Annotated in this window: 54 protein-coding genes (2 of these 54 running past the window's edge); 20 read left to right on the top strand and 34 right to left on the bottom strand. The window is 27.0% G+C overall.

Going from position 1 to position 57,671, the window contains the following annotated elements:
• From DS884_RS13695 to DS884_RS13685, 3 genes are all read right to left on the bottom strand, one after another.
• On the bottom strand, positions 1–237 hold the 5' end (the start) of the coding sequence (locus DS884_RS13695) for a DUF4437 domain-containing protein (protein WP_113787134.1). It extends 606 nt beyond the left edge of the window; 237 of the gene's 843 nt are visible here — the first part of the coding sequence; the start codon lies at positions 235–237; its stop codon lies beyond the left edge, outside the window.
• Positions 238–244: 7 nt separating this feature from the next.
• Positions 245–1,057 carry an SDR family NAD(P)-dependent oxidoreductase gene (locus DS884_RS13690; RefSeq protein WP_113787133.1) on the bottom strand — a complete coding sequence of 271 codons (813 nt, stop codon included), beginning with the start codon at positions 1,055–1,057 and terminating at the stop codon, positions 245–247.
• A gap of 247 nt (positions 1,058–1,304) precedes the next feature.
• Positions 1,305–1,742, bottom strand: a complete 438-nt coding sequence (locus DS884_RS13685) for a hypothetical protein (RefSeq protein WP_113787132.1) — start codon at positions 1,740–1,742, stop codon at positions 1,305–1,307.
• Between the two features lie 229 nt (positions 1,743–1,971).
• Between DS884_RS13685 and DS884_RS13680 the strand changes: the two genes are divergently transcribed.
• Both DS884_RS13680 and DS884_RS13675 read left to right on the top strand, forming a co-directional pair.
• Complete coding sequence (locus DS884_RS13680) at positions 1,972–2,847, top strand: LytR/AlgR family response regulator transcription factor (protein WP_113787131.1); 876 nt, start codon at positions 1,972–1,974, stop codon at positions 2,845–2,847.
• Between the two features lie 107 nt (positions 2,848–2,954).
• Entirely contained in the window at positions 2,955–4,064 is a 1,110-nt protein-coding gene (locus tag DS884_RS13675) for an acyltransferase family protein (protein ID WP_158530846.1), read from the top strand.
• A 15-nt stretch (positions 4,065–4,079) separates the two neighbouring features.
• On the opposite strand, the gene DS884_RS13670 is transcribed toward DS884_RS13675, so the two are convergent.
• The 3 genes from DS884_RS13670 to DS884_RS13660 form a co-directional block, all read right to left on the bottom strand.
• Positions 4,080–4,565, bottom strand: coding sequence for a DUF962 domain-containing protein (locus DS884_RS13670; RefSeq protein ID WP_113787129.1), 486 nt, complete (start codon positions 4,563–4,565; stop codon positions 4,080–4,082).
• 11 nt (positions 4,566–4,576) lie between these two features.
• A complete protein-coding gene (locus tag DS884_RS13665; RefSeq protein WP_113787309.1) occupies positions 4,577–5,200 on the bottom strand; it encodes a TetR/AcrR family transcriptional regulator in 624 nt (207 codons plus the stop codon).
• A 242-nt stretch (positions 5,201–5,442) separates the two neighbouring features.
• Complete coding sequence (locus tag DS884_RS13660; RefSeq protein WP_113787128.1) at positions 5,443–6,123, bottom strand: NAD(P)H-dependent oxidoreductase; 681 nt, start codon at positions 6,121–6,123, stop codon at positions 5,443–5,445.
• Between the two features lie 220 nt (positions 6,124–6,343).
• On the opposite strand from DS884_RS13660, the gene DS884_RS13655 reads away from it, so the two are divergent.
• Both DS884_RS13655 and DS884_RS13650 read left to right on the top strand, forming a co-directional pair.
• Positions 6,344–6,712 (top strand): winged helix-turn-helix transcriptional regulator, encoded by a 369-nt coding sequence (locus DS884_RS13655; protein WP_113787127.1) that lies wholly within the window; start codon positions 6,344–6,346, stop codon positions 6,710–6,712.
• A 103-nt stretch (positions 6,713–6,815) separates the two neighbouring features.
• On the top strand, positions 6,816–8,393 hold the full coding sequence (locus tag DS884_RS13650) for an alkaline phosphatase family protein (protein ID WP_113787126.1): 1,578 nt from the start codon (positions 6,816–6,818) through the stop codon (positions 8,391–8,393).
• Here DS884_RS13650 and DS884_RS13645 read toward each other — a convergent pair.
• The 5 genes from DS884_RS13645 to DS884_RS13625 form a co-directional block, all read right to left on the bottom strand.
• Positions 8,378–9,757, bottom strand: coding sequence for an exonuclease domain-containing protein (locus DS884_RS13645; protein WP_113787125.1), 1,380 nt, complete (start codon positions 9,755–9,757; stop codon positions 8,378–8,380). The genes DS884_RS13650 and DS884_RS13645 overlap by 16 nt on opposite strands.
• Entirely contained in the window at positions 9,757–10,527 is a 771-nt protein-coding gene (locus DS884_RS13640; RefSeq protein WP_113787124.1) for an XRE family transcriptional regulator, read from the bottom strand. Before DS884_RS13640 ends, DS884_RS13645 begins: the two co-directional genes overlap by 1 nt.
• A 100-nt stretch (positions 10,528–10,627) precedes the next feature.
• Positions 10,628–12,406, bottom strand: coding sequence for an ABC transporter ATP-binding protein (locus DS884_RS13635; protein WP_113787123.1), 1,779 nt, complete (start codon positions 12,404–12,406; stop codon positions 10,628–10,630).
• A gap of 100 nt (positions 12,407–12,506) precedes the next feature.
• Entirely contained in the window at positions 12,507–13,691 is a 1,185-nt protein-coding gene (locus DS884_RS13630; RefSeq protein WP_410529732.1) for an MFS transporter, read from the bottom strand.
• Positions 13,678–14,256 carry an HD domain-containing protein gene (locus DS884_RS13625; protein WP_199488220.1) on the bottom strand — a complete coding sequence of 193 codons (579 nt, stop codon included), beginning with the start codon at positions 14,254–14,256 and terminating at the stop codon, positions 13,678–13,680. The genes DS884_RS13630 and DS884_RS13625 overlap by 14 nt, the downstream gene beginning before the upstream one ends.
• Positions 14,257–14,343: 87 nt before the next feature.
• Here DS884_RS13625 and DS884_RS13620 point away from each other — a divergent pair, with 87 nt between their 5' ends.
• Positions 14,344–14,901, top strand: coding sequence for a Crp/Fnr family transcriptional regulator (locus DS884_RS13620; RefSeq protein WP_113787121.1), 558 nt, complete (start codon positions 14,344–14,346; stop codon positions 14,899–14,901).
• 21 nt (positions 14,902–14,922) lie between these two features.
• Here the strand turns inward: DS884_RS13620 and DS884_RS13615 are convergent, their stop codons facing one another.
• The gene (locus DS884_RS13615; protein ID WP_176974449.1) at positions 14,923–15,273 is read right to left on the bottom strand and encodes a histidine triad nucleotide-binding protein; all 351 of its coding nucleotides are present in this window, start codon (positions 15,271–15,273) and stop codon (positions 14,923–14,925) included.
• A 242-nt stretch (positions 15,274–15,515) separates the two neighbouring features.
• Between DS884_RS13615 and DS884_RS13610 the strand changes: the two genes are divergently transcribed.
• The 3 genes from DS884_RS13610 (at position 15,516) to DS884_RS13600 (ending at position 18,211) form a co-directional block, all read left to right on the top strand.
• Entirely contained in the window at positions 15,516–15,899 is a 384-nt protein-coding gene (locus DS884_RS13610; protein ID WP_093871163.1) for a BlaI/MecI/CopY family transcriptional regulator, read from the top strand.
• Positions 15,892–17,217 (top strand): M23/M56 family metallopeptidase, encoded by a 1,326-nt coding sequence (locus DS884_RS13605; RefSeq protein ID WP_093871162.1) that lies wholly within the window; start codon positions 15,892–15,894, stop codon positions 17,215–17,217. The genes DS884_RS13610 and DS884_RS13605 overlap by 8 nt, the downstream gene beginning before the upstream one ends.
• 103 nt (positions 17,218–17,320) lie before the next feature.
• Entirely contained in the window at positions 17,321–18,211 is an 891-nt protein-coding gene (locus DS884_RS13600; protein ID WP_113787120.1) for a M23 family metallopeptidase, read from the top strand.
• Between the two features lie 94 nt (positions 18,212–18,305).
• Here DS884_RS13600 and DS884_RS13595 read toward each other — a convergent pair whose 3' ends face one another.
• On the bottom strand, positions 18,306–19,577 hold the full coding sequence (locus DS884_RS13595) for a DoxX family protein (RefSeq protein WP_113787119.1): 1,272 nt from the start codon (positions 19,575–19,577) through the stop codon (positions 18,306–18,308).
• A 220-nt stretch (positions 19,578–19,797) separates the two neighbouring features.
• Here DS884_RS13595 and DS884_RS13590 point away from each other — a divergent pair, with 220 nt between their 5' ends.
• The 7 genes from DS884_RS13590 to DS884_RS13560 all read left to right on the top strand — a co-directional run bounded on the left by DS884_RS13590 (position 19,798) and on the right by DS884_RS13560 (position 26,291).
• The gene (locus DS884_RS13590) at positions 19,798–21,177 is read left to right on the top strand and encodes a serine hydrolase domain-containing protein (RefSeq protein WP_113787118.1); all 1,380 of its coding nucleotides are present in this window, start codon (positions 19,798–19,800) and stop codon (positions 21,175–21,177) included.
• On the top strand, positions 21,178–21,741 hold the full coding sequence (locus DS884_RS13585) for a helix-turn-helix domain-containing protein (RefSeq protein WP_113787117.1): 564 nt from the start codon (positions 21,178–21,180) through the stop codon (positions 21,739–21,741).
• An 82-nt stretch (positions 21,742–21,823) separates the two neighbouring features.
• Positions 21,824–22,258, top strand: coding sequence for an RrF2 family transcriptional regulator (locus DS884_RS13580; RefSeq protein WP_113787116.1), 435 nt, complete (start codon positions 21,824–21,826; stop codon positions 22,256–22,258).
• A gap of 44 nt (positions 22,259–22,302) precedes the next feature.
• Positions 22,303–22,740 carry a hypothetical protein gene (locus DS884_RS13575; RefSeq protein WP_113787115.1) on the top strand — a complete coding sequence of 146 codons (438 nt, stop codon included), beginning with the start codon at positions 22,303–22,305 and terminating at the stop codon, positions 22,738–22,740.
• Between the two features lie 185 nt (positions 22,741–22,925).
• Positions 22,926–23,648 carry an iron-sulfur cluster repair di-iron protein gene (gene ric / locus DS884_RS13570; RefSeq protein WP_113787114.1) on the top strand — a complete coding sequence of 241 codons (723 nt, stop codon included), beginning with the start codon at positions 22,926–22,928 and terminating at the stop codon, positions 23,646–23,648.
• An 8-nt stretch (positions 23,649–23,656) separates the two neighbouring features.
• Positions 23,657–25,882 carry a nitric-oxide reductase large subunit gene (locus tag DS884_RS13565; protein WP_113787113.1) on the top strand — a complete coding sequence of 742 codons (2,226 nt, stop codon included), beginning with the start codon at positions 23,657–23,659 and terminating at the stop codon, positions 25,880–25,882.
• Between the two features lie 94 nt (positions 25,883–25,976).
• A complete protein-coding gene (locus DS884_RS13560) occupies positions 25,977–26,291 on the top strand; it encodes an iron-sulfur cluster assembly protein (RefSeq protein ID WP_113787112.1) in 315 nt (104 codons plus the stop codon).
• 41 nt (positions 26,292–26,332) lie between these two features.
• Here the strand turns inward: DS884_RS13560 and DS884_RS13555 are convergent, their stop codons facing one another.
• The 5 genes from DS884_RS13555 to DS884_RS13535 all read right to left on the bottom strand — a co-directional run bounded on the left by DS884_RS13555 (position 26,333) and on the right by DS884_RS13535 (position 31,738).
• Complete coding sequence (locus DS884_RS13555; RefSeq protein ID WP_093871154.1) at positions 26,333–26,599, bottom strand: carboxypeptidase-like regulatory domain-containing protein; 267 nt, start codon at positions 26,597–26,599, stop codon at positions 26,333–26,335.
• Between the two features lie 82 nt (positions 26,600–26,681).
• Complete coding sequence (locus tag DS884_RS18585) at positions 26,682–27,779, bottom strand: trypsin-like serine peptidase (protein WP_199488216.1); 1,098 nt, start codon at positions 27,777–27,779, stop codon at positions 26,682–26,684.
• Positions 27,780–27,935: 156 nt separating this feature from the next.
• A complete protein-coding gene (locus tag DS884_RS13545) occupies positions 27,936–29,408 on the bottom strand; it encodes a pyridoxal phosphate-dependent decarboxylase family protein (RefSeq protein ID WP_113787111.1) in 1,473 nt (490 codons plus the stop codon).
• A gap of 134 nt (positions 29,409–29,542) precedes the next feature.
• Positions 29,543–31,138, bottom strand: coding sequence for a hypothetical protein (locus DS884_RS13540; protein WP_113787110.1), 1,596 nt, complete (start codon positions 31,136–31,138; stop codon positions 29,543–29,545).
• A gap of 48 nt (positions 31,139–31,186) precedes the next feature.
• Positions 31,187–31,738, bottom strand: a complete 552-nt coding sequence (locus DS884_RS13535; protein WP_147239411.1) for a hypothetical protein — start codon at positions 31,736–31,738, stop codon at positions 31,187–31,189.
• A 134-nt stretch (positions 31,739–31,872) separates the two neighbouring features.
• Here DS884_RS13535 and DS884_RS13530 point away from each other — a divergent pair, with 134 nt between their 5' ends.
• Positions 31,873–32,349 carry a GNAT family N-acetyltransferase gene (locus DS884_RS13530; protein ID WP_093871150.1) on the top strand — a complete coding sequence of 159 codons (477 nt, stop codon included), beginning with the start codon at positions 31,873–31,875 and terminating at the stop codon, positions 32,347–32,349.
• 112 nt (positions 32,350–32,461) lie between these two features.
• A complete protein-coding gene (locus DS884_RS13525; RefSeq protein WP_113787108.1) occupies positions 32,462–32,839 on the top strand; it encodes a DUF2200 domain-containing protein in 378 nt (125 codons plus the stop codon).
• 116 nt (positions 32,840–32,955) lie between these two features.
• Here DS884_RS13525 and DS884_RS13520 read toward each other — a convergent pair whose 3' ends face one another.
• The 5 genes from DS884_RS13520 to DS884_RS13500 all read right to left on the bottom strand — a co-directional run bounded on the left by DS884_RS13520 (position 32,956) and on the right by DS884_RS13500 (position 38,944).
• Positions 32,956–33,504, bottom strand: coding sequence for an STM3941 family protein (locus tag DS884_RS13520; protein WP_113787107.1), 549 nt, complete (start codon positions 33,502–33,504; stop codon positions 32,956–32,958).
• Between the two features lie 76 nt (positions 33,505–33,580).
• Positions 33,581–33,787: a helix-turn-helix domain-containing protein gene (locus DS884_RS13515; RefSeq protein ID WP_113787106.1), complete on the bottom strand. Its 207-nt coding sequence runs from the start codon at positions 33,785–33,787 to the stop codon at positions 33,581–33,583.
• A gap of 2 nt (positions 33,788–33,789) precedes the next feature.
• The gene (locus tag DS884_RS13510) at positions 33,790–34,281 is read right to left on the bottom strand and encodes a DUF2975 domain-containing protein (RefSeq protein WP_158530845.1); all 492 of its coding nucleotides are present in this window, start codon (positions 34,279–34,281) and stop codon (positions 33,790–33,792) included.
• A 215-nt stretch (positions 34,282–34,496) separates the two neighbouring features.
• Positions 34,497–38,054, bottom strand: a complete 3,558-nt coding sequence (locus DS884_RS13505) for an ABC transporter permease/M1 family aminopeptidase (RefSeq protein WP_113787104.1) — start codon at positions 38,052–38,054, stop codon at positions 34,497–34,499.
• Complete coding sequence (locus DS884_RS13500; protein WP_113787103.1) at positions 38,036–38,944, bottom strand: ABC transporter ATP-binding protein; 909 nt, start codon at positions 38,942–38,944, stop codon at positions 38,036–38,038. The genes DS884_RS13505 and DS884_RS13500 overlap by 19 nt, the downstream gene beginning before the upstream one ends.
• Positions 38,945–39,150: 206 nt before the next feature.
• Between DS884_RS13500 and DS884_RS13495 the strand changes: the two genes are divergently transcribed.
• Positions 39,151–40,281 carry a sensor histidine kinase gene (locus DS884_RS13495; RefSeq protein ID WP_113787102.1) on the top strand — a complete coding sequence of 377 codons (1,131 nt, stop codon included), beginning with the start codon at positions 39,151–39,153 and terminating at the stop codon, positions 40,279–40,281.
• Positions 40,274–40,975, top strand: coding sequence for a LytR/AlgR family response regulator transcription factor (locus tag DS884_RS13490; RefSeq protein ID WP_113787101.1), 702 nt, complete (start codon positions 40,274–40,276; stop codon positions 40,973–40,975). The genes DS884_RS13495 and DS884_RS13490 overlap by 8 nt, the downstream gene beginning before the upstream one ends.
• Positions 40,976–41,006: 31 nt before the next feature.
• Here the strand turns inward: DS884_RS13490 and DS884_RS13485 are convergent, their stop codons facing one another.
• The 10 genes from DS884_RS13485 to DS884_RS13440 form a co-directional block, all read right to left on the bottom strand.
• On the bottom strand, positions 41,007–43,844 hold the full coding sequence (locus DS884_RS13485; RefSeq protein WP_113787100.1) for a M16 family metallopeptidase: 2,838 nt from the start codon (positions 43,842–43,844) through the stop codon (positions 41,007–41,009).
• Positions 43,845–43,960: 116 nt separating this feature from the next.
• Positions 43,961–44,455 carry a hypothetical protein gene (locus tag DS884_RS13480; RefSeq protein ID WP_113787099.1) on the bottom strand — a complete coding sequence of 165 codons (495 nt, stop codon included), beginning with the start codon at positions 44,453–44,455 and terminating at the stop codon, positions 43,961–43,963.
• 80 nt (positions 44,456–44,535) lie between these two features.
• The gene (locus DS884_RS13475) at positions 44,536–45,378 is read right to left on the bottom strand and encodes a YitT family protein (protein ID WP_113787098.1); all 843 of its coding nucleotides are present in this window, start codon (positions 45,376–45,378) and stop codon (positions 44,536–44,538) included.
• Between the two features lie 137 nt (positions 45,379–45,515).
• Complete coding sequence (locus tag DS884_RS13470; RefSeq protein ID WP_113787097.1) at positions 45,516–46,643, bottom strand: methionine aminotransferase; 1,128 nt, start codon at positions 46,641–46,643, stop codon at positions 45,516–45,518.
• Between the two features lie 55 nt (positions 46,644–46,698).
• Positions 46,699–48,033 carry a DEAD/DEAH box helicase gene (locus tag DS884_RS13465; protein WP_113787096.1) on the bottom strand — a complete coding sequence of 445 codons (1,335 nt, stop codon included), beginning with the start codon at positions 48,031–48,033 and terminating at the stop codon, positions 46,699–46,701.
• 182 nt (positions 48,034–48,215) lie between these two features.
• Entirely contained in the window at positions 48,216–49,070 is an 855-nt protein-coding gene (locus DS884_RS13460; protein WP_093871135.1) for a mechanosensitive ion channel family protein, read from the bottom strand.
• Positions 49,070–49,756: an aspartate/glutamate racemase family protein gene (locus DS884_RS13455; RefSeq protein ID WP_113787095.1), complete on the bottom strand. Its 687-nt coding sequence runs from the start codon at positions 49,754–49,756 to the stop codon at positions 49,070–49,072. Before DS884_RS13455 ends, DS884_RS13460 begins: the two co-directional genes overlap by 1 nt.
• Before the next feature lie 41 nt (positions 49,757–49,797).
• A complete protein-coding gene (locus DS884_RS13450; RefSeq protein ID WP_113787094.1) occupies positions 49,798–51,537 on the bottom strand; it encodes an RDD family protein in 1,740 nt (579 codons plus the stop codon).
• 59 nt (positions 51,538–51,596) lie between these two features.
• Entirely contained in the window at positions 51,597–54,308 is a 2,712-nt protein-coding gene (locus tag DS884_RS13445; protein WP_113787093.1) for a DNA gyrase/topoisomerase IV subunit A, read from the bottom strand.
• A 105-nt stretch (positions 54,309–54,413) separates the two neighbouring features.
• Positions 54,414–56,270 carry a DNA topoisomerase IV subunit B gene (locus tag DS884_RS13440; RefSeq protein ID WP_113787092.1) on the bottom strand — a complete coding sequence of 619 codons (1,857 nt, stop codon included), beginning with the start codon at positions 56,268–56,270 and terminating at the stop codon, positions 54,414–54,416.
• Positions 56,271–56,578: 308 nt separating this feature from the next.
• On the opposite strand from DS884_RS13440, the gene DS884_RS13435 reads away from it, so the two are divergent.
• Positions 56,579–57,154 (top strand): helix-turn-helix domain-containing protein, encoded by a 576-nt coding sequence (locus tag DS884_RS13435; RefSeq protein ID WP_113787091.1) that lies wholly within the window; start codon positions 56,579–56,581, stop codon positions 57,152–57,154.
• Between the two features lie 84 nt (positions 57,155–57,238).
• On the opposite strand, the gene DS884_RS13430 is transcribed toward DS884_RS13435, so the two are convergent.
• Positions 57,239–57,671: the end of an alkaline phosphatase family protein gene (locus DS884_RS13430; RefSeq protein WP_113787090.1), read on the bottom strand. The gene runs 1,388 nt beyond the window's last position; only the last 433 of its 1,821 coding nucleotides appear in the window; its start codon lies off the right edge, out of view; its stop codon occupies positions 57,239–57,241.

The following is a 57,671-nucleotide window of genomic DNA, read 5'->3' as shown; positions in this document are numbered from 1 at the left end:
ACCGTCAACAAATTTCGCTAAAAAACCAGTTGATACTTCTCCTTTTCTATCTCCCCAAATGGTACCAGCTTGTGGACTTTGGTCTCCTCTTGCTGGATTTAGTACTTCCCATTCTATTTCAGATGATAAAAGGACTTTATTTGTAGGTATAATACTTATTGGTTCTTCTTTCTTTTCTCTTGATTTACACATGATTAATGTAAATACCAACATGAATAATATTACTGTTTTTTTCATAAATCAATTAGTTATTTATAATATCTTCAGTTTTTGTTATTAATGCTAAAATTAAATTTTCATCATAAGCATCTGGATGAGCAGGAGCAAAAAAACCTTTTGGATTTCCTTTATCATTATCAAAATATTTACCTGTACTATTTTTGTATTCTTCAGAAACTGCTAAATCATAAATTATATCTGATCCTTTTGTTGCTGAGGACCAATGTTGTCCATAAGCTTCATTTGCCATTTTAGTATTTAATAAAGAACCTGGATTAACAGCGATTGTCATTATTTTTGAATTTGTTTTAGCAAAGTAAAAACTCCACATAGTTAATGCTAGTTTACTTTGAGAATAAGCCTCACTACTATTTTGAATGTCCATACCCGCTAAAGCTTCATCAGTAACATGTGATTGTGCTGCTGAACTTAGATTAATAATTCTTGGCGCTTCAGATTTTTTTATAATTGGAAGAATAGTATTGGTTAAAAGATAAGGAGCAAAATAATTAACAACTAATCTAATATCAAAATTTTTGAAATTACTAGTTGCTGTAGTTTTAAAAATACCCGCATTATTAATTAAGATATCTAATTTAGGAATTTCATTATTAATATGCTTCGCCATGTGTTTAACATCATCTAAATTTGAAAAATCAGAAGTAAAACCGCCTATGTTTTTATTTCCTGAAACTTCTTTTATTTCTAGGATTGTACGTTGTAATTTTTCTTTATTCCTTCCATGAATATATATTGTATGACCATCTTTTGCAAATTGAATAGCAGTAAGTTTCCCTATTCCATCTGTACTCCCTGTAATTAAAATGGTTTTATTCATAATATTTCTTATTAAACACTTTAAGTGTATATGTCTTAGTTTTTATTTATAAGGTACAAATATACCTAGATGACTCATGGACTTTCCAGTAAAAATTAATGTAGTTTTAGTAAAAAACAAGGATTTAATTAATCATAAATAAGATGTTTCCCTCCTTTGTTAAACTATAAAATGTAATAACACTTATTCAAAGATTAAAATATTCTGTATACAGAATATTTACTATTCTATTTTAAGAAAAAAGATTTTAATTTGATAACTGATTCTTTAAAAAACCTTTTTTTACTTGTTCATTAACTAATATGCTTTTAAACATTTTAACCTTTATTTTTTCTTTATTCGCCTTTATAAAAATATACTCAACAATACTGAAATCATCTATGAATTGATCAAGTATATTAATACATTTAAATCCTAATTCGTCTTTCGGTAATTTAAATTGATTAGATAGATGATTAACTAGTACTTCAAAAATTTTTGGATGATTATTTTCAAAATAGTGAATTGCATTTATCTGTTTTTTATTCATAGAATGTAAAAAACTTACAGCTATATTATTAGCATACATATTACAATACCCATCTGTCTCTTTATCAATAAATATAGTATCTCCATTATCGTTTAGCAGCCTAAAACCCATTCTAGATGCTATATAAATATAGCAATCGTAATCTCTAGTTTGCATTATATATTTAATTTGTAAGTACTAAATATACTAATAACACGCTAATTATAAAGCTTCAAAAGTCTCTTTAATTCAAATTATCAAATGCTATATATCAAATATCTTTTTTAGCAATTTAGTAGTTAATATCTTTAATTTTGAAAAATGCATTACCTTTTGCTAAAGTTTTATAAAATATAATGAACTTTGAAACTAATAAATTCAATTAAAAAATTAATTTAGCCGATGAATGAAGTTAGCTCAAATTAAAAATTACCTCAAAGAACCTTACCCCTATTATTATGAAAAAAGTGATAGGTTACTTTTATTATTGTTATTTATTTCTATTTTAAGTTTTCTATTTTCATATTTTTTTGAACCTTTTGTTGTTAATGTCAATGAACATAAAATAAGTTATTTTTGGATATTGCTTATCCATGCATTTACGCCTTTTCCAATTGCTTACTTATATTTCATTCTATTAAATAACTCAAAAAAAGATACTGAAATATGGACATTAGGAAAAGAAATATTCCATCTTTCAATGATTCTATTGGTTATTGGTATTACTAGTTTTTTAATACGTGATTTAATTTATACCAATCCAGATAATTGGTCTTTTAAATATTTTTGGGAAGAAATTAGAAACACGTTTTTAATAGGTATTCTTTTATTAGTAGTTGTACTGCCAATTAATTTAGAGCGTTTAATAAATAAACATAAGGCAAGTTTAAAAGAAATAACACCTATTAATTTTGACTCTACCTCTCATAATTTAATAATTTCTATAAAAAACAGTATGTCTGAAGACTGTTTTGAACTTAAAATTAAAGATTTTCTCTTTGCAAAAGTAGAAAGTAATTATACAGAAGTTTATACATTTTCAACTAACAAAATTCATAAAACATTAATTCGTGTAACTCTAAAAGATCTTGAAGAACAATTAAAATTAGTTTCTCATAATATCTTTAAAACGCATCGCTCTTATTTGGTTAATTTAAATAAAATTAATTCAATTTCAGGAAATGCTCAAGGTTATGAATTAGTTTTAAAAAACAGCTCTCTAAAAGTACCTGTATCACGTTCTAATATTACTAAATTTAATACCGCTTACTCTAAAGTTTAAGGTAATATCTCTTGTATTTCGTCACTTTAGCTTGTTATATATCACAATTCAATTAAAGGCCTTCAATTTGTTTTTATGTTTGCTCAATAAACAAAAAACTTATTATTTTGATTGATAAAAAACGTCGATATGATTTAGATTGGTTACGTGTAATAGCTATACTTGCTGTATATTTTCATCATGTTGGAATGCCTTTTAATGGTGATGATTTTCATATTATGAATTCTGAATCTAGCAAATTATTGGATGATATAATGGTGCTTTTTGAACAGTTTAGATTACCGCTATTGTTTTTAATTTCTGGTACAGGAACTATGTTTGCTTTTTCAAAAAGAACGTGGTTAGAATTTATTAAAGAACGAAGTAAACGTTTAATAATTCCTCTTATTTTTGGAACTCTTTTTATTGTTCCTCCACAAACATATTTTCAATATATAAATAAATACAGTTCATATATTGAAGTATATAAAAATGGAGATTTTGAAACAAATCATTTATGGTTTATTGAGAATTTATTTATTTTATCTATTATACTAATTCCTTTGATTTTGTTTTTGAAGTCAACTAGATCTGATAAATTAATTTCTTTATTTGACAAAGTTTCAGCTAATAAATATGGAATCTTAGTAACTGGATTACCTTTACTTATAATTACAATTTTACTAAAAAAAATATATCCATCCGATTCAAAAGATATTACAAATCTTTCTTCTACTTTTTATTATGGTTATTTTTTTATTTCAGGAATGATTTTTACTTCTTCAAAAAAAAGTTGGAGTTACTTAATAGCACATCGAAAATTCAATTTAACCTCTTTTATTATTAGCTTTATACTATTTTATGGGTATTATTTATTGCCAAGTGAATATATATCACCCTATTTATCAATAAGTAACAGGTGGAGTTTATGGTATTTAGTTTGTACTATGTTAAGTTGGACTTTTGTAACAACACTACTTGGTTATGGACAAGTTTTGTTTAACAAAAAAAGTATCCTTCTTTATAAGTGTAATGAAGCTATATATCCTTTTTATATTTTACACCAAACCATAATTATAATAGTAGGATACTATATTATTTCGCTTGACTTTAGTATTTTGTCAAAAATATTCTTGTTGATTCTTACATCTTTTCCATTAACTATACTAATCTATAGAATTTTTATATACCCTTTTAAAATAACAAGATTCGTATTTGGGATGAAAAGTAAAAGTTAGATTAAAATTTTAGTACTAAAATTTAATTTTAAAAGCATCAAACAGGTGACTCAATGTCCAAGCAGGACCAATCATTAAAAATTGAATATCTTTCAAAAATGAAGGTTTTTTACCTTCGTGATTGTGCCCAATAAATTGAGCGATCCATGAAAGTACAAAGATAATTAGCATTATACTCCATAGAGGTAATAAATCAGCTTTTACTATTAGGTTAATCCCTAAAAGAACAAGTATTGAAAAGAATAACATTCCTAAAAAGAGAATAAATGATAACCTTAAATAATACATTAGTCCGAATAAAACTATTAGTGTTCCAAAATTTATATACGATATTAACTGTTTAGGAAATAAATTGGTAATACTATTAGGAACTGGTATACTTGCTAGTAATCCTATGATGCTAAAAAAAATTAGAGGCACACATACGTAATGTATTTTCTTATTAAATGTAGTTTGATGGCTTACAGCATATTCTTCTAATAATGATTCAATTTTTCTCATGGTTTGTCTGGTTATTTTTTTTGAGGTACAAATTTTTTTAATTCTAAATATTCATTCATACCCTTATCTGTAAGGTAAGGCATAAGAATATTCCATAACATTTGCATCGAATGACCTTTATTTACTTTATATTTTTTGGAAGCTATTACTTGTTTTTGTGATTGCCAAAAGGTGCTGATCATCCATATAGAATAAATAACTTTATCGTAATCAATATAATCATTTTCAGGCTTCAGCCTACCTGATTCAATATAGTAATCGATTAATTTGCGTCCCTCTTTAAAGCGCACTAAATTTGAGACTTGATATGCTTTTGAAATAGTTGTATATGTTTTCAATATATGTACTACATCACTAAAAAAAAATAGGTAACGTTCTTGTAAATTATCAAATTTCAGCATCATTTCTTCAAAATGAAAAAGAGTGATATAACTATTTTTTGGAAGGATATAGTTTAAGGTTTCGTTGTACATTTCATTATAAATAACTTCTAGTAAAGCCGCTTTATCTTTATAATGATATCTAAGATTCCCCGCACTAATTCCTATTGAATCAGCTATTTGTTTCATTGAAACTGTTGATATACCTTGTTGGTTAAACAGTTCAATAGCAGTTAATTTGATTTTATTTTTCAAAAACATAGTATTGAAATCACATTCAAATATAGCTACATTTTACTAAATAAAAACAAAAATTAGTAAACATTTACTAATTTTACAATTTAATTATTATGCTTCACTAAGAAACAGGAACGAATGAGTAATATAGATTTAGTATATATGATCAATTAAAAAAGGCTATCAAAATAAATTTAATAACCTTTATAATACTTCAAACTCTAGATTAATTAGTCATATTTATCACTAATTAATGATATTTATTTCCAGGTGATAATATCTTTAAGATCTCTTCTAGACTTATCATGTGCTGGAGCAGTTTTTCTATAACCAAAAGCAACCATAAATGATAAACCATATTTATCAGTATCTATTTCAAACTTTTCTTTTAAAAGTTGCTCTGCTTTTTCTTGGTGAAATCCTTCTATAGGACAACTATCTATACCTACTAATGCTGCAGAAGTCATCATATTAGCTAAGGCAATATAAGTTTGCTTTGATGACCAATCAAATAATTTCTTGTCGGTATCTAAATTAAAATCTCGTTCCTGAAATTCTCTATAAAATTTCGAATACATTTCAATAACATCTTCAGGAAGCTGTTTAATATCTTTCATCATGTGCATAATATACTCTGAATCATGTTTTACCATAGGCGTTTTCATGCTTAATCCTAATATAAAATGACTGGCTGTATCCAACTTTAATGGCGCTCCCCATGCAACTGGTTTCAATAATTCACGTAGCTCTTTATCTTGTACCACTACAAAATGCCAAGGTTCAAAACCAAATGAGCTAGGTGATAAATTGGCTGTTTTAAGAATAAAATCTATATCTTCTTTCGATACAGTTTTTATATTATCAAATTCTTTTGTTGCATGTCTATATTTAAATGCATTTAAAATGTCATCTTTAGCTATACTAGGTTTTATTGTACTCATAATCATTTAATTTTATTATTATTATCTTACTATCAAAAGTATAGTGACAAAAATATAGATAGTTCATTAACTATACAATAACGGTCAAAAATGATAGTATACACAAAAACTCACAAAACACTAATTAACAATCAATTAAAATATAAATAATCTACTATACTTTGTATAGTTAAAATATTAAATATAGTTTGATATATTTGTAATTGTAAAAGCAAAATTTATGGAAATAAAACATAAAAAATGTCTTATAAAGTATAATGATAAGTTATTTTCATGTACTACAAGTATTGCAATGGAATTAATTGGAGGTAAATGGAAAAGTGTAATTTTAATTTACTTAATTGATGGTAAAAAACGTTATAATGAGCTTTATAAATTAATTTCAACTATAACTGAACGTACTTTAAGTTTGCAATTAAAACAGCTAGAAAAAGATGGATTAATATCTCGTAAAGTTTATACAAAGAAACCACCTTTAAAAGTAGAATATGCCCTAACATCCTTTGGTAAAAGTTTAACTCCAGTATTAACTTCGATAGCAAATTGGGGTAAGATTGTTGCTAATGAAAAGGGAGAAATTATTGAATAAATTTTAGTTAACTACTTTTACCCACTCTAATTACTCGTTATAAAATACTTGTTGTCAGTGTTTTATAATTTTCATATATTTTCACTTCATTAAAATATGATTTATGGCACTTTCAAAATCACCTTTTAAACATGTAGTAGTTATGATGTTCGAAAACCGTTCATTTGATAGCATGTTGGGATTTCTTTATAAAAATAATATTTCACCATTAACAAAACAACCTTTTGAAGGTTTAACAGGAAAAGAAACAAACCCAGATAGAAATGGAGATGCTGTAAAGGTTTTTAAAATTGACCCTACTGATCCTTATGCCTATTTTATGCCTAAAAAAGATCCTGGTGAAGGTTTTGCTAATACAAATTATCAATTATTTGGAGCTGAAAAAAAGCCCTTTCCAAAGGGTATTGCTCCTAATCAAGGTTTTGTGTTAGATTTTGAGAATCCCATTGATAACGCTCCACTAGAAAAAATGGAGAATCCTAAAACGGATAAAATAACATCTACCAAAACTGTAAAAAGCAAATACGACTATAAAAGTGATGTTTATAAAAAATGGTATAATACTCCAAAACCTAAAGAACATTCTAAGCATGTACCAGATTTAAAAAGTGTTGTAGGAAAAGACATTATGGGGATGTTTACTCCTGAAACACTACCTGTTTTATCTAGTTTAGCGAAAAACTATGCTGTTTGTGATCATTGGTACTGCTCTGCCCCAACTGAAACATTACCAAATAGAGCTTTTACCCATATGGGAACTTCTCAAGGATACTTATATGATGAAATACATTCTTATAGTGCTAAAAGTATTTTTAAGCACTTAATGGATAATGATAAAACTTGGGGAATTTTTGGCAACAATGGTAAACCTTATACTGTAGCATTTTGCCAAGATATTCCAAGTACAACAAATAAAGAAGGGAAAAAAGTTATTGGTCAATTACCAAAAGGCTGTAAAGTTGGAGCTTTTGAAGATTTTGAAAATGCTTTAACCAATAATGAACTTCCAGATTATACGTTTCTTGAACCAATTTGGGGACATAAAAGAAATAGTCAACATCCTAACTATAATGTTGCCGATGGTGAACAATATTTATTAGAAATTTATAATGCCTTAAAAACATCTCCTTATTGGGAAGATACCTTACTTGTTGTTACTTATGATGAGCACGGTGGTTGTTATGACCATGTAACTCCTCCAAATACAGCCACTTCTCCACCAGCAGTTTCTATGGCTTTTGGATTTGAATTTGATCGTTATGGTGTTCGTGTACCTACTGTATTAATTTCCCCAAAAATTGAAGCAGGAACTGTATATAGAACTAAAAGTGATGTTCCATTAGATCATACCTCAATATTAGCAACTTTAGAAGAGATGTTTGAATTATCTCCATTAACTGAACGAGATAAAGCTGCTCCCCATATTTTAGATGTAGCTACCTTAAAAATTCCAAGAACTGATAACCCTATGAAAGGTATTGTTCCTCCTAAAGCAAACTCAGCAATAAAAATCGAGGATCACGCCTCTCAAATACAACAAATGCACGCAGCAGCGTTAACAGATAAACATAATCGTGAGACTGGTGAAAATAAAAAAACTCCAAGTTTTGCATCAGAAAAAGAAGCAACATCATACATTAATGAACTACATAATAGGTATTATACTTATTCAAATGAGTAATTCTGTGATTCCAATACTTGAATAGAAGTATGATTCTTTAAATATGAATTAAGTATTTTTTTAGTTTCATTAGTATTATTATGAGGTATTAAATTATCAAGATAAACTCCTGTTTCAATACTATTAGCTTCTTGTTCTTTATAATATCCAAATCCTTTGTATTGATTGTTCGCTATTAGTACAAAGGCTTTTTCATTGATGTTTCTACCATCTAATTTGATGATAAAATCATTATTTTTAAACTTTAAAGATTCAATAGCTTTTAAAACCCTTTGATTATAATTATTAACATCTTCTTCTTCTACACAAATGCCTCTACATTCTTTTATTTTATAATGAAAACAACTTTGAGTATTTGTTTGTAGATGACAGTATTTAGGACACAATTCATAGTCTTCACATAGTTTTTCTAAAAAACTTCTAGCCTCACTTAAAGAATAAAATTTATAAATAGCATCCTGTATCATTTTTGAATTATTCCATGCTAAATGAACTATTCCTTTTCTATCGGTATAACTAAATAAACTATAGTTAGGTGATTTTTTTTTCTGCGCTCTATTGAATTTAGGATAGTGCTTTTTTATTTCTGAAGATTCTAATAATAATGCTATTAATTCATTCCCTGTTTTTTCATAAGTAACATTAGATATATTCATGCACATATCCATCTCCTTTTTCTTTTTATCATGAAAATGGCTTAAAACACGTTTTTTAATATTATTAGCTTTACCTACATATATAATTTCCTTCTTTTTATTCCAAAAATAATACACCCCATGAACTTGAGGTAATTCTTCAAAAACTTTTTTAGATAATAATGGCGGTAATGTAGCTTCTTTAGAATTCGCTTTTAAAAAGCTGTTAATAACAGTACTCTTTTCGTCAAGTTCTAATAACATACCCAATAAAATTACAGTAGCTTCAGCATCTCCTCTAGCTCTATGCCTATCTTTTATTTCAATATTTTGAGATCGACAAATTTCCCCTAAGCTATAAGAATTTCTATTAGGGATAAGTTTTCTAGATAATCTAATTGTACAAAGTTTTTTTCTTTTAAAAGTGAAACCTAATGAAGTAAACTCTTTAGAAATTATTCTATAATCAAAATTAACATTGTGTGCTACAAATATGCAATCTTCAGTTATTTCGTGTATTTTTTTTGCAACTTCTTCAAATTTTGGAGCCTCTCTTACCATGTAGTTATCTATACCAGTAAGTGTTGTAATGAAAACAGGTATTGTTGTACAAGGATTTATAAGTGTAGTAAATTCATCTATAATTTTTTCACCATCATATATAAAAATACTTATTTCAGTAATTTTAGTACCACCATTGGTTTCTATGTCAACTACAGCATAATTCATTATTCTAATTTGGCTAAAGATCTTAATTCAACACCTAATTGAGTTAGCATAGTTGCTATACTACTAATTTTCAAATCTCTTTCATCATATTCTTGAGTATTAATACTGCAAGTGAACTCCCATAATTCAACTACTTCAGAAATAGGAACATTATATGTTTCGTAATTTTTATTATCTGGAACTAACAACAAAGTATTGTTTTCTTCAATTTTATTATAGACTCTCTTATAAGTAATTCCATCATTTTTTGTAACTAAAATATACGAAACTCCATCTCTTACATCGTCAATACTCTCAACAAAACTGGCTACAACAAAAGAGCCATCTTTCATTGGATGCATTGAGTCACCTTTGATTGGAAAAGCTCTATGTTTTCCTACAGGTAAAAAAGGTAATTTAATTCGTTGTAATTGTTCTATGTACTCAGGATCATTATACCCTAATAAATAACCTGCCGAAGCTTCAGTAGGTATTATTTCTATTAAATTATCATCTTCACTATCAACTGTTATTGGAAATAATACTCTTTGATTTCCTATTTCAATGAAAGAAGTTTCTTTGGAATAAGTTAAATCATTTTTTACTAAAATATCTATTGGTAATTTAAAATAATTTGAAATGACTATTAATATTTCAATAGGAGGTTCAGAGCGACCTTCTTCATATGAAGATACTCTTGATCGAGTTATATGTATCTCATCAGCAAATTGCTCTTGAGTTAATTCTCTTAAATGCCTTAAATGACGTATGTTTTTTGATATATTTTTCATTTGCTACAAATATAAGCAAGGATTGCTACATATTGTAGTTTATCTAAATAAAATATAGAATTAATTAGCTTACTATTATAAGATACTAATATACTGGTTGTTATATTTTAGCTTGATAGGTATATAAGTCAAAATATCTTCCATTTTTAGCAATAAGTTCTTCATGAGTTCCTTGTTCTGCAATTCGTCCAGATTCTATTACTAAAATTTGATCAGCTTTTTTAATAGTACTCAAACGATGTGCAATAACAATGGTTGTTCTATCTTTTACAAGTGTTGCAAGTGATTTCTGAATAAGTGCCTCACTTTCTGTATCTAGATTTGATGTAGCTTCATCTAAAATAATAATTTTAGGATTAGCTAAAATTGCTCTAGCTATAGCAATACGTTGTCGTTGCCCTCCAGAAAGTTTTACCCCCCTCTCTCCTATTAACGTATCCAAACCATTTTCAAAACGATCAGTAAACTCATTTACATATCCAGCTTTTACAGCTTGTAGTAATTCTTCTTCACTAGCTTCGGGTCTTGGAAATAAAATATTATCTCGTATGGTACCTTCAAATAAAAACTCATCTTGTAATACTACCCCTAAATGTTTTCTAAAGCTACTTAATTTAAGTTTAGCTAAATCCTCTCCATCAATTGTAATTGTTCCAGATTGTGGATTTAAAAATGTTGCACTCAACCCAGCAATCGTAGATTTACCTGAACCAGAACTTCCAACAAGTGCTATTACTGAACCAGCTTCTGCTTGAAAACTTACATCATGTATAACATTTTTTCCTTCTTCATATGCAAATGACACATTTTTAAATGTTAAGTTCCCTTTAAAATTATCTAGTTCTATAGTACGGGTTCCTAGCTCTTCTTCTGGAGTCATATTCATTAGCTCTTCAGTTCTATCTAATCCTGCTAAAGCTTCAGTAAATTGACTTCCTATATTACTCATTTGTATAATTGGAGCTATCATTAATCCTAAGTACAAGGTAAAAGATAAAAAATCACCCGTAGACATCTTTCCTTGAATCATAAAATAACCTCCTATTCCCATAATTCCTAAAGAAGCTAGTCCTAGTAAAAAAGTAGAAGAACTTGACATAATTGCAGTTGCTGTTAAACTCTTTTTTACATTTTGAAATAAAAGATCTACACCTTTTTCAAAAATTCTATTCTCTTGCTGTTCCGCATTAAAACCTTTGATTACACGTACACCTGCAAGAGTTTCTGTTAACCGACCTTTCACTTCTGCATTAATTTTTCCTCTATTTCTAAAAATAGGTCGAATGTATTTAAATGCTTTCAAAGCTACAAAACCAAAAATAACAACAGGAAGAAATACAAATAATGTCATCCAAGCATTAATACGAATCAATAATACAACAGAAACTACAGCTGTAATAGTTCCTCCAACCAATTGAACAAGTCCTGTTCCAATTAAATTACGTACACCTTCTACATCACTCATAATACGAGAAACTAAGTTTCCAGATTTTGTGTTATCAAAAAAACTAATAGGTAATGATAATACCTTTTTTTGAACTTGTGCTCTTAGTTCTGATATAACATATTGTGCTTGTACACTCAAAATACGTGTAAGCAAAAATGATGTAATTGCTTGTAATAACAATGCTATTCCTACAAACAATAATACTTCATAGAGCTTGGTTATATCTTTATTAGGAATAACTTCATCTAATAAAATTTTAGATTGCCAAGGTAACACCAAACTAGCCATACGGCTGATTACTATTAAAATTAATCCTATAAAAACCAAGTTACGTCGTGGCCAAATAATAGTTTTAAAAGCTTTAGCTATAGTTATTCTAGGCTTCTTTTTACCCACTTTTTCTATTGATGCTGTATGTTGGTATTCTTTCATGTTTTTTATCTAGAAATATCTTATCAAAGATAGCTTAAACGACTATGTATTACTTAAAAAAATTGCCAATTAATTTATGCTTCTTATTTCAAAAACACTATCAAGACTTTTGATTATTTTCAACTAGCATATAAATCAATCCAAAAAATGCAATAATAGAACAAACAAAAAATATTTGAGGTATTTTTTCTACCATGTTAGTATAATACCATCCCGAGAAAAATGCTCCTAGTCCAATTCCTGCTTCTAAAGCAATATACATAGTAGCAATAGATTTACCTTTTGTTAATGGATTACTCAAATCAATTGTCCAAGCATTTACCGTTGGAGAGATTATTCCCATTGCTATTCCATATAATGTTGCAGCTATCAACATTCCATTAATACTTTCTAATTTACCAAGTAACAATAGTGCAATACTTAAAATAACTAATCCTATAGTAATTATTATTTTACGACCATAAACATCAGAAATTTTACCCGCTAGTAATCGTACAAAAAGGGATGCTATTGTAAATGCAATAAAAAATGTTCCTTTATTAATAATACCTAAATGATCACTCCAATCAGGAATTAAAGTTAATATAACTCCAAAACTTAAGTAAGTACTGAAAGTGACATATGCAGCTGGTAAAGCTTCTTTTGCAATAATATCTGATTTTGATATTTTAAGTGTCTGTAGTGTAAATTGCTGTTTATTAACCAATGTTTCTTTTACTCTTAAAATTAAAATAATAGATAATAAAGCCATCATTGAAGAACTGTAAAACAATACATTATAATTGGAGTATAGTTTAATATAACTCCCTAAAGCAGGTCCTAAAGCTAATCCTGTACTAAAACACATTCCCTGAATTCCCATTGCTTCACCTAATCGTTTTTTGGGAATAATATCTGATACATATGCTGCAATTGCTGTTGGGCTAAACCCTGTAGAAAATCCATGCACTAATCGTAAAAAAAGAAAACCAGAAACACTGGTTAATATTGGATAAAACAACCCTGAAACTACACAAACTAGAGCACCTATAATCAACACTGATTTTCTACCAATAGTATCAGTTAATTTCCCACTAAATGGCCTTGAAAAACCAGCTGTTAATGTAAACAAAGCAATAATGAGTCCTTTATATTCAACACCACCCAAATTACTTAAATAACTTGGTAACTCTGGAATTAACATGTTATAACTTGCAGAAAAAAACAGCGAACTCAAACAAATAAAAATAAATTGAGGGGTATAAATTTTTTGACTAGAAACCATCATAACATTATATTTTTTCAAACGACATTTCTATTTCCTCTAATGAGTAATCCCAAATAGCTTTAGATCCCAAAATGACTGGCTTGGTTTTCTCTATAACTTTTTCTTTAGCCACATTGTATTCTTTCCAAGTTCCTCCTTTATTAGAAACATTTTGTAAAATAGGTTCAAACCGATCCATGGCTTTTGCAAATTTTGCTTCATTTGTTTCCCCTCTTTCAAACTCTAACCATATATCAATAAATTCTTTAGCTTGTGCTTCTGGTAACATTCCAAAAATCCTTTTCGCTGCCTTTAATTCTTCCTCAGTATTATTATGATTTTTAGTTGTATCAAAAATAAAAATATCACCTGAATCAATTTCAACAATATCATGAATCAATACCATTTTCAGTACTTTAAAAAGATTAATTTCTTCATTACTATGTTCAACTAAAATTAAAGCCATCATAGCTAAATGCCAACTATGCTCTGCATCATTTTCATGTTTATCACTATTAAACAACTTTGTTTTACGTTGTATATACTTTAATTTATCTATTTCTTTTATAAATTGAATTTGCTGTAATAATGTATTCATTCTTATTTGTATTTCTAATTTATTATATAATTTTACAATGCAAATTACTTGCTATTAGAAATTTTAAAAAAGGACAATTGTCCCAACTCAAAAATGATTAGAACTAACGTTGATTTTTTAACATACATTGAATTATTAAATGAAAAATATCCTAACTTTTTTTTAATAGAGAATTATAACCCAAAAGAAGTTATATTAAAGCAACAAAAAAGATATCAATCATTATATATCATTAAAAATGGTATAACTAAGTGCTATTTATCTGATGAAAATGGAAAAGATTTTATTCAAGAATTTTTAGGTAAAGGAATGGAGTTTGGTGAATTAGAAATTTTTAGTGGGAATTTAAGTTATTGTTCTATTGAAGCAATATCAAAAGTCGTTGTTTACAAAATATCATATAAAAACTACAACTATTTGCTAGATAATGATCGTTTATTTAATAGATTAGTAATAAAGTCAATGGCTTTAAAAATAGGTTATAAAGCACCAAGGCATTCTTTTCAACAATCCTACTCTATTGAAGAAAATATTTTAAAACTAAAACACAATTATCCGGATTATGATAAAATATTTTCTAAAAATGATATTGCCAATTATTTAGGTATTACTATTCGTAGCTTAAACAGAACATTAAATGGATTAAAATAATTATTGTAGTTCAAAAAACATTTATTTTTTCATCATAGGACCTAAGTTCTCACCTCCTAATAAATGTAAGTGTAAATGAAAAACAGATTGCCCTGCATCTTCATTTACATTCATTGTTAAGCGATATCCTGTTTTTGCAATGCCTTGCTCTTTAGCTATCTTTTTTGCTACCAAAAATAACTTTCCCAAAACTAAAGCATCATTTTCTGTAATATCATTTACTGTATGAATTTCTTTTTTAGGAATAATCAGAACATGTACTCTAGCCTGTAATCTTAAAGGTAAAAAAGCTATTATATCGTCATCTTCATAAATAACTTTAGCAGGTAATTCTTTATTAATTATTTTTGTAAAAACGGATCCTTTCTCTATTTTTTCAGCTTTTATTTCCTGGTAATCTTTACTTTGACCAAAACTAAAAAACACATTAACTATTAAAATAGTTGCTACTAAATATTTCTGAAACATATTTATTAAACTCTTTTCATCAAAAATAATAATTTTAAAAAAATACACCGCTATAATTTATCCTATTAAGAAAACTTTATGACTATAAAAATAGTAATATAACTATATTTGTAGTCGTAATTTAAAAATATTTATATATTTGCCTTATGAATGAATTAACAAAAGCTGAAGAACAAGTAATGAAATATGCTTGGAAACTTGAAAAAGCATTTTTAAAAGATATAGTAGCAGAATTCCCTGAACCTAAACCAGCCTACACTACAATATCAACGGTAGTAAGAGTATTGGTTAAAAAAGAATTTTTAAAATTTGAAACATTTGGTAAAGTAAGGCAGTATTATCCTAGAATATCAAAAGATACTTATTTCAAAAAACACATGAAAGATGTGATAGGTAATTTTTTTAGCGGATCTGCTAGTAAATTTGCATTATTTTTTACTAATAATGAAGATTTAAATCTTACAGAGTTAGAAAAAATGAAAGGAATGCTAGAAAGTAAAATTGAAAAATTAAAAGCAAAAAATGAGTAATATTTTAGTATACCTAATACAAGTAACTAGTATTTTTTCTGTATTATACTTTATATACATACTGTTTTTTAACAGATTAACTTTTCATATTATAAATCGAAGAATATTAATATTATTACTTCCTGTTTCTATCTTGCTACCTATTTTAAGTAACTTGTTTCCTGTTTTATCTTCAAAAATTATAGAAGTTCCCTTATTTGAGTATATAGTTAATTCTCAAAATCACCAAGTATTTGATAGTAATCAAAAAGAATTAGCCTCTTCATTTTTAAATTTCAATTCAATATTGATAGTTATTTATTTTTTGATTGTTATTGTTTATTTAATCAGAATTTTAATTAATACAAGATCTATATTTATTATAAAAAATAAGTCAATAATTCAAAGAGAAGATGGATATAAGTTAGTATTTGCTGATGTTCCAGAAATATTTTCATATTTCAAATGGATATTTATTCCTAAAAAAGAATTTAAAAAATATAATCAACAAATTGTAGAACACGAAAAAATACATATTAAACTAAAACATTCTTGGGATGTTATTTTAAGTGAATTTTACATCTCCTTTTTTTGGTTTAATCCGTTACTCTATTTTTATAGAAAATCACTCAAATCTATTCATGAATTTCAAGCTGACAAAGGAGTTCTTCAAAAAGGAATTAAAACTTCACAATATATGGAGTTATTATTACAAAGTCTTGAAATTCAAAAACCAAATAATTTATACAACTACTTTAATCAACCAATACTAAAAAAAAGAATTACTATGATGACAAAACCTAAATCTAAAAACCTATCTAAACTTATATATATAGTGCTTTTTCCTGTATTCACTATACTAACTTTAGCATTTACCAAACCATCAAGTACAAATGATTCATTTATAAAAACAATAAATATATCAAATCTAGTAAGTAACCCTCCTTCCCTATTTCCTGTTAAAAATGCTTCAAAAAAAGACATTACAAGTCTATTTGGAAAATTTAGAAAAAACTCAATTATAAAAAAGAAAGTTGTTCATGGAGGCATTGATATTAAAGCTTCTATAGGAACTCCTGTTATAGCTACTGCTGACGGTATTATTAATAAAGCCTCTCTTGAAAATGCTTGGGGGAACTTAATTATAATTACACATGCCAATGGTTACGAAACATGGTATGCACACTTAAATGATTTTAATGTTATTAAAAATCAAAAAGTAAAAAAAGGAGATATTATAGGTTTTGTAGGAAACACAGGACGTTCATTAGGTCCACACTTACATTATGAAGTAAAACAAAATGGTAAACGTTTAAACCCATTAAATTTTATTAAATAATTTTTCTATTTAAATCATTATTACCTGTATTTAAATAAAAATTTTAATCAAACCATTGGTTCTATTCATAAATAGAACTTTATAACTACGTTAATAAAAATATATGAAATCATTATTTGCATTCTTTTTAATACTGTTTCTAAGCACAAATAATTATGGACAAGGACAAATTCATCAAATTTTTGAATATAATATAGATTCAATATTAAACTTTAAAAACATAGTAAAAGATAGTATATCAAATTCATTTATGGAAGAGAATTGGGATACATCTACTTATAACCCTTATAAAATTAAGATTAAAAAATATCCTTTTAATATAGTTTTTAAGGACAGCCTTTATTCTTCTCCTATTGATAGAAAAAAAGTTATAACTTCTCGTTATGGATGGCGAAGAAGAAGAGCTCATAAAGGAATTGATATCGACTTAGTAACTGGTGATGATGTTAAGGTGATGCTTGATGGAAAAGTACGTTATGTAAATTACCATTCAGGACATGGAAAAGTTGTAGTTGTAAGGCATTATAATGGATTAGAAACATCTTATTCTCATTTATCTAAACAATTAGTAAAAGTAAATGATACAGTTGTTAAAGGGCAAATAATAGGTAAAGGAGGTACAACTGGAAATGCAAGAGGTAGCCATCTTCACCTTGAAGTTAGTTTTAAAGGAACTTATATATATCCTGAATATTTATTTTCTTTTAATGAAAAAAACAACATACGATCTCAAAACATATGGGTAACTAAAAATTGGGTAACTCCATATATACATAATTCAAAAAGGCAAAGTTCTATTTTGATTTGTAACACCTATGAAGAGGCTATTAAAAAGAGTAAAAAGACAAAACAAGTATATGTTATAAAAAAAGGAGATACTCTTTCAAAAATTTCAAGTAAACATCGAATATCTATAACTTCAATTTGTAAAACAAATTCAATTAGAAAATCAAGCACCTTGAAAATTGGTCAGAAACTTGTTTTAATTCAATAAATTTAGTTTTTAATTTCCAACAAAAAACACCAATAAAATCTTAGTAAATGTAGCTCTTTTATTGGTGTTTTTTTTATACTATTTAAGTAGATATTTATTCTAAATCTCTAATCCATTGTGTTTCATTTTTAGTAAGTAAATAATCTTTTAAAGTTTTTGATTTAGCTGAAAACGATAAAGTATCACCTTTATAAATTCCAGAAAAAGTAAATTTATTTTTACCTGTTTTTTTATAAAAAAATAAATAATCACTTCCTGAAGCATTTTCAATAGGTTTAAAAGTTATTGTTTTATCTAGTACATTTTCTTCAAATTTAAACCATTGTGTTTGACCATCACTATTTTTTATTACAACATGTTTAGGGTAATATTTATTACAATTTAGCCTCATAGTTTTCCATTCTAATCTATCACCATTTAAACTATTTATAGTATCTCTATTTTTTATAAAAATATCAATATCATATATTCCAGTCATTTCTATATTATTCGGGTTCTTCTCAGTCCTTATTCTTTCTTTAAAACTATTTCTAAATGATATTATAAAATATATTAAAATAATTCCTTTCAAACCATATCTAATTTTTTTTGAATTAAAAAGGGGAGCAAAATTATATGGTATTGTTGGTTTATTGGTGATGAAAAAATTAATTAGCTGTTTTAAATTATCAAAAATTAAAAGAACAGTCATTAATAATAAATGAATAGCAAACATTTTAACACTAACATCATATCCTATATCAACAAGTACTACATTTACCATGACTATAAATAAAATAAAAGCCCCAATAAAAGTTGTTCTTCTAAATAATACTAAAACACCACCTATAACCTCTATCAACCCTGTACTTATTGAATAGAAATCAGAATAACTCATGAACTTCCATAAAAAACCCATTCCACTTTGATTTCCAAGATTATTTTCTAAATCATTAATATCTAAAGAACCAAATTGCAATAAAAACACTTTAGCTAAACCATAAAGAATTAAAGTTAAACCTATATGATATCTAAGAATAGTTTGTAATAAAACTTTTAGTTTATGTGTGTAAGAATATTTTATTTTTGAATCTATAAAAAGCCAAATTACAGAGCCTATTGTTGAAATGGATACGATTAATAGAAACCTTGAATAATCATATTTTGAATCAAAGCCATTTTGCAAATTATTAATATAAAATTCCCAACCTAAAAACGTTTGTCCAAACCAAATAGTAATTCCTTTCCAAAAGGAAATATTTTCAGGATTTAACTCATTTATATATTCAAATCCATAAGGAAAAATATAAAGAATTATATATAAAAATATAAACCTCCAAAACAATTTTCTTTTAAAATTATATTTCTGATTTTCTAGTGTTTTCATATTGAATTATAGCAATTTTTAAATTATAACAATAAATAGTATATTTTGTTTCTTTTGCTAAAATACTGAGATAGCATAAAAATATTATAGTTATATGTTTTTATATTTTTAATATAAAAACTATTCAATTCCATTAAAAACAAGCTTGTCGCAAACTTGTCATACAGTTGACGCTATCAATAATACCTATTACTTTTTAATTTTGCTCAAAAATTAAAACATGAGAATATTTAAACTAATAAAGTTATCCATATTAATAAGTGTATTTCCTTCAAATGCTATACAAAGTCAAGAGTTTGAATCAAAAATTGATCAACTAATTTTAAAAACTTATACTCCTGATGGTCCTGGAATATCTATTTTAATTGCAAAAAAGGGTACCCCTATTTATCAAAAGAATTATGGAAAATCTAATATAGAGCTTAATTTACCTGTAAATAGTAAAACTGTTTTTCAAATTGGTTCTATAACAAAGCAATTTACAGCAATTGCAATTTTAATGCTTGAAGAACAAGGGAAATTAAAATTAAACGATGAAATTATTAAACACATACCTGAGTACCTTAATAAAGGAAATAAAATAACTATTCATAATTTATTAAATCACACTTCAGGAATAAATGGGAAAACTCCAATTAGCAGTAATAAATTAAAGCGATTAGATTTGACTGTAGATCAAATAATAGATTATTTTAAAAATAAACCTTTAAAGTTTTTACCTGGAGAGCAGTTTAGCTATAGTAATTCTGGTTATATATTATTAGGTAAAATTATTGAAATTGTATCAGGGAATTCTTATGAAGATTTTATAGAAAATAATATTTTTAAAAAGTTAGGAATGACTAATACTCGATATGGATATCATAACGAAATTGTTAAAAATAGAGCTAATGGTTATCAATTTTATGGGAAAAACTATATGAATGCACCTTATATAAGTTTATCAACTCAATATGCGGCAGGTTCAATATTATCAACTGCGGGTGATTTATTAAAATGGCAAAATGCACTTGTGTCAAATATTTTAATAAAAAAATCTAGCTTTGATAAAGCAACAAGTAAATCTGTTTTAAATAATAAACAAGTAATTTCCTATGGGTACGGTTGGTATAATAGAAAAATTAATAATTCTACAGTCTTTGTTCATGGTGGTGCTACACCTGGTTTTATGTCAAATAGTATTTATTTAAAACATAAAGATATTTACATAATTGCATTAACAAATTGTTATTGTAAAAAAGTAAAAAACATTCAAAAAATCACTTATAAAATAGCTAGTTTATTCACTAAAAATAAAAAGGAAGTAATCATCAATAGAATTAAATTATTAGAAAATGAGTTAAACAAATGGGTTGGAAACTATAAGTTAAGTAACAATACTTACATAAAAATAGAACTAAATGATGGCTATTTATATGGTTTTAATCCAAAAAATAAAAATATAAAGCACAAATTAATTTCAACATCGAAAAATGATTTTATTTTTGAAAACAAAAAGATAAATTTTCATTTTTATATCTCTAAAAATGGAAGTAAAAAAGTAAAAATGTCATCAGGAAATAGAACTTTAATTGGATTTGAATATAAAATAAATAAGTAGATGAATTTAGCTCATAAAATCAAAAAGTTAAGAACAAAGAATGGGTTTTCACAAGAAATGTTGGCTGAAAACTCAGGATTGAGTTTAAGAACTATTCAAAGAATTGAAAAAGAAACATCTGTTCCAACTGCTGATAGTATTAAGAAATTAGCAGCAGGACTAAACATAACTCCAGATGAATTAATTGATTGGGAAATTACTAAAAATCCCGGTTATTTAAAAAGTTTGAATTTATCTGCCTTAACTTTTCTTTTCTTTCCTTTACTAGGAATATTAGTACCTTCTTTAATATGGTTTATTAAAAAAGATAAAATAACAGATTTAAACACAACTGGAAAAGCTTTAGTTAACTTTCAAATAACATGGAACATCGTATTCTTTCTAATTTTAATATTAATGTTTATTTCTTCTAAAACAAAATTTTTACTATTTGGGGTTGGTCCAATAACTTTGTTTATTGGAATAATGTATTTATTTAATTTCATATCAATAATTATTAACTCTTCTAGAGTAATGAAGGGAAAAAAAGTGAGTTATAAATTAAAAATTAACTTTTTAAATTAAACTAGTTTTAAATGTTTTTATAAAGGATAAATTTGTCTCTTATGAAATTATATACTAACTTTGCCGTATAATATTTAAATAGATGTTTTCAAAATCATGTGAATATGGATTAAGGGCTATAATTTTTATAGCTCAACAAAGTGCTCAAGATATCAAAGTGAGTTTATCAACTATATCAAGTGCTATAGATTCTCCACAAGCATTTACAGCCAAAGTATTACAGCAGCTTACTAGAAATGATATAGTAAAATCTATTAAAGGCCCATATGGAGGTTTCGTTATAGAAGATTTTAAAATGAATACTATAAAGTTGAGCGACGTTGTAAAGGTTTTAGATGGAGATTCTATTTTTACTAGTTGTGGTTTAGGTTTAAAAGAGTGTAATGATAAATCACCATGCCCCTTACATTTTCAATTCATTGAAGTTAGAAATAAACTTAAATCAATGTTAAACAATACCACATTATTAATGCTAGTTAATGATATGAACATTGATACATTTTTTTTAAAAAGATAAAAAAAAACAATTTAAAAAAAGATAAAAAGATCCGAATATATTTTATGAAAAAAATTATAGTTATAACATTTATATGGATTGGTTTTGTAGGCGCCATAAGTTTTATGGAGTCTTGGTTAAAATTTCAAGCACCAAACATGACTACTGAACTTGGTTTAGGTATTGGGCAATTAGTTTTTAGGGCCTTAAATATTATGGAAATTATATTTCTAATAAGTATATCAGTACATATTATATCATTATATAATAAAGAGAGTAAACTAATTCACTATTCATTTCTAATAGTAGTTGCAATAATTTTAATACAAACAACTTGGTTACTACCTATTTTAAATGAACGAGCGGAGAAAATCATTCAAGGCATTACTGTAAGTAAAAGTAATGCTCACTTAATATATATTTTATTAGAAGTAATAAAAATAGTTTGCCTTTTCATATTTGGAATTAAATTATTAAAGAAATTAACTGTACAAAATGAATGAATTAAATACTGTTTTTAATTCATAAACAATAAACCCAACATCTTATTAAATATCATAAAAGCACGAGTAAAAGAGCTTATTGGGAACTCTTACCCTTTTTTAAAAATCAAAAAAAAACACAAAACAATGACTTACAACAAAATATCCTTCATTAAAATCATTAATTACATTTAAAACATAAAGTAATGAATATTAATAAAAGCACTTTAATAAGTACTATTGTTGCAGAAAATTACAAATCAGCTACTATTTTTAAATCATATGGTATAGATTTTTGCTGCAATGGTAATAGAAGTATAGAAACTGTTTGCAATACCAAAAATATTAATGAAAATATACTAATAAACAAATTAAATAATTGTTTCAACACAGAAGTTGATACCAACAATTACCAATCTTGGGATATAGATTTTCTTTCAGATTATATTTACAACAAACACCATAAATACATAGAAAAAACGATACCAGAATTAAAATTGTATCTTGATAAATTATGTAAAGTTCATGGTATATGTCACCCTGAACTATTTGAAATATATAAATTGTTTACTGAAAGTGCTAACGATTTAACAATGCATATGAAAAAAGAGGAATTAATTCTATTCCCTTATTTCAAAAAATTAGTTGAAGCTAGTAAAAACAAGTCGACTATTTCTAGTAATCAGTTTGATAGTATAAAAAGTCCGATAGCAATGATGCATAAAGAGCATGATAATGAAGGGCATCGATTTAGAAAAATTGCTGAATTAAGTAATGATTACTCTCCTCCTGTAGATGCCTGTAATACATATAAAGTAACCTATCAATTATTACAAGAATTTGAAGAAGATTTACATAAACACATTCATTTAGAAAATAACATATTATTTAAAAAAGGAGTAGAATTAGAAAAAACTCTACAAAATTAATAGAAACTATGAGAAAAACTTGGATCGCATTTATAAGTGTTGTAACCCTTTCGTTTATAGCGTTAATTTGGGTAGGAACTGAAGTATATCAAACACAACCGCCTATTCCAGAAAAGGTTGTTATAAAAAGTTCTGGAGAAATTATTTACACAAAAGAAGACATTCAAACAGGGCAAAATGTTTGGGAATCTATTGGAGGAATGGAAGTTGGTTCTATCTGGGGACATGGTAGTTATGTAGCTCCTGACTGGACAGCAGATTGGATACATAAAGAAGCTATATATTTACTAAATCATTGGTCAAAGACAGAATTTCAAGTACCATATGACAGCTTGAATGTAGAAAGAAAAGCAGCTATTAAAGCACGTTTAATCAATGATATTAAAACCAATACATTTAATGCTAGTACTAATATAATTACAATATCAAAAGAAAGATTAGCAGCTATTAAATCTAATGTAAAACATTATAGATCTATTTTTTCTGATGGTAAAGAAGAATATGCTATACCTAAAGGAGCCTTAACTGACTCTGTTAAACTAGAACAATTAAATGCTTTTCTATTTTGGACTTCTTGGGCGGCGAGTACTAATAGACCTAATAAAGATTATACATATACCTCTAATTGGCCTCACGAACCTTTAATAGACAATGTCATTACAAAAGATTCAGTTATATGGTCAGGGTTATCAATTGTATTGTTACTTCTTTTTATAGGAATCTTAACTTTTTATTATTTAAGAAATCATGAAAAAGGTGATGTAATAACTAAACCGAATACTGATCCTTTGACAGGAATGAAATTAGTGCGCTCTCAAAAAGCAATTTTAAAGTATTTTATTGTTATTTCACTATTAATAGGCTTGCAAGTTGTTTTAGGTATCATAACCGTTCATTACACAGTTGAAGGCCAAGCCTTTTTTGGAATTGATTTGGCTAGTTTTTTACCATATTCAATTACAAGAACTTGGCATACCCAATTAGCTGTATTTTGGATAGCTGCAACTTGGCTATCTACAGGTTTATTCTTAGCTCCCATGATTTCTGGCAAAGAATTTAAGTATCAGGTTTTTGGAATAAACTTTTTATTTGTTGCGCTATTAATTATTGTTTTGGGATCTATGTTAGGAGAATGGTTAGGGGTTCATCAATTTTTAGATTTAACAACTAATTTTTTCTTTGGTCATCAAGGTTATGAATACATGGACTTAGGTAGATTTTGGCAACTATTTTTAGGCATAGGTTTAATACTATGGGTGTTTATGGTTGGAAGACATATTGTTTATGCTATTCGTAAAAATGATGCTTCTAAACAATTACTTACAATTTTATTAATATCAGTAGTTGCAATTGGGATGTTCTTTTTCTCAGGACTAATGTATGGAGAAAATAGTAGTTTACCTGTTATTAACTATTGGAGATGGTGGCTAGTTCATTTATGGGTTGAAGGTTTTTTCGAAGTTTTTGCAACAGTTGTTATTGCTTTTATTTTTTCAAAAATGGAAATAATTTCTGCTAGAACAGCTGGAAGAGTTTCTATTGCTTCTGCAACCATATTTTTATCCGGAGGTATAATAGGAACCTTACATCATTTATATTATTCAGGAACTCCAGTTCAAGCAATTGCTTTAGGAGCAACATTTAGTGCTTTAGAAGTTGTTCCACTAACCCTTATGGGTTTTGAAATAAAAGAGAGTTGGACACTTTTAAAAAGTAAGCCATGGATGCAAAAATATAAATGGCCTATCTTCTTTTTTATAGCTGTATCATTTTGGAACTTTATAGGTGCTGGTGTGTTTGGATTTCTTATTAATCCTCCAATCGCATTGTACTATATTCAAGGATTAAATACAACTGCTGTTCATGCACATACTGCTTTATTTGGTGTTTATGGAATGTTAGGTATGGGGTTCATTATAATTTGCTTACGATTTTATTCTAATAGAACTTGGGAAAGTAAAAAATTAAAAAGAGCTTTTTGGTTTTTAAATATTGGCTTAATTGCTATGGTTCTATTTAGTTTACTGCCTATTGGTATAATTCAAGCTTATACATCAATTACTCAAGGTTATTCATTTGCAAGAGATGCTGAATTATTATACTCTCCTGTTGTTCAAACTTTAAAATGGTTACGCATGATAGGTGATATTATTTTCTCTATTGGTATATATTACTTCTGTTGGTTTACCATCTCAGAAACTATATATAATTATAAAAGGAAAAAGATAAACTAATTTTTAAAGTAATACCATTACTCTTTGTTAAGAATAATAGCATTGAGTAATGGTTTTAAACTAGAAATTGAAAAGAAAATTTAAATAATAGAATATGGAAATAAATAAACAATTACAAAACGAAATAATAAAAAAAATTAAAGAAGTTTTTGATCCTGAAATACCTGTAGGTGTTTATGAATTAGGATTAATATATGATGTTATTATTCATGAAAATAATAGTGTACATGTTTCAATGACATTAACATCACCATCTTGCCCTGTTGCTGAAACATTACCACACCAAGTAAAAAGAAAAATAGAAGAATTAAAATTGATTAATAAAGTGGAAGTTGAATTAACTTGGCAACCAAATTGGAATAGATCAATGATTAGTGAAGAAGCTAAATTAACTTTAGGAATTCTTTAAAATATAAATACTTATGTCAACATTTAGATGTAATAAATTTATTATTTTTTGCTTTCTAATAGTATTTCAAGATTTATTTCACTGTTTATTTCACACTTGAAATTTAAAATTTCACTTTTATATGATTCTGCTATTACTTGAATAGTATACTCCCCTACTTCTAAATTTACCAATTTAAATATTCCCTTTTTATTACTTAATTGGGCAATATCATTTGATGGAAATTTCACATTATTTAATAGAATTACTGCTTCATATATAGGGCTATTTGATATTTTATCTACAATTGTTCCTGTAACTTTATTCATAATTAAAATAAGGCTATCTAAAAAGATTTTTATATTCGATTAACACCCTTTTAGACAGCCTCCTTATTAGTTTAATACTATTTTATTTATACTTATTTTTCCAATTTTTAAGATTCTTATAAACAGCTGAAGTTATTCTTGTAGCCGAATTTCCTAGTGAAGATCCATTCGTATGAATTCCAACTACATATCTTTTACCATTTTTATATTTCCATACTGGAGAGCCACTTTGTCCACCTGCAGAATCAATATTATACACTAAAGTTCTAGGTGTAACTAATTTAATTCTTCTACAATGCCACCATTGTGTTCCTGCTGGTTTATCTCCAGGATATCCTGATAAGTTTACTTTTAAACCAAGTAAACTGAAAAAGTTATAATTTGCATAGCCAAAATAACCAACTTTGTTTCCAAACTTACAGTTTTTTGGTAAAATAATAGCTCCATAGTCATTACTTCTTTTTTTGCTTTTTGTCCATCCTTTTACTGAGTGGAAATGACTTGTTTTGCATGACCCAAAAGGTTTACTTGCTCCATTACGTCCAGGTATTACTTCTATACTTTTTGCCCATCCACCATGTTTATGCATATAAACAACATGTCCAGCAGTAATTACAGTTCTTGGTCCTATTAAAAAACCAGTACCTATCCAACTAGTTCCATCTTTAGCTTTAATTTTTAAAGAACAAATAGCTCTCCACGGGTATTTTGTAGTTCCATTTATTTTTTTACGATCATCTTTACCAATAACAACTTCTTGAACCATTTTTTGCCCACTTTCAGTTCTCATTAACTCAGCTAAATCTGCATCACCATAACTACCATAATAAGCATTTAATCCCTCCCCTTCTATGCTCTGAGGTGTATTTTCTTCAGAATCTACAACAGAATAATCATAGCCCTCTATTTTTTCTAAAGTATCGTCTTCAGTATTTTCAATAACATTTTCATTCAATTCTGAATTACCTCCTAAAAAAGGTTCTTCACTATCGGTATCCTCACCAAGTATAGTTTTATTTTCATTACTTACTTCATGGTAATCATCTATAGCAGCAGCTTCATTATTGTTTTCATCAAATTCTGTAAATTCATTTTCTGAATTTACTTCTACTCCTTCAAAAGATTCTTCAGATAACCCTTCATTAATTATTCCTTCTTTTGTCTTTTCTAAAGTTTTCATTTTTAAATAATTTAAGTTTAATAATTGTATTACAAATTGCAAAATGTTACAACAAAATTATAAAACAATAAAACTTAAAACACAAGGTTATCCACTGATAACCAATAACTAAAACCTCCTTTATTTTAAAGAAAATCACTTATACAAAAAATAATATTAGAAATTATTTTTTAAAATTTCAGAACCAAGTTGAATAACTCCACTTATTAAAAAATCTAAATCTTCTTTTTTAGTTTTATGATTTACGATACAAACCCTAATACAATACTTATCATTAAGTATTGTAGAGGATGGAGAAGCTATTCCTTTTTCTTGCAATTGAATGATGATCTCTTCATTTAATTTATTGATTTTCTCCATACTTAATTTTTTATTAAAATACCTGAAACAAACAATACTCATTGTTACAGGAGCTAATATTTCTAATTCATTACTTTTAAGTATTTTGCTTTCAAGGTATTTTGCCTGTTCATTATTTTTTGAAATTAATTGAGCATGTTTTTTAATTCCGGTTTCCTTTAAACTCATCCAAACTTTTAATGCCTTAAAGCTTCTCGATAATTCGAAACCATAGTTATTAATGGCATCTAAACCTCCAGCTAATCCTCTTCCAGTTTGTAATAAATAGTTTGGTGTTATAGCAAAAGTACTTCTATGATTATCAGCATCTTTTACCAATAAGCATCCTAATTCATAAGGAACATGAAGCCATTTGTGTAAATCAAAAGCAACACTATCTGCTAATTCGATATATTTAAGTTTTTGTGCTATATTGGAGTCTAATTTAGCTAAGGCTCCATAAGCTCCATCAATATGAAGCCATAAATTATATTTTTTGCAAATGTTATAAATATCTTCTAAAGGGTCAATTGCACCCGTATTCACTGTACCTGTAGTTGCAACAATACAAAACGGTTGTAGCCCTTCTTTTATATCTAAAAGTAACTGTTCTAAAAGTTTATCGCAATCCATTTCATACTCTGAATTTGTTTTAATCTTCCTAACAAATTTATTCCCTATTCCTATTATTTCTGCTGCTTTAGTAATACAGCTATGTGTTTCTTCAGAACAATACACTACTAATTTTTTGCTATTCTTTTGAATACCGTGTTCACGAATTAAATTTGAATGAGCATTCCTTGCAACAGTTAATCCAGTAATGTTTGCCATAGATCCTCCACTTAATAATATTCCAGAACTAGAATTAGGGTAATTAAGCATTTGCTTACACCATTTTACTACCTGCTCATCAACATACATTGCTGCATGCTCACCAATAGTTACATTTGGATTCATAACAGCAGCTAACATCTCACTATAAGCCCCCATAAGGGTTCCTGAACCTTGAACCCAAGCAAAGAATCTCGGGTGAATATTTCCTTTATGATATGGTAATATATACCGTTTAAAATCTTGATACACCTTTTTAGAATTCTGAGGTTCCACAGGTAAATCTTCTTTAAAATATGCTTTAGTATCTTTTGGAATTTCTTTCCAACTTGGTTCAAGATGAATATTCTTTAAAAAAGAAATCATATCATCAATCATTTGATGACCAAGTTCTCTCATTTCTTCCCAATTCTCAGGATCTAACCCATTAATATCTTCTAAATTATTATTTGATTTCATATGGCTAATTTAATAAGAGGTGAAATTTATAACAATCTGAAAATTGCTGTTGTTGATAAATCATTTTTTATAGAAAACTAATTTAATGGTTTACAAGAAAAGATTTATTATTAATTTTTATTTATCTGACGAATCTATTGATCTGCAAAAATTAAAAGTCTATTTTCTCTAATATAATTATATTGCTCAGAAGTTAAATAAATTACTACAGCTCCATCACCAAATAGTCTGTAAAATTTCCCACTTAAGTTATGCTTTTTAGCAATATCATTTAAATACTTAAAAAACTCAGTATCTATCCAATCACGATTAATTTTAAATTCTTTTTTATATTTTTTATTATTAAAAATAAAGTTTAAAATTACATTTTCATTATTCAAATTAAAGTTATCACTAACTTTTATTGGATTAAATTCTTTATGTGAAATTTTTGAATATTCATACAGTAATTCTTCATAAGGATTATTTAAATTACTTAACTCAGTATCAAAAGATAAAACAACTTCAGAAAATGAAGAAAGAATTTCATTTAAATCATTTATCTTTTTCTCATTTATAATATCAATACTTTTTAATACTTCGTTTTTATCTAAATGATTAAATAATCCAAGTGTTCGAAACTGAGATATTACATCATTTATTTTGGTTGTTGTAATAGAGGTATCAAAGTTTTCATAGCTTAAATTCCAATAGCTCTTTAAATCTCTAAATATTTTTGACTGATCTTCTCTCAAAGCTATAATACCAAAATTCTGATTTTCAAAATTTTGTTTATTAATAAATTTGTATTTAACTAAATGTAACTGATAATTTGATTTTAAATCATTTAATATTTTATTAAAAACTTGATAATATTTTTCCTTATCTATTTTAATGAAAAAGTTATCGTTTAAATCAGTATTATTATGTAAAAAAAAACTTTTTTGTTTATATGTTTTATTATTTGATTTTATTGAAACTACTAACTTATGTGAAGTATAATCTATTGATGATTCTAATGAATCTATTTTAATTTCAAATTTAAAATTTGTAAAACTTAATTCAGGTAAGATTTTAGAGGTTAATTCATGTATTTCCTTTAAATAAACAATTGGTTCGTTTGAATATTTTGATAAATCGAAAAATTTTGCATTTTTACAGTAGTTAATAAATTCTAGAGGTGATTTTAATTTATTTTCACTAATATCCAAACGTAACTGATTATTTTTTTCTTTACTAATAATTCCATTTTTAAATAGTTTAACTCTAAAATTATTTTGCCTTGTGGTGCTCATCCACTCATCAAAACTTATTTGATTGATTAAATTAAGTAAAAGGTTAAATAGATTGTTGTACTCGTTATTTTTTATTTTGTTAATATTCAGTTGATATAATTTATCATTAATTAATGAGCCTTTTTGTAATTTTGTTAAGTATTTAAATAGTAACTTATTTATTTCTTTTTGTTCATTCTTTTTTAACTTTTCATCAAAGTCAAACACTGTATCAACGCTAGAATATTTATAGCCTGTTACTTTCTCAAATTCTTCTTGAAATACAAAATAAAGGAGTTGTCCTTTTGAAACTTTACCAATGAAAGAAATTTTTTTGTTGATTTTTTGGCCCTGATAAAAATTTAGTAAATTTAAATCTATTAACTTTTGAACTTCTAAATTAATATTTTGACTAATAGCTGAATTAACAACTAATAAGCTTATTATAAACAATATAAAACAAATTCTTTTTTTCATTTCTACAAACAATTTTTTAAAATGTAAGGTTATTAGGTTGATAATAATTTACATTTTTTTAATATAATCAATCTTAAAAACTGAAACTCCACCTCCACAATTAGCAGAAATAAATGGACCATTTAATCCAATGTCATTAATTTGATAGATTAGTTGATTATCAACAAAAAAAGAAATTTTAGAATTTTGGCAAATAATTATTATGTCTCTTTTTTTATTTAATTTTATAGGAAACTTATATGTTTGTTTTATAACTTCTCTATTTGGAGGAGGACTTGAATGAATACCTATTTCACCATCTTCCCTAACAAAACATAAATACCCAGAGTCTTTTCCATGTTTACCTTTTAAATTATCAGCTTTAATAAAAAAACCTGCCCAAGCAGAAGAGTTATTTCGGTATGTTTTTTCAAACTTAATAGATGCTTTTAATTCAAAATCTCTTACATCTTTTGAAATAATCGCTTTTGATTTGTATTCATTTCCCTTTGTATCAATTATAAGTATATTACCTTTATATTGTGGTAACAAAACATTTTTACATGATATAATTACTAAAGGAAGAACTAGAATAAATAGAAATATTCTTAAATTTTTCATAACTAAAATTATCATCTTTTTTATAGGTTGATAAAAGTACACTATTTTAAATTTAGTTAAGATAGGCTCAATAATAAATATATACGATAATATTTAAAACATATATAGGGACAAAATTTAAATCACAAAAAATTATGAATGCTAAAATATCTAAGATAAGTCCTGAAGATTATAATTTTATAATAAATGAATTAAATAATTGGTGGGGAGGTCGAAAGATGACAGATATGTTGCCTCGGCTATTTTTTAAATATTTTACTAATACAAGTTTCATTGTAAAAGATCAAAATCAAATATTAGGATTCATTATTGGTTTTATATCTCAAGATAATCCAAAATTAGGTTATGTACATTTTATTGGGGTAAATCCAGAATTTAGGAAACTCAATTTAGGGAAAAAACTATATGCTCACTTTTTTAAAGAGGCTAAATGTTTAAAATTAAAAGAAATAGAATGTGTAACCTCCATTAAAAACAAACTCTCTATTAATTTTCATAAAAGTTTAGGTTTTTCAATTCAAAAAGGAAATAAAGAAATAGATGGGATTTCATATTTTGAAAATTATGATGGAATAAATGAACATAGAGTTTTATTTAAATATGAATTATAAACTATTTATAACACAAGATTTTGGTTAAGTACCACCTCAAAAATCAGATAATTTTCTATTATCTTGCATTGTGCTTTTACTTATTATTAAAACCAATTTAAAATCTTAAAAAATGAAGGTTACAACTGAAAAAAATGAAAAAGTTGCAAATATGATTTTTGCTTCTATTTACCCTCTTTATTGGAACAGATTAGAAAAGAATGGTAGAACAAAAAAAGAATTTCATCAAGTAATAGAATGGTTTACTGGTTTTGATGAAAATAAATTGCAGGCACTTATTAAAGAGAAAGCAACATTTAAAACATTTTTTGAAAAAGCAGAAATACATTCAAATGCATACATGATTAAAGGAGTAGTTTGTGGTTATCGAATTGAAGAAATAGATGATAAATTTAAAGTGTATAAACAATGTAGGCGTATGGAAAAACTTATAGATGAGTTAGCAAAAGGCCGTAAAATGGAAAAAATACTCCGTAAAGAGAAAAATTAAGAACTAATGTTAATACTAAGGTCTTAACTAGTACTGATTATTAATAATTAATATATACCTAAAAAATGAAAACCATTGAATTAACAATGGTTTTTTTGGATCAATATTATATTTTTTTAATCATATTTATTTTTGCTATACTCACTTTCTACTAATTGTTCAAGTTTATCAAAATCATAATTAAGTGTGTTTGCTGTAATTGAAAGAGGCGTACCATACATTTTCATATTTGCTCTCATTAGTTTTGACTTTAAATTACTTGTAGCCTTTTTTATATATTTTTCAGGATCATTCACATTAATCATAATAAACCTTGTTGACATCCCTACTACTTCTGTTTTAATTTCTGTGATATCGTTCCATTCAATTAACCCAATACTTGAAGCGTTAGAATTATCTGTTATTCCTTTTTCATCAATTATTAAGCCTGCTCTATTATCAGATATTTTTCTAATTCCATAAATTCCTGTTATTCCAAAAAATAGAATACTTAATATTCCAATGCTTTTTATTAAATTAAGATTATCTAAAAAATTTATTGATATGTTTTGAAATTGATTAGGACTTGTAATTAACCAAATTCCAGCAATTACAAAAAGTAAAGAGCCAAAAACTATTAGATATAATTTATTTTTACTTAGTGGTATTTCAATTTGTTTAGTCATTTTATTTGATTTTAAAGTTGTTAATAGTGTAAATTGTTAAAAACGTTTTATAATTATATTTTCTAATTAGTTTTTATTAAGAATCAGAATACTCAAGTATGTCGGCAGGTTGGCAATCTAATGCTTTACATATTGCTTCTAAAGTGGAAAACCTTATTGCTTTTGCTTTTCCAGACTTTAAAATTGAAAGGTTTGCTGTAGTTATACCAATTATTTCAGAGAGTTCTTTACTTTTCATTTTTCTTTTAGCAAGCATAACGTCAAGATTTATTATAATAGGCATAGTTATATAGTTAATTCATTTTCACTTTTAAGATTTTTTGCTATTAATAGCATTTCACTCTGAATTAATAGAAACATTCCAATAATCATCAAAAACAGAGGGGCAACAAGAAATAGGTAACCTATTAAATCTATACTCAGCAGTAATTTAGCATATAATGAACTATCGAAAACTATAAACATGATAAGAAATAAAGCAAGTATTCCAGTAATTAAAAAATGTTTACCTGATTTTTTTAAGTTACTAGTAATTTCTTCAGAAAAAGGCTTTCTAGATAACAAAAATTTTGCTGATATTCTTAAATAATTTATCCCTCTTAAAAATATAATATAAGTTGATACACTTATAATAAACACTATCCAAAAGAATAATGTTACATCTTTATAATTTACATCCGTAGAATTATTAAAAGGCAGTATTGAAATTATATTCAAGAACCCTACGAAATGAAGGATATATAAAAAGTTAATTGCAAATAGAAATATTTTTCTCATATGATTAATTATTTCTACAAACATACATAAAATTATCGTAAAACGATAATAAATAGTTTTTTAACAATATTTTGTTATTGTTTTATGAATATTAATTAATTTACTTTAAAGAAGATATTCAACTAATTAGTAATTATAATGAACTTAATCTTCAATAAAAAAGAGGTGAATTAAAATTAACTTAATTCACCTCTTTTCATTTATTGATTAATATACTATAGTTTCATAATGTTATCTATTAAATTTTCATCATTTCTTGTACCAAATGGGTCAATACTGATATATTTAGGTTCTTCATTAACTATTAATGTAACCTCTGAAGTTTCTTTATTAATCATGAATGATTGATAATATAATATTTGATCATTACTTTTTACTTTAGAAGGGTGTGAATTAAATACCCCTATTTTTATTGGCTCATTAATAGATGTTTCTTTAATTTCTCCTGAATTCAAAGTATTAAATCGTTTTGCTTTTAATGTAACAGTTACTTTAAACTTTCCATTTTTTAATTGTTTAAACTCTCCTCTATCTATTGCTAAATCATACGTAATTACTCTTTTAAACCAATCATCAATTAATTCATGATATTTTAAAGGAGTTACATCATACAAAGCCTCTAAAAACTCAATAGAATTTACTTCTAAAGTTTTACTATTTCTATATTTCTTTGTTAAACTCTTTAATACTATATTTAATTCTTTCTCACCTATTAAATCTCTTACAGCTAATAAAACGGTTAATGCTTTTCCATAAGAAATATATCCTTGTCCTAATACTTTATAAACTGGAGGCTCTTGTTCACCAGCAAAAGCTCTACCATAAAAATATCTTCTTCTAGTGTTATCACTTAATTCGTATAAAGCTCTTTTTCCATACATTTTTTCCATAACTACAGCCTCAGTATACTTTGCAAAGCCTTCAACAAAAATAGCCCCTCCTGCAACTGGTTTTGCTGATAATGTATGTCCCCACCATTGATGTCCTACTTCATGAATTGTTCTTTTTGCTACTAAATTGAATATTGAGGAATCACTTACATTTGATAAATACAATCGGTCTTCTACCATACTTATAACTCCTGGGTGTGCAAAACCTCCAAATGACCAATGTGAAGGTATTTCAGCTATTCTTAGGTGATTGAAATTATACTTACCAAAGTTAGCTTGACAATAATCTAAAGTTTGTTTTGCGCTTTCTTCTATTTCTTCAATATTGAAAGAGTGGTTTTCATCATAGTATTGCTCAATTAAAACCCCATTATGATTAACTTTTTTAGTTTTATATACTCCTGAAAAATAAGCTATCATAGGTATAATCTTATTTTTAGACTTGTAATGATAATAATTCCTATCATTTTCAACCCATTCATTTATTAAACTACCCGAACTTAAAGCTTTTTGATTTTTATTTGTTGATACAATGGTTTCAAAATGTATTTTTTCATTATTAAAATCATCTAATTCAATATGAGAATCTGATATTTCTACTTCTTTTCTTTTTGGTAAATTTCTTTTTTCTCGTTCTACTCTGTTAGTTATTTCTAAACTATTGCTATACCCAAGAATAGGTTCAAATGTTCTGTGTGTTATATATGTTCCGCTTTTAACAATCGTTTTATTGTTTTCGTATTTTTTAACTTTATAAGCCAACTCATAATTAAATAATAATGAGTCATTTGGTTGAATATCCTCGTTTAATTTGAATATGTATATACCAAATTCATTATTTTTTTTAATAAGCGTTCCTTTTTCTAAAGAAATAGACTTTAACGGAACTCTTTCTGTTATAAAAACTTCTGATATTGGTTTTGAACTACCATTTTTCAAAATATAATTTGCTTTTACAGTATAGCGTCTATCTGAAGGAAAAATAGCTACTTCTGTTTTTCTAGATATTGGAAAAAGTCTTTCTAAATTTTCATATTTTTTAAACTTTTTCTCATATTGTTCTCTAAAATCTAATTGATTATTGAAAGTTTCATAGGTATCAATCACATTCATATTATAAAATATTATTGACCCAAAACTAATAAATAGTACTACTAAAAATGAAATTGATACTTTTTGAATTTTAGTCAACTCATAGCGTAGCTTTTTTAGTTTAAATAAAAAATCTGATACTACTCCTCTATTCCACATTTTAAATGATAAAGTCATTAAAAAAAGACCAAAAACTAACCAATACAATGCTAAATGGTTAAATAAACTTGAGCCTCCATAAAAACCATTTATATTTGAATATGCAACTCGTGGCATAAAACCAATACTTGTTAACGGGTGCTCTAGTCCTATTAAACTAGATTTTAAACTTAATATTACAATTAAACTAAAAATTCCCATTCCAGCATATTTACTTTTAGCAATACTATTCACAAAAATTGCTATCATTGAGAAAACCATTAATTGTAAACCATAATGGTAATACAATGAGGCATACAAACTAAACTCAAAGTTTGTATAACTTAAACTTACTTGAAAAATAATACACATTAAAATTCCTGTAGTTATTAAAATAATTGGTAATAATACTACTACAAAAAATTTGGATAAAAAGAATGTGCTATTTTTTGTTGGAACCGCATCTATAATTAAATTAAAATTTAAGCTACGCTCTCTCCATACAATTTCTGCACTATAGAATATAATTAATAGTAAACTAAAAATTGTTAGAGGGTCAACTATTAAAGCTATTAATTGATTCGTAAAAGGATACGAACTAACTCCATATTCACCTCCTTCTATTACTGTTGCATATAATTCTGAAAACACAATAAACAACCACATTATAAGAACTGCAATAAAAGGTAAACTCTTAAAAACACTTACTAATTCTAATTTTATTAAAGATATAAATGTTTTTATTTTTGTTTTAAAATTATGGATTTGCTCTAATGGTTTATAATCTATTAAAGTTGTATTTCCTGTATTAAATCTCCTTTTTTTCTTTATTTTTTTTGTTATTTTCCTAAAAGAAAATAATTTATAAGTACTTAATAAAACTCCAAAGGAAACAAGAAGCCAAGTTAATCTATTCATAAAAAAGTAACCTGAAAATGATAATAATTGCGTGTTTTTTTGAAATGGAGTCCAATATTGTGTTTGTTCAAAAAATGCTGCAATCCCAAACAAATCTGCAACAGCAGCTATAGCCATACTTTCTGGTGATGCAGGAACAGATTGTGCAAGAAGTGGAGAATTTAAAAAGATTGAACAAACGAAATACAGCATGTATAAAAATACAGCACTAATATAAGTTGCTATACTACTTTTGGTTAATGTGCTTACAGAAAAAACAACCGTTGTACAAATAAAGATATTAGGAACAACAATATATAGCCAAGGCTGTAAATATGTTAATAGTTTAAAATCACCTAAACGTTCTGGATCTAAATTTGAAAAATAATTCCCACCAATATAACCTACTATAAAAGGCGAAAAAGCTAGTGTACTAAAAATAAATGTACCTAAAAATCTACTCCAAAAATAGTGTGATTTTTTAATTGAAGAACTGTAAATTAAATTCTCCATATTATGTTGTTTATCTCTAAGCATTGCGCTAACAGCGAAAAACATAATAATAAATACACTTCCTAATGTAAAAAGACTTGTATGAAAATAAACTTGATATACTGAATTAAAATGAACTCCCTTAGGAGCAAATCCTTGCTTACCTACAAAATAACCTAGCGCTAAAAATAAAATAACAAATATTGGAAATGCACGTTGTTTTAATTGATAATAAACCTCAAAATTTAATAACTGTTTAAACATAATTTATGCTTTTTTAATTGATTATTAAAAAGTGTTGCAAAGTAAAAATCTTCTAAATTTGGAGTAATTAACTCAAAACCTATTTCCGGTTTAGTCTCTGATAAAACCCTTACTTGTGTATCACCAGAAACTAATTTTGTTGAAATAACATCAAAAGCTTTTTTATACGATTCAATATCTTCTTTGCGTATAATTTTACTCCATATTTTGTTTTTAATACTCTCTACCAATGTTTTTGGATTTCCTTCTGATATAATTTGACCATTTGAGAGAATAGCCATTTTTGGGCATAAATTTTTTACATCTTCAACGATATGTGTTGATAAAATTACAATAACGTTCTCCCCTATTTCACTTAATAAATTTAAAAAACGATTGCTTTCCTCTGGATCCAAACCAGCTGTTGGTTCATCTACAATAATTATTTGAGGATTTCCTAATAATGCTTGGGCAATACCAAAACGCTGACGCATACCTCCTGAAAATGTATGCACTGCTTTTTTTCTATGTTGATATAAATTAACTTGTTGTAGTAATGCTGTTACTTGTTCTTTACGCTCTTTTTTATTAATAATCCCCTTTAAAACTGCTAAATGATTTAATAGTTTTTCTGCAGATATTTTTGGATATACGCCAAATTCTTGTGGTAAATACCCTAAGCAATTTCTAATCTTTTCTGGAGTTTCTACTATATTTGAGTCATTAAATGTAATAGTTCCTGAAGTAGGTTCTTGTAAAGAAGCAATAGTTCTCATTAAAGATGATTTTCCAGCCCCATTAGCTCCTAATAAGCCAAACATTCCGTTAGTAATTTCTATATTAATATCCTTTAATGCTTTTACTCCGTTTGAATATGTTTTAGTTAAGTTTTCTATTTTTAGTGTATTCATAATGATCCTTTTTAATTACATTACAAATGTGTTTTTTTTATCTTCTTTTTAAAACTTAAAGTGACGTACAATTAACTTATTTACATACATATACTATTTTTTACATTAAAACTAGGTTCATCATAAAAATGATCTTGTTCATCATAATTTTCATACTGTATATCAATATAGTTGTAAAAACATAAGAACATTAGTAGTTTTGATATATGATTAAGTTTTTTAAAAAATACAAAGCCTTCTTTATTGGTTTAATTATTATTCCAATATTTTACTTTTTAGATACTACCAAATATTTAAACATACCTCGTGATCAACCTTTTGAAGTGTTTATTATTACTCTATTTTGGTGGTTAGTAATTGCGTTACCTATTCATCATTACAAGTATCTAATAACTAAAAAAAATGTTCTGTTAAAAGTATTTGCTATAATCGCTATTTTCTTTGTAGCATTAGTAATAGATTCTTATATGAAGGTACCAGATAACCCAATAACTTTTACCCTTTTATTAGTCTTTTGGTTAGGCTTTGCATATATCATAGCTCCAAAATTCTTTACAAAATATTGGAAACTAATAACACTTATTTACGCCCCATTACTTTTATACTTTTTCTATTTAAGGCTACTTTCAGGAAATTTAGATGCTTATTTAAAGATTAAAGAAAATTTTCCAATTTACATCTTCTTTTTACCAATTCCTTTATTCTTTTTAGTATGGGTTTTTGAACAATGGAAATGGTTACAAAATTTAAAAAATGAAAAAGCAAAAACTGAATTATCGTTACTTAGAACACAAATAAATCCACACTTTTTCTTCAATACATTAAATAACTTATACGCTTTAACTATAAAGAATTCTAAACAAGCTCCTGATGTTATTTTAAAGCTATCAGATATGATGCGTTACACTATATATGAAGGAGAAAAAGAAACTGTAAAACTTTTAGATGAAATTGAGTATTTAAATAATTACATTGAACTCCATAAAATTAGGTACAAAAAATCAGTAGAAATTTCTTTCAATTATAAAGATGTTAATCATCATTTAACAATAGCACCTTTACTATATATAATGCTTTTAGAAAACTCTTTTAAGCATGGTATTGACACTCTTACTGAAAATGCTTTTATCAATATAAATTTATACGATACAAATGATGCTATATTTTTTGTTATTGAAAATAATTTTGATCCTAATGAAATAAATAAAACTAAAGGTATTGGGTTAGAAAACCTTAAAAAAAGACTTTCTTTATTGTACAATAATAAGCATGAACTAACTATAGATATATCCAATAACGTTTATAAAACCACTCTAAAAATAAATAAAAATGCTTAACTATATTATAATTGATGACGAACCTTTAGCTCATGAGATTATTGAAGAGTTCTGTAACATGTTACCTCATTTAACATTGAAAAAAAATTGTTATAATGCAATGGAAGCTATGCAATATTTAAATGAACATACTATAGATTTTATGTTTTTAGATATTAATATGCCGAAGCTTAGAGGGCTTGACTTTTTAAAAACACTTACAAAACCTCCAAAAACTATTATTACAACAGCATATAAAGAATATGCTTTAGAAGGGTTTGAATTAAATGTTGTAGATTATATTTTAAAACCTTTTAGTTTTGATCGCTTAGTAAAAGCAGTTAATAAAATAACTGATTTAAATACTATTAAAACAGTGATTAAAGAAGTAGATACTACTTCTGAAACAAATTCTCGTTTTTTTGTCAAAGGCAATAAAAAACATCATCAAATTAATTTAAATGACCTTCTATATATTGAAGCTTATGGAAATTACACTAAATTATTTTTAACAAATGAGATGATTGTGAGTCATGAAAAAATCTCGTATTATGAAGATATATTAAATGCAAATGATTTTTTAAGAGTACATAAATCATTTATTGTTGCAATAAATAAAATAAAATTTATTGAAGGAAATCGTATTTTAATTAATGAGCATAAAGTACCTATTGGCCAAACTTATAAAAATAACGTTAATAAACTCTATTCATAAAGTTTATTAACGTTATTTCTTTTAAAATCTGCTAAATAGTATTACCGTAGATATCCAATTCAATTACTGGTTTACCTAATTTTTTGACTTCTTTTAATTGTGATGCTTTATCACCAACTATTAAATAAATCATTTCCTTTTCTTGTAAATAGGTATCTATAATTTTTTTATAATCTTCTAAAGTCATTGAAACTAATTCTTTCTGATTCATTTCTGTATAATTAGAAGGTCTATTATATTTACTCATATTACGAACCATTCTTAGTTTTGCCCCTAAACTTTCAAATGCTCTTGTATCAGCTTTTAAAAGTTTGTTTCTTGTTAATTCTACATCAGATTGAGTAAAATCCTTCGAATAATTGCTTATCATGTTTTTAATTATTTCTAAAGATTTTAATGTAGCATTAGCCCTAACGCTTGTTCTTACTAAAAACGGAGAAATTTCTTTACTATTTCTAAAGCTAGAATAAGCTCCATATGTATATCCTTTTTCAATTCGTAAAGTTTGAAACAATCTTCCACTTGAACCTCCTCCAAGAATTTCATTTGCAAAATCTAAATTATTAGCATTCTCATCAGTAGCAGATAAAACCAATTTACCAATCATAATTACAGATTGTTTAGACCCTGGTACATCTACAAAATATAAATTACCAGCTTTTGATTCACTAGGTAACTCTTGTTTTGGAAGTATAATATCAATACCGTTAAAATCATTTAGTGTACTTATTGTTTTTGAAGCTTCATCTTCTGTTATAGCACCAGCAACATGAAAAGTCGCTTTTTTAGGTGATAATTTTTTATAATACGACTTCAAATCATCTACTGTAATTGTTTTAATTGTATTTAAAGTACCTGAACCTGGAATACTAAACATATGTTTATCTCCAAAAATTAACTTATTCATTATCGTAGAAGCAATTACATTTGGATTTGCTTCACGTCCTTTTAAACTAGTTTCTAATGCTTGTTTTAATCTATCAAATTCTTTTTGATCCCAACGAGGTTCTAACAATATTTCTTTTACAAGAGCAATTGTACTTTTAAAGTTCTTTGTTAAACAAGATCCTACAATATGAAAATCTTCATTAGCACTATATACACTTATGCTAGCACCCAATAAACCTATAGCTTCCTCAAGTTCAGCAGGAGTTTTAGATGCTGTTCCTTCCATCATTAAATCACTTAATAAACTTCCTACACCTTCTTTACCTTTAAAATCTAATAAATGTCCACCAGGAATTGTCAAATCAAATTGAACTAAAGGAACTTCATTATTCTCTATTCCATAAACTTTTATTCCATTATTTATAGATGTAGTCCAAACCTCAGGAGATTTAAATAAAGGTAATTCTCCAAAGGCTGGTTCACTCCTATCATACGTACTTGGAGTTTTTTCATATTTAGCTTCTTCACCTTGCCCTACCTCTTCATTAGCTACATTTTGCTTTACTTCTTCTATCCAAACTTTGGCTTCTTTAGCATCAGCAATAGCTAATTCTAATTGTCCTTTAGGAACAACACTTGTCATTACATAGTTTTTGTTTTTAATGTAATTGTTATAAACTCTCATAACATCAGCTGCAGTTACTGAATTCATTAATTTAGCAGCTTTTGTAATATAGCTAGGATCTCCGTTAAACTCATTATCTTGAACTAACTTAAATGCTTTGTTTAAAACAGTACTTACACTTTGATATAATCCTGTTTCTAATTCTGCTTTGATACGTTTTAAATCTTGTTCACTAACACCATTACTTTCAAAACGTTTCAACCCTTCATCTATAGCAGATTTTAAATCATCTAAATCTGTACCTGCATTAGCTCTTGCTCTAATAACAAATTCTCCTGCTATTTCACTGCTTCTTTGATAAATACTAATATTAGGGGCTAATTTTTTTTCTTCAACCACTACTTGATATAATGGAGCTTTTTTACTTCCACTTAATAATTGGCTAAGAACTTGAAGTGGATATACATCTTTATTGTATTCTTCAATCGTTGGAATTACCATTCGTAACTCTGGAAGTTTTGCGAAATTATCTTCAAAATACAGTGATTTATTTTGAGTTAATGTTACAGGCATTGGTTGCAGTTCTTCTACATCAGGTCCACTCGGTATTTCACCAAACCATTTTTTTACTAATTTTTTTGTTTCTTCAATGTTTATATCCCCTGCAATTACTAAAGATCCATTTTTTGCTCCATAGTATTTTGCATAAAACTCTTTAACATCGTCAATAGTTGCCGCTTGTAAATCAGGTAATGCACCAATTACAGTCCAATTATAAGGGTGCCCTTCTGGATAAAGATTTTTTCTTATAATTTCATCAGTATAACCATAAGGAGCATTATCAACACGCTGACGTTTTTCATTTTTCACCACTTGCTTTTCTCTTTCTAAAGCAGCTTTGGTAACCGTATTAATCATATACCCATAACGATCACTATCAATCCAAAGAATTTTTTCAAAAGCATCTTTTGGCACTACTTCATAATATACAGTTCCATCACTCCAAGTACCACCATTTCTACTTCCTCCCCATTCAGGAATCATCTTTCTATTTGCTCCTACAGGAACATTCTCTGAATCATTAAAACTCATATGCTCAAAGAAATGAGCAAAACCAGTTTTTCCAGGTTTCTCTCTATTAGATCCAACATGCATCATAGTAGCCACTGCAACTATAGGGTCACTATGATCTTCATGTAAAATAACCTCTAAGCCATTGCTTAAAGTAAATTTTTCATAGTCAATTTTAAACTCTTTGTCTGCTTTGGAGGAAGCATTTGATTTTGAATTTCCCTCGGTTTTACAAGAGAGAAAAAAAGAACTACATAATATAATTGCAATAGTTGAAAGTCTCATTCATTTCTGTTTTTAGTTAAAAAGATAATTGAATGAATAAAGATAGTATTTTTAAATAAAACGTAACTTTAAAAAATTAGAAGCATTATATGAAAAAACTATTTATTACAATAAGTTTATTTTATGAATAATTTATCTAAGAACAATAAAATAAAGAGTAAACCAATTATTACCCAAGTTTGTTTTGTAAGATTATATTTACTTCGAATATGCTTATTCATTAACAATACAGTTATTAGGATAAATAAAGTTGAAATAAAAACATAAATGAAATTTAAATATTTATTTTCTACAGTTGCATTTGTTACTGAAAATAAAATCATTGACATTACATGTAAAACTGAAGTAACAATTCCAAATAACCAACCTATTCTCTTCTTTAATATTAGTGTTACACCAGCAAATATGGTTAATAATGGAATTAATATTTGATAATGATAATTTTTGAATACTTTAAATATAGATATATGTTCCCAAGAATAATTGTAGTGTTTGAGTCCTATATTAAACAATATTTTAATACTCCATATTTCTAGTACTAAGATTAAAATTCCAAAAAATATTTGAAATAAACCTATGACTTTTTCAGTTACTTCCCATTTTTTTTTCATTCTATGGATACTAATAATTGCGCTAGCTATTAACTTATATGGCAAATTAAAAAACTATATTTATAAAATACTTTAAATACCTAATTTAAAAACTTGGATCCTAACATTTCTGAAGCATCCATTACAATCATTTTAGCAGAAGTATCTTCAGTACGTATTAATTGCCTTAAAGTACTCAATCTATTTATTGGAACTGTTACAAATATCATGTGTTTTTCCTGAGTTAAACTTAAATTATTACCTTTAATTAAAGTCCCATTCACTCCAATTTTTTCATTTATTAACAAACCAATAGCTTCTAAATTGTTTGGTGAAGAAATATGAACTATTCGGCCATTAGGTCGTCCTGTTAAAATAACGTCTACCATTTTTGTAGTAATAAAAATACTAATCATACTCCATAATGCTAATTCAACATTATTGAAAACAAATCCTGTAGCTACAACAACAATAGAATCTAAAATAAGAATTACGGTTCCTGTTTTTAATGATGTTTTAGAGGTTATTATTCTTGCTATTATCGTACCTCCACCTGCTGAACCACCTCCTTTAAATATAAAACCAATTCCGGCTCCAACAAATACTCCACCATATAAAGTAGCTAATAAAGGTTCATTACTTAATGGTTCTAAACTAACAAAGTGAGAAAGTGTGTCTATAAATGCACTAATTAATAAAATAGCTATCGTACTTTTTATAGCAAAATACTTTCCTAAATACTTTATACTTACCAATAACAAAGGAATATTTATAATTGCAAATAATATACCAATAGATATTTTAAAAAGGCTATTGAAAATAATAGCTAAACCTCCTGTACCTCCCATAGCAATACTATTAGGACTCAAGAAACCAACAACTCCAAATGCCATTAAAGCACAACCTACAATTATAAAAGTATAATTAAAAAACTCTTTTTTCATTCTAAAAATATATAAGCTGCAAAGTTAAAACAATCTACTAGTTGGCAACGGATAAAACGGTTGATTATAATACTATTTTACCTTATTCTGTTAATAATTCAACTAAACAAATACTCGTTTTCAGAAACAAAAACTAATTAAATTTTAACTAATTTTTCAGCCGCTGCAATTAACGTTTCGTCAGTCTTTGCAAAACAAAATCTCAACATTTGTTTATCAGTTGAATCTTTATAAAATACGGAAATAGGAATAGCTGCAACTCCATGCTTTACTATTAACTCTTTAGCAAAATCCATATCTCCTTTTGTACTAATTTGTTTATAATTTACAACTTGAAAATATGTTCCTTCACAGGGTAGTAATTCAAACTTGCTATTTTTTAATAAATTTTGAAATAAAGTTCTTTTACTAACATACATTTTTTCAATTTCATTGAAATCAACAATGTCTAAGTATTCAGAAATCGCATGTTGTGATAAGCTACTAATGCTAAAAACTAAAAATTGATGTATTTTTTTTATTTCTAACATTAACTTTTCTGGAGCTATTAAATAGCCAACTTTCCATCCAGTAACATGTAATGATTTTCCAAAAGAAGATGCTACAATTGCTTTATCTCTTAATTTGGGTCTTGTATTTATAGAAATATGATGGTGTGAAAATGAAATATATTCATACACTTCATCACTTAGTAATAAAACATGGTCATTCTTTTCTAAAAGACTTTCTAGTGCTTGAAATTCACTTTCTTTCCAAATTTTACCTGTAGGATTATGAGGGTTATTTATTATAATTAATTTTGTATTCTTAGTAATTGCGTCTTCAATTCTATTAAAGTTAGGAGAATAATCATCATTTAAAGAAATACGTACAGGCTTACCTCCTGCTACAAGTACTGAAGGCTCATAACTATCGTAACTAGGGTCTAAAATAATTACTTCATCATTGTTTTTAACAAATGAATTAATAACCGTGTAAATACCTTGTGTAGCACCTGCTGTTATTAACATTTCAGAAGCAATATTAACTTTACGCTTATAATTTTTAAATGTTAACGATGCTATATTCTCTAATAATGAAGGCAAACCGTTCATTGGAGTATATTGATGAACATTTTTGCCTATTAGATTTTTAGTTATATTCAATAAACGCTCATCAACAGGGAAATTAGGAAACCCTTGCGATAAATTTATGGATCCATGTTTGTTCGCTAATTGCGACATTATAGAGAATATACTTGTAGGTGTATTTGGTAGTTTAGACATTTCTAGTTAATCTTTTTACTAAAGTAATAAACTCGAATAACTATATGCCCATTAACTATTTTTTCTTTTTTAGAGTTTCATCTTTTATTAGTGAGCTTTTCGTTTCATTTAAATAATTAGCCACTAACTTATCTATCAATTCTTCTTTTGTTAAATGATGAAATATTGTTTTTATTTTAGCTTTAAAATCTTGAGAAACCTCTCTATTTGGTTTAGTTTTAAATATTTTCTTAGCCCAAATAAGTCCGTTGTTTTCTTCAATACTCTTTGCATCTGCCTTTTTAAAGGGCTTAAATACAATGTCTAACTCAGCTTCAAAATCAGCTATATCTTCTACTTCTTCTTCTTGAATAATAGTTAATGATAACCCATTTGCTCCAGCTCTAGCTGTTCGCCCACTTCTATGAACATAGGCATCATAAGTATCAGGTAAATGATAATTAACTACATAAGAAACGTCTTTTACATCAATACCTCTTGCTGCTAAATCAGTAGCAACTAATATATCAATAAAACCTTCTCTAAACTGCCCCATGATACGATCACGAATTCCTTGTGTTAAACTACCATGAATAGCACCAGATGAAAACTTATTTATAGCTAATTTTTTAGCCAATTTATTAACAGCAGCTTTTGTTTTACAAAATATAATTCCTCGTTCTCCAACCCTCGAGTTTAAAAAATGAAGTAATACATCTAACTTTTCAATAGGTTCAACAACTACATATTGATGATCAATACTTTTATTACCAACTGTTGCCATATCTGCTTCAATTTGAAGCACATGTTTAGACATGTAATTTTGAACCAATTGTTTTATAGCTCCAGGCATCGTTGCTGTAAACAATAATGTTCTTCTTAATTTTGGAATTTCTTTTATAACATTATCTAACTCTTCTTTTAAAGCGCTTACCATTTCATCAGCCTCATCTAAAATAAAATAAGAAATATTTTTGACATTAATAGCTTCACGTTTTATTAAATCTGCTAAACGACCAGGAGTAGCTACTACAATATGAGTATCTTCTTTTAAACGCTCTATTTGAGATTTTACAGGAACTCCTCCATTAATAGAAGCTATAGAGATATTAGAGCTCTCTGGAACAATAGCTTCTAAATTGTTGAAAATTTGTTGACTTAACTCTCTAGTTGGTGCTAAAATAACAGCTTGAATATGGCTTTTCTCTTCTTTTATTAATTGTAATAATGGCAATCCAAAAGCAATTGTTTTACCTGTACCTGTTTTAGACAAAGCAACTACATCTCTTTTTTGATGTAAAATTACAGGGATTACCTTTTCCTGAACAAGTGTAGGAATTTTAATATCTAAAGTATTTAATGCTTTTATTAAAAAAGGGTTAACTCCTAATTCTTTAAATGTAGTGGCCATAATTTTATTTTTATTCTTTACAATTGGTGTTCTAATTAAAAGAAATTAATGTTAAACTATTATTAGACCGCGAAACTACTCCTTTTTAATCAATATTACTTTGAGAGTAGTTCTATATTTTATAGAATTTCTTGAGTTTTCTTATAATCTAAACTATTTACATCAAAAAAACTATTAAGTAGTTAAAGTTTAAGAATTTTATTAATCGGAATTGGTAAATGAACTCCTTCACTAAGAAAACGTTTATGAACTGATTCCTTTAAAGCACATTTAGTTTTAAACTCTAAAAAAGGTTCATTTAACCAAACATAGGCTCTCATATGAATATGATCTGGATGAACATCAATTACACGGACATCTACCTGATTAGAAGAAGTTAATACTTGTGCAGGTGTTCTATTATCAATTACATTTGGTTGTTTTATAGCTTCTTCTTGAATAATTTTTCTTGCTAAATCAATATCAGCCTTTAATCCTATTTTAAAATTATTGAAACTTAAAATATTAGAATCTTCAATCGTATGGTTTAATACTGAATCAGTACTAATTACCGAATTAGGAATAATCAATCTTTTATTTTCAAAATTATTAATTACCGTATGTCTAAGCGTTATATCTTCAACTATTCCCATTCGTTGTTCATCTAGTTTAATATAATCTCCTACTCTAAATGGACGAAAAATAACGATGAATGCTCCTGCAATTAAATTAGATAAAGCTGCTTGTGCAGCAAAACCAATAATAGCTGCAAGTATTCCTGCCCCTGAAAAAATAAAAGAAGCTTTGTTTCTAAAAAGAGGCACCGTCATAATAATATACATGATTCCCAGAACACCAATAATAAACTTAATTGAGTTTCTTAAAAACTGAATACTTGTTCCACCAAACCTATCTCTTTTTCTATATTTTATTATTTGTAAAATAATATATCGAATTCCTCTAGATATTAACCAAGCTATAAAAACTACAAGAATAATATAAGCTATGATTCCTATAAAAGAATCTAAATCAAATTGATATGTAAATAAATCTTTCATTATTTTGAAAGGTTAAACGCTTTGGTTGCATGAATTGTTGTCGTATCAAAAACAGGGATTGACACATCTTCTTGCTGAATTAATAAAGGTATTTCAGTACATCCTAAAATAATTCCTTCAGCTCCTTTATTTTCAAGCTTATTAATAATTGTAATATATGCTTCTTTTGAAGTAGCTTTTAATACTCCTTTAGATAACTCATCATAAATAATTGTATGAACTATTTCTCTATCTACTTTTTCAGGAATAATAACCTCTATTCCCATACTCTTCAATACATCAATATAAAATGTTTTTTCCATGGTATATTTTGTACCTAATAAAGCTACTTTAGATATTTTTTTTTCTAAAATTTGTTCACCTGTGGCTTCAGCAATATGAATTACTGGTATTTGTACCACTTTCCTAATAGCTTCAATAGTTAAATGCATGGTGTTTGCACAAATTAATATACTAGTAGCTCCAGCATTTTCTAAACTTTTAGCAGCATTGGCCATTATACCATCTAAAACATCCCATTTACCCTCAGATTGGAGCTTAGATATTTCTCCAAAATCAACAGAATTAATAATTACTTTAGCCGAATGTTTATCACCATATTCTTTACTAGCTAAGTTATTTAAAACTTGATAGTACATGATTGTTGACTGTGGAGTTATACCTCCAATTAATCCTATTGTTTTCATTTATAACAATTATTTTATAATCTATAATATAACTTTTTAAATCACTCTTCTACTTTAGTAAAACTATGCTTAAATGCTCCATCAGATTTGAATACATATCGGTGTTTTTCATAGATATCAATATTATCTTCAAAAGTTAACTCAATTGAGAATGGACTTCGTTCTTTATTAAACTCAATATAAACTTCAAAATCATTATTGTACTTACTAACCTTTTGAGGAAAACTATTCCTTTTACTTATTTTTATATCACCTTCTAATACACGGGCATTAACAAGCTTACAAATCATTCCATAATTTTCAAGCTCGATTTCTACTTCATTGTCACTTCTATTATAATAAGACTTAAAAAAAAGAATTGGTTCAAATGTATTATTAATAGCATAAATACGCATTGGCTCTTCTCCTTCAATATAAGTTACTCCTTGGCCTTTAAAACCACTAAAAAAACTATACTCTCTGCAAACTCCATTACGCAAATAGTCTTTATTCACATTATGTTTTTTAAACTCATCTGGCTTAGATTCATATAAAAAATCAATTTCTTCTATATTCCTTTCATTATATGTTTTTTTAATTTCTGCTAAAGTTAATTGATCTCCTTTTACTTCTATTACTTTATAAAAATATGATCTACCCCAATTATTATGAGTGTTTTTTAAAGTAATAAAATCATACAATTGTAAATTATTTATTTTCTTATCTAAAACTTCAGCTTCACTTTCAATTTTTCCATTTTCAGTTTTATATCTTATATAATCAACTCTAAACTTATTGAACTGATAATTTGCAAAGAAAAACAAGATTAAAAACGGTATTATTAACCAATATTTTTTAGGTATTCTATTATCATCTAAAGAAACTACCGTAGTTTCTGAAATAGAATCATGCCATCCTGTACCCCATAAAAATGAAAAAGTATTAAATGGAATTTTTCTAGATACAGAACGTACCAAAATATTATCGAATTTAACTTTTTCTTTTACTGTACCTAAAACAAAAGTATTTGTTAAAAACTTAGCTGGCGTTCTTCTAAAAAATGTTTCAAAAAAACCATAATATACAATAGCACTAATAACAAATAGTATAGTTAAAGTAAACCTATCTCCTATTAGTTTTGTCATATCATATAAAAAACCTCTTGGTAATAGCTTAAAAGCGTTAAAAGTTAATGACATAAATAAAAAACTATCTAACAATAAATGTAAAAAACGTTTATACTTTATAGCTAAAGGGTACTCATTATCTTTAAATTCTTTAAACTTTATATTTTTTACATTACTATATTTAGCTTCAGTTATCATTAATACGAAATAACTAAATAGTAATTGAGCTATATTTAGAACAAAAAAGAAGAAAACAATTGGTTTGAATAAAGTGAAATTATTAAACTGATGTATTACAAAAGACAAAACACTGATTATAGAGCTAAATAATATAATAGCGTGAGCAAATTGTAATAAACCTTGATCCTTTTTATTTGTTTTAATATAAAAGATACTACCTAGTAATAAAATTATATTAAAAGATATATTTAATCCATTAAGTCTATTATAACTACTAGAGTTTGAAAAAGTACCTCCAGAAACTTCAAAAAAATCGAATTTTAAAAATTGTAAATCTACATACCTAAATGTACTTACAACATAATACAATGTCTCACTTCCTTTTGTATAGAGTGTAATAACAGTGATTAACAACGCTAATAATGCCATTACAAAAGAAACTTTACCAATATATGGAGCTAGTTTTTCTTGTACAATTTTCAATATGTTTTTCATATTATTCGGATATATTTAGCTAAAAACTATTAAGCTTTATTAATAAATGTATTATTTATTTAAAACAAAGCTGTTTGATCATCATCCGAGCCCTTTTTCTTTTTTTGAAGTGCTCTTTCTAATGCTTTTTTTGCTTTAGAATCTTTACTTTCTTCAAATTCTTTAGGCTTCACTACTTCTTCTACTTCAAGCGGTAATGCTTCTTCTGTAATTTCTTCTTCTTCATTAACCTCTATTTCTTCTACTTTTTCTTCTTCAGGTTCATCATAAGGTAATGATTCTAATAAATTAACCGTGCGGATTTTATCTGTAGTTAATTGATTACCCAAAGCTTTCATTCCTTTTATTGAAATAAAATCTTCGAAATTTACTTCAATTTTATCTAAACTACGTTTAGAAAATACAACTTCAGCCATTGGTCGGTAATCAGTAGCTATAATTTCAAGCTTTGATTTTTCATGTTCTGAAATAAAATGCTCTTCTTTATCTACAGCTTCTACCAAGAACCTTTTTACATAATAACGTTCTTTTTCACCATCAAAATAAATTACAGATACTGGTTTTTTAGAATTCCATTTTTCCAAAATTATCATGTCATTTTCAAAATGCATTGTTAACTCTGGTGTTACTGCTTTTATTTTACCACTTTGAGTAGCTATTAAAATTTTATCTTCTGCTTTAAATTCTCCTAGTAATTCACCTCTTCCGTCAACATTTAAACGTTGAACAGTATCATCAAACCATACTTTTCTTGGTTTTAGTGTTGATGCTCCGGCAGATTTGAATTCTATTTTCTTAATTGCATATTTAGTTACTTGATTTCCTCTTGCACTTCTACTTTTTATACCTAAATCTGCAAAATCAATATCCCATTTTAATTTTTTAATACTTCCAACTGCTCTTAGTAAAATAGTAATAACTTCAGCTTCTCCATTCGGGTTTGCAGTAAAGTACAGCATTTTAGAACCTTTACTACCATTAGTTAAGTCGTATTCTTTATCTCTTGTTATACTAGTTACATTAAAACGTTTCATATAACTTGGCCCCTTTGCTCCGTCTTTATAAATCATATTATACACGGTACGTTTATCTTTTTTCTTAAAGATTGCAATATGAATAATACCCTTACCTACAAATGTTTTAGAGGCAACTTTAGTAACTAACATAGTTCCGTTATCTCTAAAAATAATAACATCATCAATGTCGGCACAGTCAGTAATATATTCATCTTTTTTTAACGACGTACCAACGAAACCTTCTTCTTTATTTACATAAAGTTTAGAATTACGCATTACTACTTTAGTAGCAACAATATCATCAAAAATTCTAATTTCAGTTTTACGTTCTTTTCCTTTTCCGTATTTAGTTTTTAATACTTTAAAATAATCAATAGCAAAATCAATTAAATTATCTAAATGGTGTTTTACTTCTGCTATTTTTTCTTCTAAACTCTCAATAAATTGCTTTGCTTTATCAATATCAAACTTAGAAATTTTCTTAATTCTGATTTCTGTTAATCGAACTATATCTTCTTCGGTTACTTCTCTTTTTAAGTGCTTAATATGTGGTTGTAATCCTTTATCAATAGCTTCAATTACTCCTTCCCATGTTTCAACTTCTTCAATATCACGATAAATTCTATTTTCAATAAAAATACGTTCTAAAGAAGCAAAATGCCATTGTTCTTCTAGCTCATGTAATTGAATCTCTAATTCTCTTTTTAATAATTTAACTGTTAAGTCGGTTGAATGCTTTAACATTTCCGAAACCCCCACAAAAACAGGTTTGTTATTTTGAATTGTACACGCTAATGGTGATATTGAGTTTTCACAATTTGTAAAAGCATACAGTGCATCTATAGTTTTATCTGGAGAAATATTTGGTGGCAAATGCACTACTATTTCAACATTTGCTGCTGTATTATCTTCAATCTTTTTTATTTTAATTTTCCCCTTATCATTCGCCTTTAAAATACTATCAATTAAAGAGGATGTAGTAGTACTGAAAGGAATTTCAGTAATTACCAATGTTTTTTTATCTAACTGAGAAATTTTTGCTCTTACACGAACCTTTCCTCCTCTTTTACCATCGTTATAATTAGTAAAATCAGCGATTCCACCAGTTAAAAAATCAGGTACAATTGTGAAGCTTCTTCCTTTTAAATACTTAATGGAAGCATCAATTAGTTCATTAAAGTTGTGTGGTAAAATTTTTGTAGACAAACCTACAGCAATACCTTCTGCTCCTTGTGCTAATAAAAGCGGAAACTTAACTGGTAAATCTACTGGTTCTTTTCTTCTACCATCATAAGACATTTTCCATTCTGTTGTTTTTGGGTTAAAAACAACATCTAAAGCAAACTTAGACAAACGAGCTTCTATATAACGAGAGGCAGCAGCACGATCACCAGTTAATATATTACCCCAGTTACCCTGCATATCTATTAACAATTCTTTTTGTCCTAGTTGTACCATTGCATCTCCAATAGAAGCATCACCGTGCGGGTGGTACTGCATTGTATGACCTACGATGTTTGCTACCTTATTGTAGCGCCCATCATCTAAATCTTTCATAGAATGCATAATACGACGTTGCACAGGCTTAAATCCATCTTCTATAGAAGGAACAGCACGTTCAAGAATTACATAAGAAGCATAATCTAAAAACCATTCTTTATACATCCCCGTTACTTTCGTAATGGTTTCTGCATTTTCAATAGGTTCTTGATTTAATTCTTCGTCGTGTTCGTAATTGTTATTGTCTTCACTCATTTACAGTAACGTTTATACGTTTGGGGTTATTATTTTTTTAATTTTGATTCTATTTAAATGTATTATTCACATACATTTAAATCAAAATTATTTTCTTTTTCACTTTTAATTATCTTCTAACAAATCTAACTCTACTTTTAGATTATTTATAATAAATTTCTGACGATCTGGTGTATTCTTACCCATGTAGAATTCAAGCATTTGTTCAATAGACATTTCTTTATCTAACATTACAGGATCTAATCGAATATCATCTCCAATAAAATGAACAAATTCGTTTGGTGAAATCTCCCCAAGTCCTTTAAATCGAGTTATTTCTGGTTTCCCTCTTAATTTATTAATAGCTTCCTGTTTTTCTTCTTCAGAATAACAATAAAAAGTTTCTTTTTTATTTCGAACTCTAAATAAAGGAGTTTCTAAAATATATAAATGTCCTTCTTTTATTACCTCAGGAAAAAATTGTAGAAAAAATGTAATTAATAATAATCGAATGTGCATTCCATCAACATCGGCATCCGTTGCAATTACAACATTATTATAACGTAACCCTTCTAGGCCATCTTCAATATTTAATGCAGCTTGTAACAAGTTAAACTCTTCATTTTCATACACTATTTTTTTACTTAGTCCGTATGAATTTAAAGGTTTTCCTTTTAAACTAAAAACTGCTTGAGTATTTACATTTCTTGATTTAGTTATTGATCCACTTGCCGAATCTCCCTCGGTAATAAATAATGTAGTATCTAAATAACTTTCTTTTTTCGTATCTCCAAAATGAATACGACAATCACGTAATTTTTTATTGTGTAAACTAGCTTTTTTAGCTCTATCACGTGCTAATTTTCGTATTCCTGAAAGCTCTTTACGTTCTTTTTCTGCTTGTAATATTTTCTTTTGAAGTTGCTCAGCAACCACAGTATTTTTATGTAAATAGTTATCTAATTTCTTTTTTAAAAAGTCGTTAATATAAGTTCTTACCGTTGGAAGATTCCCTCCCATTTCAGTAGATCCTAATTTAGTTTTTGTTTGACTTTCAAAAACTGGTTCCATTACTTTTATGGAAATAGCAGAGATAATTGATTTACGAATGTCAGATGCTTCAAAATTCTTACCAAAAAACTCACGAATAGTTTTCACTAAAGCTTCTCTAAAGGCTGCTTGATGCGTTCCTCCTTGTGTGGTATGTTGACCGTTTACAAATGAGTGGTATTCTTCAGAATATTGAGTTTTACTATGTGTAATTGCTACCTCAATATCATCACCTCGTAAATGAATTATTGGATATAACATATCTTCCTGATTGTTATTATCTTCCAATAAATCTTTTAACCCATTTTCAGAATAAAACTTCTCTCCATTAAAAACAATAGTTAATCCTGGATTTAGGTACACATAATTTTTAAGAAGCTTTATAATATACTCAGGGCGGTATTTATAATTCTTAAAAATAGTTTCATCAGCAATAAAAGTTACCTTCGTTCCTTTTCTACGTGATGTTTCTTCTAATAACTCTTGATTTGTTAAGTTACCTCTTTCGAATTCAGCTGCAGCAGATTTACCGTCACGTGTAGATTCTACTCTAAAAAACGTAGATAATGCATTTACTGCTTTAGTACCTACTCCATTTAATCCTACTGATTTTTTAAATGCTTTAGAGTCATATTTACCACCAGTATTCATTTTAGATACTACATCAACCACTTTTCCTAACGGTATCCCACGTCCATAATCTCTTACAATTACTTTATTTCCTTGTACAGACACTTCAATGGTTTTTCCTCCTCCCATTACAAACTCGTCAATAGAGTTATCTAAAACTTCTTTTACAAGAATATAAATACCATCATCAGGGGATGAACCATCTCCTAATTTTCCGATATACATACCTGGACGCATTCTAATGTGTTCTTTCCAGTCGAGCGATCGTATATTATCTTCGGTATATTGTGTTTCTTGTGCCATAAATATCTTGTAATATTGAAGTATTCGCTAAAATAAGATTAAACATTAAAAAATAAAAAGCTCTGTTGAATTAGTTTTCAACAGAGTTATAATTTATTTTTTTTTTAATAGTTTTCTCTCCCATTTACAGAGTGTTCGCCCGTATCTTTTTGCTTTTTTTTTCGTAGTTTTTTTTATTCGTAAAATTTATACTAGCTCTAGATATATTTTTTACTTACACAATAGAATATCTATTTAAACAATCTTTAATTTGTTTTAAAGAATCCTTTTTAAGTACTTTAGTAAAAAAATAGAGTCTACTTTAGTATATGGATGATTTTTTAATAGGTATTGGAAAACGTATTAAAGAAATACGTAAAAAACAAAACATAACCATTAGCAATTTAGCTAGTAATGCTGGTGTTAGTAATGGATTAATTTCAAGGATTGAAAACGGAAGAACCATCCCTTCTTTACCTGTATTTTTAGAGCTCATTTCTGCTTTAGATATTGATGCTAGTACCTTTTTTGAAGGTATTGAAAAAAGAACTGGTGCTAAATATATTCATGTTAAAAAAGAAGAACAACAACTTATAGAAAAAGAAGTTGAAGCAAAAGGGTTTACTTATTTTCAAATTTTTGGTAAAAGCATGCATGCAGTTGGCTTTGAAGCTGTAATGTTAACTGTATCTCCAAATTCAAAAAGAGAAAAAGTAATTACTGACGCTTGGGAATTTAAATACATTATAAAAGGAACTTGTACTTATTTAATAGATACTACTGAAGTAATCGTTTCTGAAGGTGATTCTCTTTATTTTAATGGTCGTTTACCACATGTTCCTGTAAATACTAGTGATGAAGATTGTATTATGCTTGTTTTATATTTTTTTTCAGATAATAACTAAAAAATAAAAGCATCGCCATTAGTTTGAGATCTTACCTTTTGCTAACGACGAGCTTTTTAATTAAAGGGGAATATTAAATTATTATTATTTTAAACCTGGCCATGTAGAGTTGTTCATCGGTTTTGGGTATCCTGAAACTGCTTTATCTAGTGTTTTATTATACTTAATATAAGTATTGTTATTTAAAAAGAAATAGCAATAGGTTAAATTCCAATCTACTGCTGCTGTTATTTTAGCTCCATAATTACCTAACCCTGGCCATGTAGAGTTGTTTATCGGTTTTGGATATCCTGAATCTACCTTATCATTTGTAATACTATAACGTAGGTACGTTCCGTCATTTAAAAAGAAATATGCTTTTGATTTATTCCAATTTATTGCAGCCACAATTTTTTTAGCATACGCTTCTAAACCTGGCCAATTTTGATTTGTTACAGTAATTGGATACCCTGTATCTGCAGTATCAGTATTCATATCATATCTAATATATCGTCCATCGTTTAAAAAGAAAAAACCC

The organism is Tenacibaculum sp. E3R01, from assembly GCF_003318185.1.
In the GTDB taxonomy this organism is placed as follows: Bacteria; Bacteroidota; Bacteroidia; order Flavobacteriales; family Flavobacteriaceae; genus Polaribacter; species Polaribacter halocynthiae.
The sequence above is the reverse complement of the archived record's forward strand: the minus strand, read 5'-3'. Positions and strand labels throughout refer to the sequence as shown.

What these genes read in the sequence shown, in the direction of transcription:
- DS884_RS13565 (WP_113787113.1), top strand. Translation starts at nt 23,657, where the DNA reads ATGAGAAAAACTTGGATCGCATTTATAAGTGTTGTAACCCTTTCGTTT.
- DS884_RS13455 (WP_113787095.1), bottom strand. Translation starts at nt 49,756, where the DNA reads ATGAAAACAATAGGATTAATTGGAGGTATAACTCCACAGTCAACAATC.
- DS884_RS13680 (WP_113787131.1), top strand. Translation starts at nt 1,972, where the DNA reads ATGAAGTTAGCTCAAATTAAAAATTACCTCAAAGAACCTTACCCCTAT.
- DS884_RS13585 (WP_113787117.1), top strand. Translation starts at nt 21,178, where the DNA reads ATGAATTTAGCTCATAAAATCAAAAAGTTAAGAACAAAGAATGGGTTT.
- DS884_RS13610 (WP_093871163.1), top strand. Translation starts at nt 15,516, where the DNA reads ATGAATGAATTAACAAAAGCTGAAGAACAAGTAATGAAATATGCTTGG.
- DS884_RS13655 (WP_113787127.1), top strand. Translation starts at nt 6,344, where the DNA reads ATGGAAATAAAACATAAAAAATGTCTTATAAAGTATAATGATAAGTTA.
- DS884_RS13535 (WP_147239411.1), bottom strand. Translation starts at nt 31,738, where the DNA reads ATGAAAAATTTAAGAATATTTCTATTTATTCTAGTTCTTCCTTTAGTA.
- DS884_RS13500 (WP_113787103.1), bottom strand. Translation starts at nt 38,944, where the DNA reads ATGAATACACTAAAAATAGAAAACTTAACTAAAACATATTCAAACGGA.
- DS884_RS13465 (WP_113787096.1), bottom strand. Translation starts at nt 48,033, where the DNA reads ATGGCCACTACATTTAAAGAATTAGGAGTTAACCCTTTTTTAATAAAA.
- DS884_RS13590 (WP_113787118.1), top strand. Translation starts at nt 19,798, where the DNA reads ATGAGAATATTTAAACTAATAAAGTTATCCATATTAATAAGTGTATTT.
- DS884_RS13515 (WP_113787106.1), bottom strand. Translation starts at nt 33,787, where the DNA reads ATGCCTATTATAATAAATCTTGACGTTATGCTTGCTAAAAGAAAAATG.
- DS884_RS13435 (WP_113787091.1), top strand. Translation starts at nt 56,579, where the DNA reads ATGGATGATTTTTTAATAGGTATTGGAAAACGTATTAAAGAAATACGT.
- DS884_RS13480 (WP_113787099.1), bottom strand. Translation starts at nt 44,455, where the DNA reads ATGAAAAAAAAATGGGAAGTAACTGAAAAAGTCATAGGTTTATTTCAA.
- DS884_RS13495 (WP_113787102.1), top strand. Translation starts at nt 39,151, where the DNA reads ATGATTAAGTTTTTTAAAAAATACAAAGCCTTCTTTATTGGTTTAATT.
- DS884_RS13635 (WP_113787123.1), bottom strand. Translation starts at nt 12,406, where the DNA reads ATGAAAGAATACCAACATACAGCATCAATAGAAAAAGTGGGTAAAAAG.
- ric (WP_113787114.1), top strand. Translation starts at nt 22,926, where the DNA reads ATGAATATTAATAAAAGCACTTTAATAAGTACTATTGTTGCAGAAAAT.
- DS884_RS13555 (WP_093871154.1), bottom strand. Translation starts at nt 26,599, where the DNA reads ATGAATAAAGTTACAGGAACAATTGTAGATAAAATATCAAATAGCCCT.
- DS884_RS13470 (WP_113787097.1), bottom strand. Translation starts at nt 46,643, where the DNA reads ATGTCTAAACTACCAAATACACCTACAAGTATATTCTCTATAATGTCG.
- DS884_RS13545 (WP_113787111.1), bottom strand. Translation starts at nt 29,408, where the DNA reads ATGAAATCAAATAATAATTTAGAAGATATTAATGGGTTAGATCCTGAG.
- DS884_RS13460 (WP_093871135.1), bottom strand. Translation starts at nt 49,070, where the DNA reads ATGAAAGATTTATTTACATATCAATTTGATTTAGATTCTTTTATAGGA.
- DS884_RS18585 (WP_199488216.1), bottom strand. Translation starts at nt 27,779, where the DNA reads ATGAAAACTTTAGAAAAGACAAAAGAAGGAATAATTAATGAAGGGTTA.
- DS884_RS13475 (WP_113787098.1), bottom strand. Translation starts at nt 45,378, where the DNA reads ATGAAAAAAGAGTTTTTTAATTATACTTTTATAATTGTAGGTTGTGCT.
- DS884_RS13600 (WP_113787120.1), top strand. Translation starts at nt 17,321, where the DNA reads ATGAAATCATTATTTGCATTCTTTTTAATACTGTTTCTAAGCACAAAT.
- DS884_RS13440 (WP_113787092.1), bottom strand. Translation starts at nt 56,270, where the DNA reads ATGGCACAAGAAACACAATATACCGAAGATAATATACGATCGCTCGAC.
- DS884_RS13520 (WP_113787107.1), bottom strand. Translation starts at nt 33,504, where the DNA reads ATGACTAAACAAATTGAAATACCACTAAGTAAAAATAAATTATATCTA.
- DS884_RS13580 (WP_113787116.1), top strand. Translation starts at nt 21,824, where the DNA reads ATGTTTTCAAAATCATGTGAATATGGATTAAGGGCTATAATTTTTATA.
- DS884_RS13670 (WP_113787129.1), bottom strand. Translation starts at nt 4,565, where the DNA reads ATGAGAAAAATTGAATCATTATTAGAAGAATATGCTGTAAGCCATCAA.
- DS884_RS13530 (WP_093871150.1), top strand. Translation starts at nt 31,873, where the DNA reads ATGAATGCTAAAATATCTAAGATAAGTCCTGAAGATTATAATTTTATA.
- DS884_RS13595 (WP_113787119.1), bottom strand. Translation starts at nt 19,577, where the DNA reads ATGAAAACACTAGAAAATCAGAAATATAATTTTAAAAGAAAATTGTTT.
- DS884_RS13690 (WP_113787133.1), bottom strand. Translation starts at nt 1,057, where the DNA reads ATGAATAAAACCATTTTAATTACAGGGAGTACAGATGGAATAGGGAAA.
- DS884_RS13490 (WP_113787101.1), top strand. Translation starts at nt 40,274, where the DNA reads ATGCTTAACTATATTATAATTGATGACGAACCTTTAGCTCATGAGATT.
- DS884_RS13605 (WP_093871162.1), top strand. Translation starts at nt 15,892, where the DNA reads ATGAGTAATATTTTAGTATACCTAATACAAGTAACTAGTATTTTTTCT.
- DS884_RS13505 (WP_113787104.1), bottom strand. Translation starts at nt 38,054, where the DNA reads ATGTTTAAACAGTTATTAAATTTTGAGGTTTATTATCAATTAAAACAA.
- DS884_RS13620 (WP_113787121.1), top strand. Translation starts at nt 14,344, where the DNA reads ATGATTAGAACTAACGTTGATTTTTTAACATACATTGAATTATTAAAT.
- DS884_RS13540 (WP_113787110.1), bottom strand. Translation starts at nt 31,138, where the DNA reads ATGAAAAAAAGAATTTGTTTTATATTGTTTATAATAAGCTTATTAGTT.
- DS884_RS13640 (WP_113787124.1), bottom strand. Translation starts at nt 10,527, where the DNA reads ATGAAAAATATATCAAAAAACATACGTCATTTAAGGCATTTAAGAGAA.
- DS884_RS13525 (WP_113787108.1), top strand. Translation starts at nt 32,462, where the DNA reads ATGAAGGTTACAACTGAAAAAAATGAAAAAGTTGCAAATATGATTTTT.
- DS884_RS13645 (WP_113787125.1), bottom strand. Translation starts at nt 9,757, where the DNA reads ATGAATTATGCTGTAGTTGACATAGAAACCAATGGTGGTACTAAAATT.
- DS884_RS13650 (WP_113787126.1), top strand. Translation starts at nt 6,816, where the DNA reads ATGGCACTTTCAAAATCACCTTTTAAACATGTAGTAGTTATGATGTTC.
- DS884_RS13445 (WP_113787093.1), bottom strand. Translation starts at nt 54,308, where the DNA reads ATGAGTGAAGACAATAACAATTACGAACACGACGAAGAATTAAATCAA.
- DS884_RS13450 (WP_113787094.1), bottom strand. Translation starts at nt 51,537, where the DNA reads ATGAAAAACATATTGAAAATTGTACAAGAAAAACTAGCTCCATATATT.
- DS884_RS13575 (WP_113787115.1), top strand. Translation starts at nt 22,303, where the DNA reads ATGAAAAAAATTATAGTTATAACATTTATATGGATTGGTTTTGTAGGC.
- DS884_RS13685 (WP_113787132.1), bottom strand. Translation starts at nt 1,742, where the DNA reads ATGCAAACTAGAGATTACGATTGCTATATTTATATAGCATCTAGAATG.
- DS884_RS13485 (WP_113787100.1), bottom strand. Translation starts at nt 43,844, where the DNA reads ATGAGACTTTCAACTATTGCAATTATATTATGTAGTTCTTTTTTTCTC.
- DS884_RS13660 (WP_113787128.1), bottom strand. Translation starts at nt 6,123, where the DNA reads ATGAGTACAATAAAACCTAGTATAGCTAAAGATGACATTTTAAATGCA.
- DS884_RS13510 (WP_158530845.1), bottom strand. Translation starts at nt 34,281, where the DNA reads ATGAGAAAAATATTTCTATTTGCAATTAACTTTTTATATATCCTTCAT.
- DS884_RS13560 (WP_113787112.1), top strand. Translation starts at nt 25,977, where the DNA reads ATGGAAATAAATAAACAATTACAAAACGAAATAATAAAAAAAATTAAA.